This is a genomic window from Paenirhizobium naphthalenivorans, from assembly GCF_007992095.1.
GTDB classification, from domain to species: domain Bacteria; phylum Pseudomonadota; class Alphaproteobacteria; order Rhizobiales; family Rhizobiaceae; genus Allorhizobium; species Allorhizobium naphthalenivorans.
On the sequence record NZ_BJZP01000018.1, the window covers coordinates 1 to 54,631 of the forward strand.

55 protein-coding genes, 1 tRNA gene, 1 pseudogene and 1 other annotated feature (1 of these 58 cut by a window edge) are annotated in these 54,631 nt (G+C 60.7%); of the genes and pseudogenes, 24 read left to right on the top strand and 33 right to left on the bottom strand.

From position 1 onward, the window contains the following. Together RNA01_RS16025 and RNA01_RS16030 are read left to right on the top strand one after the other, a co-directional pair. Nucleotides 1-775: ATP-binding protein (locus RNA01_RS16025; protein ID WP_147181228.1), on the top strand; the 775-nt coding region annotated here is incomplete at its 5' end. A gap of 2 nt (nucleotides 776-777) precedes the next feature. After that, a complete protein-coding gene (locus tag RNA01_RS16030; protein WP_147181229.1) occupies nucleotides 778-2,136 on the top strand; it encodes a DUF6414 family protein in 1,359 nt (452 codons plus the stop codon). A 53-nt stretch (nucleotides 2,137-2,189) separates the two neighbouring features. On the opposite strand, the gene RNA01_RS16035 is transcribed toward RNA01_RS16030, so the two are convergent. The 4 genes from RNA01_RS16035 to RNA01_RS16050 form a co-directional block, all read right to left on the bottom strand. Continuing rightward, a complete protein-coding gene (locus RNA01_RS16035; RefSeq protein WP_170253486.1) occupies nucleotides 2,190-3,962 on the bottom strand; it encodes an antitoxin Xre/MbcA/ParS toxin-binding domain-containing protein in 1,773 nt (590 codons plus the stop codon). 343 nt (nucleotides 3,963-4,305) lie between these two features. Next, on the bottom strand, nucleotides 4,306-6,225 hold the full coding sequence (locus tag RNA01_RS16040) for a protein kinase domain-containing protein (RefSeq protein ID WP_235916685.1): 1,920 nt from the start codon (nucleotides 6,223-6,225) through the stop codon (nucleotides 4,306-4,308). Next, complete coding sequence (locus tag RNA01_RS16045) at nucleotides 6,222-6,992, bottom strand: PP2C family serine/threonine-protein phosphatase (protein WP_147181231.1); 771 nt, start codon at nucleotides 6,990-6,992, stop codon at nucleotides 6,222-6,224. The genes RNA01_RS16040 and RNA01_RS16045 overlap by 4 nt, the downstream gene beginning before the upstream one ends. Next, entirely contained in the window at nucleotides 6,989-7,669 is a 681-nt protein-coding gene (locus tag RNA01_RS16050; RefSeq protein ID WP_147181232.1) for a vWA domain-containing protein, read from the bottom strand. The genes RNA01_RS16045 and RNA01_RS16050 overlap by 4 nt, the downstream gene beginning before the upstream one ends. Nucleotides 7,670-8,004: 335 nt before the next feature. On the opposite strand from RNA01_RS16050, the gene RNA01_RS24100 reads away from it, so the two are divergent. Then, nucleotides 8,005-9,315 carry a DUF5623 domain-containing protein gene (locus RNA01_RS24100; protein WP_147181233.1) on the top strand — a complete coding sequence of 437 codons (1,311 nt, stop codon included), beginning with the start codon at nucleotides 8,005-8,007 and terminating at the stop codon, nucleotides 9,313-9,315. A 371-nt stretch (nucleotides 9,316-9,686) separates the two neighbouring features. Here the strand turns inward: RNA01_RS24100 and RNA01_RS16060 are convergent. Both RNA01_RS16060 and RNA01_RS16065 read right to left on the bottom strand, forming a co-directional pair. Further along, nucleotides 9,687-9,763: transfer RNA gene (locus RNA01_RS16060), tRNA-Arg, on the bottom strand. 123 nt (nucleotides 9,764-9,886) lie between these two features. Further along, nucleotides 9,887-11,050 (bottom strand): M20 aminoacylase family protein, encoded by a 1,164-nt coding sequence (locus tag RNA01_RS16065; RefSeq protein WP_147181234.1) that lies wholly within the window; start codon nucleotides 11,048-11,050, stop codon nucleotides 9,887-9,889. 178 nt (nucleotides 11,051-11,228) lie between these two features. Between RNA01_RS16065 and RNA01_RS16070 the strand changes: the two genes are divergently transcribed. Further along, nucleotides 11,229-12,323: a D-alanyl-D-alanine carboxypeptidase family protein gene (locus RNA01_RS16070; RefSeq protein ID WP_147181235.1), complete on the top strand. Its 1,095-nt coding sequence runs from the start codon at nucleotides 11,229-11,231 to the stop codon at nucleotides 12,321-12,323. A 14-nt stretch (nucleotides 12,324-12,337) separates the two neighbouring features. Then, complete coding sequence (locus RNA01_RS16075) at nucleotides 12,338-13,552, top strand: CobW family GTP-binding protein (RefSeq protein ID WP_147181236.1); 1,215 nt, start codon at nucleotides 12,338-12,340, stop codon at nucleotides 13,550-13,552. 15 nt (nucleotides 13,553-13,567) lie between these two features. On the opposite strand, the gene RNA01_RS16080 is transcribed toward RNA01_RS16075, so the two are convergent. The 5 genes from RNA01_RS16080 to RNA01_RS23905 all read right to left on the bottom strand — a co-directional run bounded on the left by RNA01_RS16080 (nucleotide 13,568) and on the right by RNA01_RS23905 (nucleotide 17,347). After that, a complete protein-coding gene (locus RNA01_RS16080) occupies nucleotides 13,568-13,795 on the bottom strand; it encodes a sulfurtransferase TusA family protein (RefSeq protein WP_147181237.1) in 228 nt (75 codons plus the stop codon). Beyond that, nucleotides 13,792-15,036: a L,D-transpeptidase family protein gene (locus tag RNA01_RS16085; RefSeq protein WP_147181238.1), complete on the bottom strand. Its 1,245-nt coding sequence runs from the start codon at nucleotides 15,034-15,036 to the stop codon at nucleotides 13,792-13,794. The genes RNA01_RS16080 and RNA01_RS16085 overlap by 4 nt, the downstream gene beginning before the upstream one ends. 168 nt (nucleotides 15,037-15,204) lie before the next feature. Continuing rightward, a complete protein-coding gene (locus RNA01_RS16090) occupies nucleotides 15,205-16,158 on the bottom strand; it encodes an acetyl-CoA carboxylase carboxyltransferase subunit alpha (RefSeq protein WP_147181239.1) in 954 nt (317 codons plus the stop codon). A 63-nt stretch (nucleotides 16,159-16,221) separates the two neighbouring features. Beyond that, nucleotides 16,222-17,124: a site-specific tyrosine recombinase XerD gene (xerD, locus tag RNA01_RS16095; RefSeq protein ID WP_371864075.1), complete on the bottom strand. Its 903-nt coding sequence runs from the start codon at nucleotides 17,122-17,124 to the stop codon at nucleotides 16,222-16,224. A gap of 58 nt (nucleotides 17,125-17,182) precedes the next feature. Next, on the bottom strand, nucleotides 17,183-17,347 hold the full coding sequence (locus RNA01_RS23905) for a hypothetical protein (RefSeq protein WP_147181241.1): 165 nt from the start codon (nucleotides 17,345-17,347) through the stop codon (nucleotides 17,183-17,185). 148 nt (nucleotides 17,348-17,495) lie between these two features. Here RNA01_RS23905 and RNA01_RS16105 point away from each other — a divergent pair, with 148 nt between their 5' ends. The 3 genes from RNA01_RS16105 to RNA01_RS16115 are packed head-to-tail and all read left to right on the top strand — an operon-like array spanning nucleotide 17,496 to nucleotide 20,513. After that, nucleotides 17,496-18,095 carry a shikimate kinase gene (locus RNA01_RS16105; protein ID WP_147181242.1) on the top strand — a complete coding sequence of 200 codons (600 nt, stop codon included), beginning with the start codon at nucleotides 17,496-17,498 and terminating at the stop codon, nucleotides 18,093-18,095. Then, nucleotides 18,082-19,209 carry a 3-dehydroquinate synthase gene (aroB, locus tag RNA01_RS16110; protein ID WP_147181243.1) on the top strand — a complete coding sequence of 376 codons (1,128 nt, stop codon included), beginning with the start codon at nucleotides 18,082-18,084 and terminating at the stop codon, nucleotides 19,207-19,209. Before RNA01_RS16105 ends, aroB begins: the two co-directional genes overlap by 14 nt. Next, the gene (locus tag RNA01_RS16115; RefSeq protein ID WP_147181244.1) at nucleotides 19,206-20,513 is read left to right on the top strand and encodes an HlyC/CorC family transporter; all 1,308 of its coding nucleotides are present in this window, start codon (nucleotides 19,206-19,208) and stop codon (nucleotides 20,511-20,513) included. Before aroB ends, RNA01_RS16115 begins: the two co-directional genes overlap by 4 nt. A gap of 75 nt (nucleotides 20,514-20,588) precedes the next feature. On the opposite strand, the gene RNA01_RS16120 is transcribed toward RNA01_RS16115, so the two are convergent. After that, complete coding sequence (locus RNA01_RS16120) at nucleotides 20,589-20,870, bottom strand: BolA family protein (protein ID WP_147181245.1); 282 nt, start codon at nucleotides 20,868-20,870, stop codon at nucleotides 20,589-20,591. 103 nt (nucleotides 20,871-20,973) lie between these two features. Between RNA01_RS16120 and RNA01_RS16125 the strand changes: the two genes are divergently transcribed. From RNA01_RS16125 to cobT, 3 genes are all read left to right on the top strand, one after another. Continuing rightward, nucleotides 20,974-21,594 carry a J domain-containing protein gene (locus tag RNA01_RS16125; RefSeq protein ID WP_147181313.1) on the top strand — a complete coding sequence of 207 codons (621 nt, stop codon included), beginning with the start codon at nucleotides 20,974-20,976 and terminating at the stop codon, nucleotides 21,592-21,594. Nucleotides 21,595-21,655: 61 nt separating this feature from the next. After that, complete coding sequence (gene cobS, locus RNA01_RS16130) at nucleotides 21,656-22,648, top strand: cobaltochelatase subunit CobS (RefSeq protein WP_147181246.1); 993 nt, start codon at nucleotides 21,656-21,658, stop codon at nucleotides 22,646-22,648. A 13-nt stretch (nucleotides 22,649-22,661) separates the two neighbouring features. Beyond that, nucleotides 22,662-24,563: a cobaltochelatase subunit CobT gene (gene cobT, locus RNA01_RS16135; RefSeq protein ID WP_147181247.1), complete on the top strand. Its 1,902-nt coding sequence runs from the start codon at nucleotides 22,662-22,664 to the stop codon at nucleotides 24,561-24,563. A gap of 19 nt (nucleotides 24,564-24,582) precedes the next feature. On the opposite strand, the gene RNA01_RS16140 is transcribed toward cobT, so the two are convergent. Further along, nucleotides 24,583-24,945, bottom strand: coding sequence for a hypothetical protein (locus RNA01_RS16140; protein WP_147181248.1), 363 nt, complete (start codon nucleotides 24,943-24,945; stop codon nucleotides 24,583-24,585). Between the two features lie 312 nt (nucleotides 24,946-25,257). Here RNA01_RS16140 and RNA01_RS16145 point away from each other — a divergent pair, with 312 nt between their 5' ends. Continuing rightward, the gene (locus tag RNA01_RS16145; RefSeq protein ID WP_147181314.1) at nucleotides 25,258-26,193 is read left to right on the top strand and encodes an esterase-like activity of phytase family protein; all 936 of its coding nucleotides are present in this window, start codon (nucleotides 25,258-25,260) and stop codon (nucleotides 26,191-26,193) included. Nucleotides 26,194-26,220: 27 nt separating this feature from the next. Here the strand turns inward: RNA01_RS16145 and RNA01_RS16150 are convergent, their stop codons facing one another. Together RNA01_RS16150 and rpmB are read right to left on the bottom strand one after the other, a co-directional pair. Continuing rightward, entirely contained in the window at nucleotides 26,221-26,868 is a 648-nt protein-coding gene (locus RNA01_RS16150; protein ID WP_147181249.1) for a queuosine precursor transporter, read from the bottom strand. A 114-nt stretch (nucleotides 26,869-26,982) separates the two neighbouring features. Continuing rightward, on the bottom strand, nucleotides 26,983-27,273 hold the full coding sequence (rpmB, locus tag RNA01_RS16155; RefSeq protein WP_147181250.1) for a 50S ribosomal protein L28: 291 nt from the start codon (nucleotides 27,271-27,273) through the stop codon (nucleotides 26,983-26,985). Nucleotides 27,274-27,536: 263 nt separating this feature from the next. Here rpmB and RNA01_RS16160 point away from each other — a divergent pair, with 263 nt between their 5' ends. Genes RNA01_RS16160 through RNA01_RS16170 form a run of 3 tightly spaced genes read left to right on the top strand, consistent with a single transcriptional unit; the run spans nucleotide 27,537 to nucleotide 29,868 of the window. After that, nucleotides 27,537-28,280, top strand: a complete 744-nt coding sequence (locus RNA01_RS16160; RefSeq protein WP_147181315.1) for a DUF3108 domain-containing protein — start codon at nucleotides 27,537-27,539, stop codon at nucleotides 28,278-28,280. Between the two features lie 36 nt (nucleotides 28,281-28,316). Next, entirely contained in the window at nucleotides 28,317-29,195 is an 879-nt protein-coding gene (gene yddG / locus RNA01_RS16165) for an aromatic amino acid exporter YddG (RefSeq protein ID WP_147181251.1), read from the top strand. Nucleotides 29,196-29,214: 19 nt separating this feature from the next. Beyond that, entirely contained in the window at nucleotides 29,215-29,868 is a 654-nt protein-coding gene (locus RNA01_RS16170) for a lysoplasmalogenase family protein (protein WP_147181252.1), read from the top strand. 27 nt (nucleotides 29,869-29,895) lie between these two features. Here the strand turns inward: RNA01_RS16170 and RNA01_RS16175 are convergent. Then, nucleotides 29,896-30,315: pseudogene (locus RNA01_RS16175) on the bottom strand (cupin domain-containing protein). Then, on the bottom strand, nucleotides 30,315-31,085 hold the full coding sequence (gene gloB / locus RNA01_RS16180) for a hydroxyacylglutathione hydrolase (protein WP_147181253.1): 771 nt from the start codon (nucleotides 31,083-31,085) through the stop codon (nucleotides 30,315-30,317). Before gloB ends, RNA01_RS16175 begins: the two are co-directional and overlap by 1 nt. 85 nt (nucleotides 31,086-31,170) lie before the next feature. On the opposite strand from gloB, the gene RNA01_RS16185 reads away from it, so the two are divergent. From RNA01_RS16185 to RNA01_RS16195, 3 genes are all read left to right on the top strand, one after another. After that, entirely contained in the window at nucleotides 31,171-31,926 is a 756-nt protein-coding gene (locus RNA01_RS16185; protein WP_147181316.1) for a class I SAM-dependent methyltransferase, read from the top strand. 116 nt (nucleotides 31,927-32,042) lie between these two features. Continuing rightward, complete coding sequence (gene hisC / locus RNA01_RS16190; RefSeq protein WP_147181254.1) at nucleotides 32,043-33,149, top strand: histidinol-phosphate transaminase; 1,107 nt, start codon at nucleotides 32,043-32,045, stop codon at nucleotides 33,147-33,149. Then, entirely contained in the window at nucleotides 33,149-34,075 is a 927-nt protein-coding gene (locus tag RNA01_RS16195; RefSeq protein ID WP_147181255.1) for a prephenate/arogenate dehydrogenase family protein, read from the top strand. The genes hisC and RNA01_RS16195 overlap by 1 nt, the downstream gene beginning before the upstream one ends. Before the next feature lie 8 nt (nucleotides 34,076-34,083). On the opposite strand, the gene RNA01_RS16200 is transcribed toward RNA01_RS16195, so the two are convergent. Then, a complete protein-coding gene (locus RNA01_RS16200) occupies nucleotides 34,084-35,097 on the bottom strand; it encodes a DUF2125 domain-containing protein (protein WP_147181256.1) in 1,014 nt (337 codons plus the stop codon). A gap of 64 nt (nucleotides 35,098-35,161) precedes the next feature. Between RNA01_RS16200 and RNA01_RS16205 the strand changes: the two genes are divergently transcribed. Further along, nucleotides 35,162-35,695, top strand: a complete 534-nt coding sequence (locus RNA01_RS16205; protein ID WP_147181257.1) for a gamma-glutamylcyclotransferase — start codon at nucleotides 35,162-35,164, stop codon at nucleotides 35,693-35,695. Nucleotides 35,696-35,699: 4 nt separating this feature from the next. On the opposite strand, the gene RNA01_RS16210 is transcribed toward RNA01_RS16205, so the two are convergent. From RNA01_RS16210 to ftsE, 4 genes are all read right to left on the bottom strand, one after another. After that, a complete protein-coding gene (locus RNA01_RS16210; protein WP_147181258.1) occupies nucleotides 35,700-36,494 on the bottom strand; it encodes a lysophospholipid acyltransferase family protein in 795 nt (264 codons plus the stop codon). A gap of 90 nt (nucleotides 36,495-36,584) precedes the next feature. Continuing rightward, nucleotides 36,585-37,292 carry a YdcF family protein gene (locus RNA01_RS16215; protein ID WP_235916689.1) on the bottom strand — a complete coding sequence of 236 codons (708 nt, stop codon included), beginning with the start codon at nucleotides 37,290-37,292 and terminating at the stop codon, nucleotides 36,585-36,587. Between the two features lie 85 nt (nucleotides 37,293-37,377). After that, nucleotides 37,378-38,385 carry a cell division protein FtsX gene (locus RNA01_RS16220; protein WP_147181260.1) on the bottom strand — a complete coding sequence of 336 codons (1,008 nt, stop codon included), beginning with the start codon at nucleotides 38,383-38,385 and terminating at the stop codon, nucleotides 37,378-37,380. Continuing rightward, nucleotides 38,378-39,037: a cell division ATP-binding protein FtsE gene (gene ftsE, locus RNA01_RS16225; RefSeq protein ID WP_147181261.1), complete on the bottom strand. Its 660-nt coding sequence runs from the start codon at nucleotides 39,035-39,037 to the stop codon at nucleotides 38,378-38,380. The genes RNA01_RS16220 and ftsE overlap by 8 nt, the downstream gene beginning before the upstream one ends. A 201-nt stretch (nucleotides 39,038-39,238) precedes the next feature. Here ftsE and RNA01_RS16230 point away from each other — a divergent pair, with 201 nt between their 5' ends. From RNA01_RS16230 to RNA01_RS16240, 3 genes are all read left to right on the top strand, one after another. Beyond that, nucleotides 39,239-39,907: a hypothetical protein gene (locus tag RNA01_RS16230; protein ID WP_147181262.1), complete on the top strand. Its 669-nt coding sequence runs from the start codon at nucleotides 39,239-39,241 to the stop codon at nucleotides 39,905-39,907. 83 nt (nucleotides 39,908-39,990) lie between these two features. Continuing rightward, a complete protein-coding gene (gene hpt / locus RNA01_RS16235; RefSeq protein ID WP_147181263.1) occupies nucleotides 39,991-40,542 on the top strand; it encodes a hypoxanthine phosphoribosyltransferase in 552 nt (183 codons plus the stop codon). Nucleotides 40,543-40,687: 145 nt separating this feature from the next. Continuing rightward, a complete protein-coding gene (locus RNA01_RS16240; RefSeq protein WP_147181264.1) occupies nucleotides 40,688-41,047 on the top strand; it encodes a response regulator in 360 nt (119 codons plus the stop codon). Between the two features lie 37 nt (nucleotides 41,048-41,084). Here the strand turns inward: RNA01_RS16240 and RNA01_RS16245 are convergent, their stop codons facing one another. The 4 genes from RNA01_RS16245 to argH form a co-directional block, all read right to left on the bottom strand. Beyond that, entirely contained in the window at nucleotides 41,085-43,712 is a 2,628-nt protein-coding gene (locus RNA01_RS16245; RefSeq protein WP_147181265.1) for a TIGR02302 family protein, read from the bottom strand. A gap of 172 nt (nucleotides 43,713-43,884) precedes the next feature. Beyond that, entirely contained in the window at nucleotides 43,885-45,153 is a 1,269-nt protein-coding gene (gene lysA, locus RNA01_RS16250) for a diaminopimelate decarboxylase (RefSeq protein ID WP_147181266.1), read from the bottom strand. 13 nt (nucleotides 45,154-45,166) lie between these two features. Then, nucleotides 45,167-45,370: an LPS translocon maturation chaperone LptM gene (gene lptM / locus RNA01_RS16255; RefSeq protein WP_147181267.1), complete on the bottom strand. Its 204-nt coding sequence runs from the start codon at nucleotides 45,368-45,370 to the stop codon at nucleotides 45,167-45,169. A 96-nt stretch (nucleotides 45,371-45,466) separates the two neighbouring features. Then, complete coding sequence (gene argH, locus RNA01_RS16260) at nucleotides 45,467-46,870, bottom strand: argininosuccinate lyase (protein ID WP_147181268.1); 1,404 nt, start codon at nucleotides 46,868-46,870, stop codon at nucleotides 45,467-45,469. Between the two features lie 24 nt (nucleotides 46,871-46,894). On the opposite strand from argH, the gene tlpA reads away from it, so the two are divergent. Continuing rightward, on the top strand, nucleotides 46,895-47,557 hold the full coding sequence (tlpA, locus tag RNA01_RS16265) for a thiol:disulfide interchange protein TlpA (RefSeq protein ID WP_147181269.1): 663 nt from the start codon (nucleotides 46,895-46,897) through the stop codon (nucleotides 47,555-47,557). Between the two features lie 92 nt (nucleotides 47,558-47,649). After that, nucleotides 47,650-47,705, top strand: a sequence feature (sul1 is cis-regulatory element that is thought to sense ions involved in sulfur or methionine metabolism; They are found in Alphaproteobacteria). A gap of 64 nt (nucleotides 47,706-47,769) precedes the next feature. Beyond that, on the top strand, nucleotides 47,770-49,263 hold the full coding sequence (locus RNA01_RS16270) for a SulP family inorganic anion transporter (RefSeq protein ID WP_147181270.1): 1,494 nt from the start codon (nucleotides 47,770-47,772) through the stop codon (nucleotides 49,261-49,263). Between the two features lie 31 nt (nucleotides 49,264-49,294). Here the strand turns inward: RNA01_RS16270 and RNA01_RS16275 are convergent, their stop codons facing one another. The 7 genes from RNA01_RS16275 to RNA01_RS16305 form a co-directional block, all read right to left on the bottom strand. After that, nucleotides 49,295-50,176 carry a 3-hydroxybutyryl-CoA dehydrogenase gene (locus tag RNA01_RS16275; RefSeq protein ID WP_147181271.1) on the bottom strand — a complete coding sequence of 294 codons (882 nt, stop codon included), beginning with the start codon at nucleotides 50,174-50,176 and terminating at the stop codon, nucleotides 49,295-49,297. 130 nt (nucleotides 50,177-50,306) lie between these two features. After that, nucleotides 50,307-51,236, bottom strand: coding sequence for an electron transfer flavoprotein subunit alpha/FixB family protein (locus tag RNA01_RS16280; RefSeq protein ID WP_147181272.1), 930 nt, complete (start codon nucleotides 51,234-51,236; stop codon nucleotides 50,307-50,309). A gap of 26 nt (nucleotides 51,237-51,262) precedes the next feature. Then, entirely contained in the window at nucleotides 51,263-52,012 is a 750-nt protein-coding gene (locus RNA01_RS16285; protein WP_147181273.1) for an electron transfer flavoprotein subunit beta/FixA family protein, read from the bottom strand. A 182-nt stretch (nucleotides 52,013-52,194) separates the two neighbouring features. Further along, a complete protein-coding gene (locus RNA01_RS16290; RefSeq protein WP_147181274.1) occupies nucleotides 52,195-52,980 on the bottom strand; it encodes a rhomboid family intramembrane serine protease in 786 nt (261 codons plus the stop codon). A 26-nt stretch (nucleotides 52,981-53,006) separates the two neighbouring features. Beyond that, the gene (locus RNA01_RS16295; protein ID WP_147181275.1) at nucleotides 53,007-53,585 is read right to left on the bottom strand and encodes a cob(I)yrinic acid a,c-diamide adenosyltransferase; all 579 of its coding nucleotides are present in this window, start codon (nucleotides 53,583-53,585) and stop codon (nucleotides 53,007-53,009) included. 13 nt (nucleotides 53,586-53,598) lie between these two features. Next, nucleotides 53,599-53,796, bottom strand: coding sequence for a twin transmembrane helix small protein (locus tag RNA01_RS16300; protein WP_147181276.1), 198 nt, complete (start codon nucleotides 53,794-53,796; stop codon nucleotides 53,599-53,601). Nucleotides 53,797-53,824: 28 nt separating this feature from the next. Continuing rightward, nucleotides 53,825-54,631: the 3' portion of an SDR family oxidoreductase gene (locus RNA01_RS16305; protein ID WP_147181277.1), read on the bottom strand. Its footprint extends 27 nt past the window's final position; 807 of the gene's 834 nt are visible here — the last part of the coding sequence; its start codon lies off the right edge, out of view; the stop codon is at nucleotides 53,825-53,827.

The window sequence follows — 54,631 nt, forward strand, 5'->3', positions numbered from 1 at the left end:
CAGATTCGAAGACTTCGGAGGGTATCCGCAGGTTGTTGAACGTGCGCGTGAGCTCATTACGACACAGTTCGAGAACCGGGCTCGTCTTTTGGCCATCGGTGCCAAACCGATCAAAGGCATTCTCTTCACTGGATCGCCTGGGACAGGTAAAACCTATCTGGCGCGCATCATCGCGAACGAAACCGATGCCGATTTTTACCTCATCAGTGGCCCCTCGATCGTCAGCAAGTGGGTGGGAGACACAGAGGCAAGGCTTCGAAAGCTGTTCGAGGCCGCGGCCAGAAGCCAAAGCGGCCGCGCGATCATCTTTTTCGACGAAATTGACAGTATAGCGGAAAGGCGCACGGAGGACTCCCATGAAGCCTCTAAGCGATTGGTCGCACAATTGCTGACCCTAATGGACGGTTTCAAGAACGAGCAGAACATCGTCGTGATCGCATCCACAAACCGCGTCGATTCTCTTGATCCCGCGCTGACGCGACCCGGTCGGTTCGATTGGGAAATTGAGTTCGGCATGCCAACCTACGAGGACCGGCTTTCAATTCTGAGGGTGGGCGCACGTGGATTGCAGACAATAGGGGACCTCCCTCTCAAAGAGATTGCCAAGCAATCCGAGGGATGGTCTGCCGCTGAGCTTACTGCACTATGGTCCGAGGCGGCATTGATGACCGCATCGGATGGACGCGGCAAGATCAATCCGGAAGATGTGGCGATTGCATTTGAGAGGGTTTCCTCACGTCCGCGGCGTGAGATTTCCATAGAGGAGGCACGGTAGAAATGTTGTCATGGTACCGTCGGCTCCGCACCAAGCGCACCATTCACCCGGTAGTGGCCGAAGTAACCGCGCGCCCTGAGCCTTTGCGAGAATTCGTCTATCTCGATGAGGTCAGTCTCCGCAGCCTTCTTTCGTCTCAGGCGGGTGGAGTTACAGATACGACGTCGGAGCAGAAGGTTGCCGCCGATCTGGGTGAGTTGCAGGCCAAGCTCGGTTCTGACGCGCTGATTGGGAAGGCGGAGATCAGTTCCCGCTTTCAGACCAGCAATAGCAGCACGCTCCAAACACAGCGCAAGGCGACCGTTCAATCCTGGTTTAGGGAGTTCTACAACAAGCCTGGCCTGCGCATCATGGACTTGATCGACAAGGTGGATGCCTTTGTCGATCTGGAAGATTTGAGACGCTGCGACAAGGCTTCAATTGCCGTCGATTCTAATGCGCTAAAGCGCGGATTGCTCGCAGAATTCAGGGTCAATCTATCGGCCGACAAGGTATTCCATGTAGACACGTTGGTCTCCGAATTCGTCGGTATGGCCAAAGACTATCCTCGGATGTTCGAGGCTGGGAACACGGTCGTCGACATGGGAGAAATAGAAGCTATTGGCAAACTGCTGCAACGCCTCCTTGCTGGCCTGATTCCCATCCGTGGGGTGGCGGTAGACTACTGCGTGCTGGATATCGACGGCACCGAGTACGTCGTCCACAAAAAGGCGATAGCGAACCTTGATGTCGATACGAAGCCGCTTGTGATAGTTGGGGTTACCGAGCACCTCGCCTACTGGAAAGATATCCGTCGCGTACTGTTCTCTGAGGCTGAGTTTACAATCCTGTGTAGGTTCTCAAAGACTGGTTTCCAAGAAAGTTGGCTCCCGGTAAAACTCGCCGACTTGATGAGGGACTTCGCGCCCGATATTGCCGATCAGCTCAATTCCGCGAGCCGCATGACTTTTGATCGCACGCCAGCCATCCGAAACGAAAGCAACAGCGAACGTGAGTTCGGTGTTGCTCTACATCAATACGCATTTGAATTGCTGGCCACCCTTCAAAAAACGGTTGAGGACGTGAATTTCAACGCCATCAGCGACATGATCGTATCGCTGAAGCAGAGGGGAGATACTGCCTCAGGGCAACGAAGCGCCTTCGCGGCTATCAGGGCGAAAGTAGCGGCGATGGTCGGGCAGGACGTTGACGCCGAAATCGATGCAGCACTGAGGGAAACTGCGAGGAACGCGAGCGGTCTTTCACTTTTCCCATCTCAGGCCAAGGCAATGGGTACTCCATCAGATCGAACCACGGCACCGAAGCTTTCAGTGTCCGATGAAAGGCTGTTGGACGTTGAGATCGTTGCGATGTACTGGTGATGCATCATGTGCCTTTGAGGCATTGACCGGATATCACTGAGCCGGTCGGAGGACTACGGTCGTCGCGACCCGGCGGCTCGAGAGGTCTGCTTGGGTTCGAGGGCCTGCACGCAAAGTTTCATTGAGCGTTCGTCCAGGCAAACATCTATCGGTCGCCTAGAGCCTAAGCTCGGATGACTAGATTTCAGCCACAGTTCTGCTCGTTCTGGCGACCTGAAGAACCTGTGAGCGTACTCTGTCAGTTCCATCTGGTATCGTTCTTGGACTTTCCGCGCCTCAGCAAGTCTTCCCAGTCTATCGGCTTCGTCGAAAAGAGCCGACACTGCCTTCGCCATCGAGGCTTCAGACTCATCGGCCATTTCCGTTGGTGTTTTTTCGCCATGCGTGCCGATCTTGGATGCCAGCCATTCGTCTGCACCGAAATGCAGATGTTGCCGAGCAAGGTCGCTAATGCGCCGACGACGGGCGTCGCGTTCTAAGTGAAGCTGTTGTTGGCGAAGTTCTGCCTTTCGTGCCTCTTCTTGCAGGTAGGTTTCCATCAGTCGTTCAAAGACGCCGCCGAGCGGTAACCCTTCCAGGTTTTGCGGTTTGAGAGGCGGTTTCCGACCCAGTGAACTGGCTATCTGCTCGACAGAAGCATGAAAGCTCTCCCAGGCCGTTGAGCCATGTTCCAGAAGGGTATCGACTGCAACATTGTAACGAGCTGCGCAAAGATCGAGCCAAATTTCGAAATCGAGTTCTCCGCCCTCCTCAGGGCGGACCGTCTCCATTATGCGCTGGAACGTTTGAAGGAGTTTCGCCTTGCGCTTTGGCCCCACTTCCCTCTCGAAAAGAACATCATGGACCTTCTGGACGATGCGGACCCTGATCGCGAATGTCGACTTGCCTGTCTTGAAGCACGCCTCGTTCACAACAAGGCGGTTTAGGTAGCTTAGAACCTCGTCATAAGGCAGGCGAAAATCAGGATCGGTTTCGGCTAGGGTGCGCGCCTGCTCTCGATCAATCCACCGAAGTCCAGGCTTCACCCATCCTCGACTACTGATGCGCTCAACAATGTCGAGGCATTTCAAACCGCTTCGCTCGTCCTCATCGATCAGCCACATTAGGATGACCGACTGCCACAATTTTCTTGTCACCGTGAAAGCGGACGGGAGCGCATCATCCAACTCCAAAAGTTCGCCGAGACCGAACCCATGCAGTTCATGGAATGTCTGTATAGCCACCTGATCGGTTAATGATCCCGGTTTGCGATATTCAACGATTTTGGACTGGGCTTCGGCGGCGAGGCGCGCCTCCGCGATTATCCGCTCCTTCTCCGCCACAAGACGGTCTTCCTCGATCTTCTTCTTTGCGAGTGAAATCGCAGGGCTTTGTATCAGGTACCTTGGCGCTTCTTGCAAAACGATATCAGTCAGGTCATCGAGATCAACGTGCCGGTACCGAGAGAGGTCAATCTCCATAACCGAGACGTCCATCAGTGCGAGTTTGTCCAGTTTCGATTGTGGGCAGCCATGTGTGTTCTTTATCTCGATGAACATCCTGAAAGTCTTCAAACCCACTCGGTGTATGCCGACGATATCCGGCACCACATCGCCGTCGCGATACTCAAGGAGGACCTCTTCAAACTGAACGATCTTGCCCGCTGTTTGTGTGATTATCCCGTCGATGACCGTCACCCGGGGAACCGTCACCATACCAGCCCGTTCGATGATCTCCTTGCCTCGGCGGTGAAGCTCGGTTTCGCCCGCCGAGGCACAACCGCTTCCGCCACTACCGCTCTTGTGAGCGAAGGAATGCCCATTGACGTCGCCTTGGCGTGCAATCAAGTCCTCTTCGCAAGTCACGCATTTGCATCGGCAACTGAGACCCCTTGGAACGGCGTCAACATGGCGAAGACGTCCGTCATCTTTGCTGACTGCAAAAACGACGGTTCCGTCCTCGCGAGCATCTAGGTCAGAAAGCGTAATGCCGCATCCCATTCATCGATCTCCGATGGAATCGGAAGGAGATTACCGCGGTTGTACGATATGGGACAGCGTCCAAATAGCTTCAGTACGCGCGCGCGCGTAATCGAGATAGCTCGAAAGCCATGCCTTATTCAGCCAAGACCGCAATCGCTCTAAGTACAAGGTCCGTGATAACCGGTGGCAGGTCGAAAACTCTCATGCTCTATGCATTTCGACCGCTGTCCAACTCTGCCTGTTTCATGCGCCTATATGCGGCCACAAGCTCGGGAGGTGGATTTTCTCGCAGTCGGGTCGCTTCGTAGACAAGACGTCGCAGGTCGTCAGGGGCTTTAATCAAGTCGCGTTCAAGCTCCGCGCGATGTTTCGCGATATCATTTTTGACTTCGCGGATCGCCTGAGGATCGGTCGGAATATTGGCGTTGAATACGAACTTATGCTCGACCGACTTCGACCACTTTCTGAGCTTTTCTTGCATGGTTGGGCCGAACCCAGGGATATTCGTAATCCGCCTGGACTTCACATCCCACGCAGTTTCCACTCCAAAGGAGGCGAGTGTTGCTTTACGGCCGGGGCCGATACCAGCGACCTTCGCCCGATCGAGCAGATGCGATTCCAGATGCTTGCGCATTTGCAGATCGCGCTTCTTACGTTCGAGTTCAGCAAGCTTCTCCTTCTCTCGCTGGGGAAGTCCGGCGTGAGCTGACGCGAGCCTAAGGTAGTGGGCTTTCTTTTCCTCGAACTGCTCTGGCCCAGCGCGTTTTTCCCATATCTGCCGCTGATTGTTCCACTCGGTCGTACTTGCCTTCAGTTCCGCTGCAAACGGTCCCTCGTCGCCCTTCACGGAGAAGAAATACATGAGAGACGCCCCGGCGATGATGATACCGACTAGCCCTTGAAATGTCGCGGCCACATAGAGACCGACGCCACACCCGGCGAGCGCGGCAACCATGCTCATCGCTCGGCCGCTCTTCTTCGATTTGGCAGCGTCAGAGACCTTCAGATCGCGCATCGACGGCATGATGTTCTCGGCGCTGGGTGGACGAGGCGGTGAACTTATCCGACTGATCTGGGCGATGATCTCGCCAATGTTGGCCATAGAGGTCGGGGTGACCAACTGTGCGGCAAACAGCGATCGGCCAATTCCTTGTTCCAGCTTGCACCAAGGACAGCTGGCCTTGCTTTTGTGGTAGTGGTGCGAGCGATCAATGCCGCATATGACGAGGTTCGACTGCAGGCGATCGATGACACCGACCCAGTCTACTGGCGAAGGCCTCCCGTTGCCCGCCTCGGCTTTGCGGGAGAACGCGAGTTCAAATGCGTCTCGCACCTCGTCGCCGAAGTCATCCAGCGCGGGGACGTATGGTGGCGGTTCCATTCGCGTTTCCGAGCGTCTGGCGCTGTACGCAAAGCGCCTCTGCGAAATGGCTGTCTTGATGTCCATATCCCCGCCACCAAGGTAGCGCCCGGAATAGGGGTGTCGGCCGAGGAACAGGAGTTGGAAAAGCAATAGGGCCAACCCGAAGGCATCATGATTGGTCGTGCGATCTGTGTTCTCGAACGATACGCCTTGCAGTTCTGCCGGGGTGTACTCGGCAACCCCGACCAACGAACGGTATGTGCGGCTATTGCTTCTGAACTGGAAGGAGTCGCTGTCGATGAGAGTGACAAGCGCCTGGGTGGAAACCAGAATGCCGGAATGGTTGATGTCGCCGACCACACACCCCGACTTATGGATGCTGGCCAGCGCGGCGGACAGGTTGTACGCGGCGCGGACAAGGAAACGGACATCTGCCGTTGGGAATTCTGCGCGGCGGCTCCCTGGTCCATAAAGGTCATGAACCGTTTTGAAGCCTGCGGCCTTCTTCATCGTGAAGCCAGCGAACTTTCCATTCTGCTTGGTCACGACCTCCAGCGGATATGCTACATGGGCACTTGTCTTGGATAGCCCCGCGGCTACCATTGCCACGATCTTCTCGTGACGTTCAGGTGCCTTCCCATCATTGTAAATTTTGACGGCGATGTCCGAGCTGCCTGAAATGTTGTAGACGGCACCTTCGCCACCTTTTCCGAGCAAAGGCCCGAGGATCATCTTCTTCCCGTTGGCGAAAAAGGTGTCGCTCACAGACGGGCTCCGAGGATCAGTGTTTTGTCGTCATCGGTCCTCTCACAAACCGCTGGGCTGGACAGATAGCTCTGGAGGGCTTTCGACAGATCGACATCCCTACCTGGGTTCGATAGCGCCATCACGGGCTTCACCATTCTCTCGAAGAAGGGGGCATGCGGCGTACGATTCGCAAAATCGAGAACCATGCGTTCAATCCCGTCCGAGAAGACCGCAAATGCCGAGACCGGATCATCCATCACCACGAAGTCGAGCCTGGGTTGGGGATCATCCGTGATGAAGCTGGTCGTAGAAGCGTATTCGCCTTGATACGGCCAGGATGGGACGGACCATGTCTCGCTATTGGTCGCTTTGATCGCAACGGCTCCATCACCCACGTGGATGATCGTTACGCCCGAGTTATCGGCAATGATCGCGATGACGGTGGCGGCGAAGTCCCTCGGCTTAAGACTGACGCGCTCGGCTTCGGCGTTGATCCTGTCTCGGATGGCGTCCAGCCACTCCCATGTCGTTTCCTCGCCGAGTTCCGAACGCGGTGACCGACGAAGGAAGTGTTGGGCCATCCGCAACATTGTGATCGATGCGATCTTTGAGCCGACATCCGCACGGAGTGCGCTGCCTGCGCCATCGGAAACCACGGCTATGAAAACGGGGCCGACGGGACCGTCGACCTCATTGGCACATCCGTAGTCCTGACAGGGCAGCCCTGCTTTCTCGTGCGAGGTGCCTTTCGATCTAGCACCCGCCCAACGCCACGCACCTGTCATGCAATCGAGGCCCACCCGTCAGGAGCCGCTGGGTTGGATAAAGGTACCGCATCGCCTGGATTCGACTGAGAGACCGAGCTCAACGAACTGGACAACCAGCTAAACAGGTCGCGGAAGCGCATCTCTTTGAGGACAAGAGGTTGGCGAACGCTGATCTGGGAGAGGATTTCGAAGTTCGCCCCCTCGACGCCGACAGCAAAGAAACTGAAGGCCTTCTCGGCCTCACCAGACTTCACAGCCTGTGCGGCGTTCTGCCAGCTATCGGTCGGGCCACCGTCCGTGATCAGGAACACCCATGGGCGGTAATACGAAATGCCGTTCTGTCTATAAGAGTTCTTGCGCTCTCGGAGCATGTTCAACCCCTCCTCGATCGCACGTCCCATTGGCGTATCACCCTGATCGCGCAGTTCGGGTGCTATCCAGCTCTGTACGCCCGTGAAGTCGTTCACGACGGTGACAGGACCGAAGGTGACCAGGCCGACTTCCACCCGTTTCGCCGCGAGGGCATCGGCGAAAAGCTCATCACGGAACTGGGTAAGGCCTTCGTTCAGTTCCCGGATAGGCTTGCCCCGCATCGAACCTGACACGTCCAGGATCAAGAGGCACGGGCACCTCGGTTCAGGATTGTCGATGAATTCCGCGCCGTCGAAGGGTTGCTGTTCGAATGGATTGCTCATGACTCACTCCCGATTTCTATTAGTCAATTCATGATTGTAGGCCTCCCGAAAAACAAGTGTGTTCATCATCACGCGACGAAAATCCGTCGGTTTGGGCACAACAACGGCCGCCGTCTTCACGCCAGCCCTTCATTGTTGTTTTCTGAATCTCCTCTCTTGAAACGATAGGATCATGCTTTTACATTGGCGATGCTTCCGGCAGAAGCACGCCACCCGTCAGTTGCGAGGCTGTAGACAGCGCTGCCCTGAATGTTTGATGACCCGTTCATGTCTCTTGTTCGGGCTCACGAGGTGGTTGACGGGTGACGCTTCTCACGGGTCCGGGAGAAAGAAACATGTCTACGGCAAACATCACCCCTACCACCATTGACGGCATCAAGCGCCTTGCCAAAACGATATCCAAGCGGGACGGCGTGCCTCACGCTGTCGGTTTGGACCGCGCATCTATTCGTGCGGGATATTCGAATTACACGAATGCTCGACGTGTCCTGATGTCATCCACTACATCCACGCGACCGAATTTTAAGACCTTCATCAGCGTTTGGTGGCGAGACCCCAAGACGAAGGCGCGTGGAACAGAGATCGTTGAAGTCTCACTTCCGAAGCCTCTGGATGAAATCGTCGAGACAAGACACTTCAAGAATGCGCGCGGCCTGTGGAACTTCAAGCGCTGGGCACCTGACTTGATCGTTTGCCAGACCAATCCTCAAAGCGAGGACGGAGCCATTTCTGCTGCATGCACTGCCGCTCGTACCCTGCAATTCATGGCCGCGACAGGTTTGAAGCCGTCGAAGAGTGACGCTTTGCCTGGTGGCGGCGGTACTGGACGTCTGCCAGGCCGTGACCATTGTAGCTCATGGTTCGACCCGGCCACGAAGAAGAAGGTCATCCTTGACGAGCCATATGCCGCAGCGGTTTCCGATCGCCAGCTAGAGCGCGACGCCTGGGCGGACCGCAACAACTGGCAGATTGTCAAGTCGGCATGGGGTGGGATTTACTTCCCAGACGGTGGCAGCGAGCTCTACCTTCTTTCCGATCGCAAAAAAGGAACTGCTTTGGAGCCCATTGAAGCAGTCTTGTCTGCATTGGGTGCGCCGGTGGTTCCCGAAAATTGCAGGCGAGTTGCTACGACCGATGCTGAGCCGTTCCGCACACCTGGTGAAATTCAGATGGAAGCTGAGAAGGCGGCGAAAGCATTGATCCCGAAAACGGCGCGGGTTGCGGGTAAAGCCTCGACCACGGTTCCGTACAAGATGCTCTTCGCCTCGGGTACGCGGCCGAAGACAAAGATGCCCGTCGAGAAGCACTCGGAGGTCGGGAAGCTTCTCAAGGAAGTGCTTACGGCCACCCGTGGCAGGGCGGGCGTTACCAAGCGTGTCGATCAGGTTAGGTCCGAACTCGATAACTGGGCGCAACTCGAATATGATCGCAAAACCCTGCCAGATGGCGAGTTTTTCGATCTCTATTATCATGAGAGGGTTGAGGTGCCTGAGGCCGAGCGGGGCGTTGTGGGTCGTGCCCATCACGTCGAACGGCTGCAGAGTGCCAAGGCTATCCTCGTCAGCGCATACCCGGACTCGAAGCCGCTTCGTGACCTGATCAAGAAGATCGATTTGGCGATCAAGTCGTTGGAAGCCTGGCGCTAGAGCCTTGATCTGTGACACGGGAGCTTTCTGTCGCGAAGCTCGCAAGGTCGAGGATATGAAATTGGAGTTAGAGATAATTGGCGACCCCACGTAGGGTCGCCAATTATCTCAGGGGTCGGTTTTCAAAATTGTCTTGATGCTTTTGTTGTGGCCGACGGCGACATGGACGCCTAAGATTTCGTGACCTAACGTCAGGTCTTTGCCGCCTTATCTCGTACGCTGAGTTTTCGAGAAACAGGGAAATTTGGCTGGTTAACCTTGGGGACAGACCTATTGAAGCGCTAGGGACATATCAGCGCTCTTGGAGACAAACCTTTTGAGCGATTCCACCTTCTGGCGACAGATCCAGCGCTTCATTCAGGGAATGGCTATGGTGATCCCGACGCGATTCGAACGCGTGACCCCCAGATTAGGAATCTGGTGCTCTATCCTGCTGAGCTACGGGACCACTGCTGAACTCCATACAAAAGCGCGGCCGCGAAGCCAAGCGTTTTCGCGGGCAAAGGCCGTGCGGCATGAACAGCCGGGCCTCAGCGGCGCTCGGTATGCCCGAGCGCGCCCTCGGGCCTCCTCAGTCCGTCAAACGTTGCTCAGCCAGTCGGACCCAGTAAGAAATGCCATAGGGGAGGACTTCGTCGTTGAAGTCATAGGCGGGATTGTGCAGGCCGGGCGTGTCGCCGTGGCCGATCATGATGTAGGCACCAGGACGGGCCTGCAGCATGAAGGCGAAATCCTCGCCGGCCATGGAGGGGTCGACTTCGGTGTTCACCTGGTCCTTGCCGACGATATCCATGGCGGCAAGTGCCGCATGGTCCGTCTCGGCCGGATGGTTGACGGTGACGGGGCAGGCGCGTTCATAGACCACGTCGGCTTCGGCGCCATTGGCGGCGGCTATTCCCTGGGCAATTTCGCGGATACGGGTTTCGGCCAGGTCGCGCACCGTTTCGTCGAGCGAACGCACGGTGCCGGCAAGCTGCGCCTCTGCCGGAATGATGTTATGGGTCGTGCCGGCATTGAAGCGGGTCACCGAGACGACAACGGAGCGTAGCGGATTGGCGTTGCGCGCCGCGATCAGTTGCAGGTTGGTGACGATCTGTGCGCCGATGGCGATCGGGTCGACCGCCTTATGCGGTTCGGCGGCATGGCTCCCACGGCCCTTGATCGTGATGAAGAACTTGTCGGGCGCGGCCATGATGCCGCCCTTGCGAATCGAGAACGTGCCGACCGGCTGGCCTGGCATATTGTGCATGCCGTAGACCTCCTCGATGGCGAAACGCTCCATCAGTCCGTCCTCGACCATGGCAAGCGCCCCGGCGCCACCTTCCTCGGCTGGTTGGAAGATCACGACGACGCGACCGTTGAAATTGCGCGTCTCAGCCAGATACCGGGCGGCGCCGAGCAGCATGGCGGTATGGCCGTCATGGCCGCAGGCGTGCATGCGGCCGGGCACTTTTGATGTCCAGGGCTTGCCGCTGATTTCCTCCAGCGGCAAGGCGTCCATGTCGGCGCGTAGGCCGATGGCGCGGGTGCTCGTGCCACGGCCATGGATCACGCCGACGACGCCGGTTCGGCCAATGCCTGTAACGATCTCGTCAACGCCGAATTCCGCGAGCTTGGCGGCGACGAAGGCCGCTGTCTCCTGGACGTCGTAGAGAATTTCCGGATTGGCATGAAGATGGCGGCGCCATTCGCTGACCTCCGCCTGAAGTTCGGCGGCGCGGTTCAATATCGGCATGTTGCTGTCCTGCTCGTCTATTTCAGCTATCTCGTGAGAGCCGGCGCAGAATGTGCGCCTTGAGATTGACGTAATCAATGGCTCTTGCCATTGCTTTCATTCATAGGCCAATTATCTAGCCTTTGCGAGACAGATCCGCGTCGAAGAGGTTTTCACCGTGCCGTCGAAAAATTCCTGCATGTCGCCGAAGACGCACCGCACGCGCCGCCTTGCGGTGCTGGTCTGCGTAATCGCGGCTTGCCTGCCGAACCTGGCAATGGCCAATCCGCAGATTGTTGTCGACGTCAACAGTGGGCAGGTGATCGCGCATGAGGAGGCCTTCCGCAAGTGGTACCCGGCCTCCCTCACCAAGCTGATGACGGCTTATACCACGTTCAAGGCAATCCGTGCCGGCGAGCTGTCGCTTTCCAGTGTTGTGGTGATGAGCGAGAAGGCCGCCGCCCAGCCGGCGAGCAAGATGTATTACAAGCCGGGCTCGCAACTAACGCTCGACAGCGCGCTGAAGATCCTGCTCGTCAAGTCCGCCAATGACATCGCTGTGGCCATCGGCGAGCGGGTCGGCGGCACGCTCGACAATTTCGTGGCCCGCATGAACGCTGACGCGCAGGCGCTCGGCATGACGTCATCCCGCTTTGTCAATCCGAACGGTCTGCCAGGCACCGGGCAATATACGACGGCGCGTGACCTTGCAGTGCTCGCTGTCGCCTTGCGGCGGGAATTTCCGCAATATGCCGGTTATTTCGCCCTGGAGGGCATCAATACCGGCAAGAAGGAATATCCGAACTACAATCTCCTGATTGGCCGCTTTGACGGTGCCGATGGCATGAAGACCGGTTATATCTGCGCGTCCGGCTTCAACCAGGTGTCGTCAGCGACCCGCAACGGCCGCACGGTGGTGTCCGTGGTGCTCGGAGCCGACAGCCTGGGTGCGCGGGCCGACATGTCGGCGGACCTGCTGCAGAAGGCTCTGACTTCGCCGCGTAGCGCCGGCCGAAGTCTTGGCAGCCTTGCCCCCTATGGCCCCGGACGTGACGCGGTTGCCGACATCAGTGCCGAGATCTGCAACCCGCAGGCGCGCAAGGTGCGCAGCGAAGGTCGCGACGAGGCCGGCCGCATGAAGCTGCTGTCGCCCTATATCCACGAGATGGGCCGGCCGCCGCGGACGGTCTTTGCCGGTCTGATCCCCGGGTCGGAGCCGCAGCCGGCGAAACAGAACGGAGCGGCCGGCGTGATTGCCAACGTGCCGATCCCCACGCCCCGCCCGACCTTTTGACCCCGGAGCAAACCATGTCTGACAGCAACGGCCGGATCCCCGTGTCGATCATTACCGGCTTCCTCGGGGCGGGGAAATCGACGCTGCTAAACCGCATCCTCAAGGATCCGGCGATGAAGGATGCCGCGGTCATCATCAACGAGTTCGGCGAGGTCGGCATCGATCACATGCTGGTTGAAGCGTCGAACGATTCGATCGTCGAACTGGCCGATGGTTGCCTGTGCTGCACGGTGCGCGGCGAGCTCGTCGACACGCTGGCCGAACTCATCGATGGCATTCAGACCGGCAGATTGAAGCGGCTGTCGCGTGTCGTGATCGAGACCACCGGGCTGGCCGATCCGGCACCCGTCATGCAGTCGGTCATTGGCCATCCGGCGCTCGCCCAATCCTTCGATCTCGATGGTGTCGTCACCGTGGTGGACATGGTGCACGGCCTGTCGACGCTCGACACTTACCCGGAGGCCGTCCGCCAGGTGGCGGTCGCCGACCGGCTGGTCCTCACCAAGGCGAGCCTTGCCGATCCGGCCGCTCGCGAGGCGCTTCTCGAACGGTTGCGCATGCTGAATCCGCTCTCCGAGATGACCGATGGTGACACGGCGGAAGTCGGCACTGCCGCCATTCTGGCCAATGGCCTCTATGACCCGACGAGCAAGATCGCCGATGTTGACCGTTGGTTGAAGGACGAAGCGCGCGCCGATCACGACCACCATCATCATGGTCACGACCATGATCACCATCATGCACATGACCCACACTGCGAGCAGTGCGACCACGAGGGGCATACCCCTGACCGTGACGGGCATCACCATGAGCACCATCATCACGACCATGGTCATGACGTGAACCGGCATGACGACCGGATCCGTTCCTACTCGATTGTCCACGATCGGCCAATCGAGCCGATGGCGCTCGATATGTTTATCGACATCCTGCGCTCCAGCCAGGGCGAGAAACTGTTGCGCATGAAGGCCGTTGTGGCACTGACCGATCGCCCCAACCAGCCTCTCGTGCTGCACGGTGTGCAGTCTGTCTTTCATCCGCCGGTCCGGCTGCCCGCCTGGCCGGATCCCGAGGATCGTCGCACCCGACTGGTGCTGATCACACGCGACCTTGACGAAAGCTATGTGCGCGAATTGTTCGACGCCTTCACCGGGCGGCCGCAGATCGATCGCCCTGATCGTCTGGCGCTCGAAGACAATCCGCTCGCCATTCCCGGCATGAAGATGTGATCAAGGGCTAGTCCCTCAGCCTTTGCGGATGCGGAAACGGTGTCCGTTGTCGAGCTTCACGGTCTCTATGAGTTGGTGGCCGTCCTCGTTGCAAAAATGCGGGACATCAATCACGGCCAAGGGGTCGGTCGTTTCGACACTCAGTTCTTCGCCCCGCTGCATGGTCGCCAGACGGCGCCGGGTCTTGAGAACCGGCAAGGGGCACTTCAGCCCCTTGAGATCATAGAGGGTGATGTCGCTCATTGCGACGACCAGATCTTCCAGAAGGGCTTCTTTTCCGTTTCCGCGGTCTGTACCGGCGCCGGAACCGCGAGCGGGTTCGGCTGTGGTACGGGCACGGCGGCGGGCTGAGCGGGCGTGGAGACTGCGGCGGTTACCGGCGCGGACGCGGGTGTCGGCGCGGCTGATGCCGCCGGAGGTTTCTGGCGCTGCTCGGCAAGCTGGTCGAGCGCCGCCGTTGCACTGGCGTTCGGCGTGGACTGGTTCGCCACGTCATCGATCTTCAGAAGCTTACCGGCCTTCAACGCGGAGCCGGTCGGGGCATAGGCCAGGTCGTGGCCCTTGCGCCGGTTGGCGACCAGCGCCTTGCGCTCGGCCTCGGATGGGTCATACCAGATCTTGCCGTCGAACTTCTGTAATGCCTTTGCATAGTCCTTGGCATAGGCGGCATTGTAGGAAGCCAGTGCCGTCTGAAGGGCGGGCGGGGCCGACATCGGCGGGCAGGGCGCCGCCGCGCTCAAGGTCTTGCCGTCTGCAACCTGCTGGTTAAAGACATACTTCCTGTCGCAGACGGCCACTTCCGGCGGTCTCTTGGTCACTTCAAAATTGTCGTAGCCGACCTTCAGCATCTCCCAGAAGGGATAGTGCTCGCTATGGCGGTGGCGGGCCATGTTCTCCGCGGTCATGCGGAAGGGGAAGGCCTGCAACTGGATGGTCTGCTGGCCGCCCTTGAAGGCGTCGCGGGCGAAGGCATAGATTTCGAGGATCTGCGCATCGGTCATCGAATAGCAGCCCGACGACGAGCATGCGCCGTGGATCATCAGGTTGGACCCGTTGCGGTTGTTCGATTGGTCGAAACGGTTCGGATAACCCGTGTTGATCGCCAGATAGTATTTGGAGTTCGGGTTCAGATTATGGGGCGAGAGCGGATAGAAGCCCTCCGGTGCCTGCCTGTCGCCTTCCTTGACCTTCGGCCCGAGGCGGCCAGACCAGGCGCATATCTCGTATTCCTTGATCTTTTCGAAGCGTCCGTTGGTCTTCGCTTTCCAGATCTCCAGCAGACCCTCTTCCTTGAGGATGCGGATGGCGATTGGCGAGTTGCGGTCCATGCCCTTGGCCTTCATCTCGGCCAGGATTTTCGACGGCAGCGGCTGCTCCACCTTGTTCGAAACAGAGGCCGGGTCAAAGCTGTCCAGCGTGTCATTGCAGCCGGTCAGGGCGGCGGCAGCGAAAATCAGGGCAAGAGCGGTCGATTTCCAACGCATTGCGAAAGGCTCATCTTGAACAGAACAGGACTGCTTTCGTCAGAAAGCGGACCTTTCCAATTTATGACCAGATCGTTCACAAATCATAAACCAAAGGCACGTTTCAAGCCGAACGGACCTGCGCCATAGCGTGAGAAAACAGCAGCATTGTGACGCGCCCGCAGTCCCCTAGAGATTGCGACCGATGTTCAGGAACTTCTGACGACGCTCCGAGCGCAGCTGGTCGCCCGGCTTGGGCGAGAGCTCGGCGAGTGCCGAGGCGATCACGTCACCGGCTGCCCTGATTACCGTTTGCGGAGCGCGGTGTGCGCCGCCGACGGGTTCGGGAATAATACCGTCGATGATGCCGAACCCCTTCAGGTCCTCGGCCGTGATCTTCATATTGGTTGCCGCTTCCTTGGCGCGGGTGGAATCGCGCCACAGGATGGACGCGGCGCCTTCCGGTGAGATGACGGAATAGATGGCGTGTTCCAGCATGTAGACCCGGTTGCCAGTGGCGATCGCGATTGCGCCACCCGAACCGCCTTCGCCGATGACGATGGAGACCATCGGCACCTTGAGGCCCAGGCATGTCTCCGTGGAGCGGGCGATGGCTTCCGCCTGACCACGTTCTTCCGCACCCACGCCTGGATAGGCGCCGGCGGTGTCGATCAGGGTGACGACCGGCAGACCGAAGCGGTCGGCCATTTCCATTACGCGGATCGCCTTGCGATAGCCTTCCGGACGCGGACTGCCGAAATTGTGCTTCAGGCGTGACTTGGTGTCATTGCCCTTTTCCTGGCCGATCACCGCGACCGGCTGGCCGCGGAAACGGGCAAGCCCGGCCTGGATCGCGGCATCCTCGGAAAATTTGCGATCACCCGCAAGCGGCGTGAATTCGGTGAAAAGCTCGGCTGCATAGTCGACGAAATGCGGACGCTGCGGATGGCGGGCGACCTGCGTTTTTTGCCAGGGGTTCAGCTTGGAATAGATCTCTTCCATTGCTTCGCGGGCGCGGGCTTCCAGTCGGCCGATCTCCTCGGACGTATCGATGCTTTCGTCCTCTTCCGCGAGCTTCTTCAGCTCGTGGATCTTAGCTTCGAGGTCGGAGATAGGCTTTTCGAAGTCGAGATAATTATGCATGAAATCGGGTTCCGATCGTTTTGCACTATGCCGTTCGGGCGCATGGCACCGGTGTTGACGGCTCTAATCAAGGTTTTTGGCCGTTTTTGCAAGAGGGTGATGCGTCTGCACCAGCTCCCGCAGCCTTTCGTCGAGTACATGAGTATAGATTTGTGTCGTCGAAATGTCGCTGTGGCCCAACAGTTCCTGCACCACGCGCAGGTCCGCGCCATTTGCCAAAAGGTGGCTGGCGAAGGCGTGACGCAGGACATGTGGCGATACGCTGGCGGGCGGCAGGCCGGCGCGAATCGCCAGATCCTTGAGGTCGCGAGCAAACACCTGTCGCGGCAGATGCCCCTCCTTGCTGGCGGCGGGAAACAGGAAGCTGCTCGGTTCGCGTTCGCCCCGCTCGTCCGTCATTGCGGTGCCGTAGCGGGCAAGCGCGTCAATCGAAGCCTTGGACAGCGGCACCAGCCGTTCCTTATTGCCCTTGCCGCGAACCACCAGAAAGCGGCCCTCCTGGGTCAGCACCTTGGCGGGCAGGGAAACCAGTTCGCTCACCCGCATGCCGGTTGCATAGAGCAATTCGAGCAGGGCGAGCAGGCGCAGGCGTGACAGTCGGCCCGGACCTGGCCGGTTCGTTTCCTGTTCGGCCAGCGACAGCAGTTTGCCAACCTGCTCGACGCTGAGGAATTTCGGCAAGGGGCGGGCCTTCTTCGGGGAGTCGAGGGTCGCCGTGGGATCGTCGCCGCGCAGGCCCTCGGCATAAAGGAACTTGTAGAATTGCCGCATGGTGGAAAGATGCCGGGCCTGCGACGTCGGCTGGAAGCCGCGTCTGGCGAGGTCGGTGAGATAGGCCGACAGATCGCCGGTCTCCGCTGCGCCGAGGCTCACCTTGCGTTCATTCAGGAAGGAGAAGAGGTCGTCGAGGTCGCGCTCATAGGACGACAGCGTGTTGACGGCGGCGCCGCGCTCAGCACTCATCATCTCCAGGAAGGCCTCAATGCGGGCCTGGCTCAGGTCGGCCAAGATTATCTCTCCTCGGTTACTGACCGGCGGGTTCCTCAGGCGGGTTGACCTGATCCGACGGAATCCGCACGGTTATCTCCCGCTCGTGCGGTTCGACGAAGACAACGAGCGACCACATGGTCAGATAGATCATCCCAGCGACCGTGGCGCAGAAGAAGAGAAAACGAAAGAGCGTCGGCATCGTGATGTCCCGAAGACTGGGGCGGCGCCCCTTTGGGCCGGCGCCGAAGGCTTTGCAAGGCGTGATGCCATCGCATTCATTCCAGCGTATGGCTTGACGCTCGGCGCTCATTTGTCAATACCGTTGGGAAACGGATGCGAACAGGTCGATGAACGAAACCATATTTCCCGTTGCCCCGACATTGGGCGAACGCGCGCGGGCCGCGCTGGGACGGCGCAATCTCGTCTTCGTCGGACTGATGGGAGCGGGTAAGTCGGCGATCGGTCGCATGACCGCCTCTCAGCTTGGGCTCTCCTTCATCGATACCGACAATGAGATCGAGCGCGTCTCGCGCATGACCATCAGCGAGCTTTTCGCCGCCTATGGCGAAGAGGAGTTCCGGGCGCTTGAGACCAGGGTGATCAAGCGGCTGTTGCGCACCGGCCCGCGGGTCATCTCGACCGGTGGCGGTGCCTTCATCAATGACAAGACCCGCAAGCAGATCGAGCGGGGCGGCGTCTCGCTCTGGTTGAAGGCAGATCTCGATGTGCTGTGGGAGCGGGTCAACAAGCGTGATCATCGACCACTGCTCAAGACTGAAAATCCCCGGCAGACGCTGGAAAACCTGATGAACCAGCGCTATCCGGTCTATGCGCTTGCCGACATGACGATCCAGTCGCGCGACGAGCGCAAGGAGACGATCGTCAAGGAAGTGCTGGAAGCAGTCATCGAATACATGGGTAAAGGCAGCAGACATGAGCAAGACTGAAACCGAAGAACGGCTGGTCCATGTGCCGCTCGGCGAGCGCGCCTACGATATTCTGATCGGTCCGGGTCTGATCGGTCGCGCCGGCGGCGAGATCTCTACCCGCATCAAGGGCCGCAAGGCCGCGATCATCACCGACGAGAATGTCGGCGCGATCTATCTGGATCAGCTGATGGACAGTCTGCAGACCGATGGCATCGAAGCCGTGTCGCTGTCGTTGCCCCCGGGTGAGAAGACAAAGAGTTTCGATCATCTGACCAAAGTCTGCGATGTCCTGCTTGAGGCTCGAATCGAGCGCAACGACGCCGTGATCGCGCTTGGTGGCGGCGTGATTGGCGACCTGACCGGTTTTGCCGCCGGCATCGTGCGGCGTGGCGTGCGCTTCGTCCAGATCCCGACTTCGCTTCTGTCGCAGGTCGACAGCTCCGTCGGCGGCAAGACTGGGATCAATACCCGCCACGGCAAGAACCTTGTTGGGATCTTCAACCAGCCGGATCTGGTGCTCGCCGACACCGATGTCCTCAATTCGCTGAGCGAACGCGAATTCCGCGCCGGCTATGCCGAGGTTGCAAAGTACGGGCTGATCGACAAGCCGGACTTTTTCGCTTGGCTCGAGCGTAACTGGCAGGACGTCTTTTCTGGTGGTGCCGCACGGATAGAGGCAATCGCCACGAGCTGCCAAGCCAAGGCTGACGTGGTGGTCGCCGACGAGCGCGAGAACGGTCGACGCGCGCTGCTCAATCTCGGCCATACCTTTGGTCATGCTCTGGAGGCGGCGACTGAATATGACAGCAAGCGCCTGGTCCACGGCGAAGGTGTGGCGATCGGCATGGTGCTAGCCCATCGTTTCTCCAACCGGCTCAACCTGCTGGGCGTGGAAGATGTCGCCCGCGTCGAGGCGCATCTGAAGACCGTCGGTCTGCCGACCTCGATGGACCAGATCCCGGGTGAGTTGCCGTCAACCGGGTTTCTGATGGAGGCGATCGGTCAGGACAAGAAGGTCAAGGGCGGCAAGCTCACCTTTATCCTCACCCGTGGCATCGGCCAGTCCTTCGTCGCCGACGACGTACCGGCTTCGGAAGTCTTCGCCTTCCTGGAGGAAGTTCGGGGGGCATGACGATGGAAAGCCTGCTCTCTGCGCTTGAGCAATACTGGCCGCTGATCCTGGCGATCGTGGCATTGATCGCTTCGTCTGCTTTTTTTTCCGGGTCTGAGACGGCTCTGACGGCAGCCTCACGTGCGCGCATGCATAGTCTGTCCAATCAGGGGGATGCGCGCGCCGTCCTGGTCAGTGAGCTGATCGAACGGCGCGACCGGCTGATCGGGGCGCTGCTGATCGGCAACAACCTCGTCAACATCCTCGCCTCGTCGTTGACGACGAGCCTGTTCCTCGGGCTTTTCGGCGACTCGGGCGTCGCAATCGCCACCTTGGTAATGACCGTTGTGCTGGTCATCTTCTCGGAAGTCCTGCCGAAGAGTTGGGCGATCTCCTCGCCTGACCGCTTCGCCCTGACTGTCGCCCCGTTCGTCCGGGCCTTTGTCGCGGTTGTCGGCCCCCTGTCTAGCCTGGTCAATTACATCGTTCGCGGCATGCTTGCCATCTTCGGGCTGTCTCTGTCGAAGGAGGCGCCGATGCTGTCGGCGCAGGAAGAATTGCGCGGCGCCGTCGATTTGCTCCATCGCGAGGGCTCGGTGGTCAAGGCTGACAGGGACAGGTTGGGCGGCGTGCTCGATCTCGGCGATCTCGAAGTCTCCGACATCATGATCCACCGGACGTCGATGCGGGCCATCAATGCCGACGACCCGCCGGAGGTGACTGTGCGGGCCGTGCTGGAAAGTCCGTTTACGCGCATGCCTCTGTGGCGCGGTTCGACCGACAACATCATCGGCGTGGTTCATGCCAAGGATCTGTTGAGGGCGCTCGCTGAGCCCAATGTCGAGCCACGCAATCTCGATATCATCAAGATCGCCCAGAAGCCTTGGTTCGTGCCGGATACCACCAACCTGAAGGATCAGCTTGCGGCGTTTCTACGGAGGAAGGTGCATTTCGCTGTCGTGGTCGACGAATATGGCGAGGTGCAGGGGTTGGTGACGCTGGAGGATATTATCGAGGAGATCGTCGGGGATATTTCCGACGAGCACGACCTCGAAATCCAGGGCGTGCGCCAGGAGGCCGATGGCTCGATCGTGGTCGATGGCGCTGTGCCGATTCGCGACCTCAACCGCGCGCTCGATTGGAACCTGCCGGACGAGGAGGCGACGACGGTCGCCGGGCTGGTCATCCATGAGTCGAAGTCGATCCCGGAAGAGCGTCAGGCCTTCACCTTCTACGGCAAGCGCTTCATCGTGATGAAACGGGAGAAGAACCGCATTACCAAACTGCGCATCCGTCCTGCCGAGGAGGCCGACAAACACGGTTAGGCCGCTTGCCTCGTTCAACAAGGCAGCGGTCATGAATCCTTCGGTGTCATGCAGGCACGCTCTTCGACAGCCGTCCTACCAGCGGGTTTCCTCGCCCGGTGCGGCAGGCTCGATCGCCAGCGCATGAAGGCCCTCATCCAGTTCTGGCTGCAACAGTTCGGTAATCGCCCGGTGGCGCGCGAGTCGTGTCATACCGGCGAAAGTCGCCGCGACGATTCGCACCCGCATGTGGGTTCCTTCAGCGCCTGCAAAACCAGCCTGGTGTCCGGCATGCTGGGCGCTTTCATCGATGACGAAAAGGCGCTCGGGCGAAAACGCCTCGCGCAGTTTTGCCTCAATTCGCGTGCTTAGAGACATGGATTTCCTCGCGCTTTGCCGTCCGGGCAAAGCCTCACAAAGCCCAGAACAATCCCATTTGTCAATTCTTGTTGTCGGATGCTGGAGGCACCATAATTACGAGATGAAACTCGACTCAAAATACTTCGATGGAATCCGCACGCGCCGCCGGCGCGAGCCGGAGGTGGAGAAAGCTTCGCCGACCTGCCAATGGGACGGCTGCGACAAGCCCGGTGTTCATCGCGCTCCCGTCGGCCGCAATGCCGAGGGGCAGTTCTTTTTGTTCTGCTTCGAGCACGTCAAGGAATACAACAAGGGCTACAATTACTTCTCCGGTCTGTCCGACACCGAGATCGCCCGGTATCAAAAGGAGGCGGTGACCGGCCATCGACCGACCTGGACGGTTGGCGTCAACAAGGCGGCCAAGGCCAGTCCACTGCAATCGACGGCGCGGTCAGGATCGGCGGCCTCGCAGGCTCGTGTGAAGGACCCCTTCGGATTCGTCAAACAGGGCGGGGGCAGTCGCGCCCAACCCCAGGCCCGCAAACTCAAGAGCCTTGAGGCCAAGGCGCTTGATACGTTGGGCCTTGCGGCGAATTGTAGCGCTCAGGAAATCAAGAGCCGCTACAAGGAGCTTGTAAAAAAACACCATCCGGATGCAAATGGCGGAGACAGGGGCTCGGAAGAGCGTTTTCGTGCTGTCATTCAGGCGTATCAATTGTTAAAGCAGGCGGGTTTCTGTTAATCGAAGTGCTTGCAGCGCTATATTTGGAAGGCCGGTCGGTGGCGCCCGGCATGGAGACACGATGAGCAAAATTGAACTGGATATTTCCAATCTCCCCGACACCACCGTATCTGTGCGCGAGGTTTTCGGCATCGACAGCGACTTGCGCGTCCCGGCCTATTCGAAGGGCGACGCCTATGTGCCTGATCTCGATCCGGACTATCTGTTCGACCGGGATACCACGCTGGCCATCCTCGCCGGCTTTGCCCATAACCGTCGCGTCATGGTCTCCGGCTTTCATGGTACCGGCAAGTCGACCCATATCGAGCAGGTGGCTGCGCGGCTGAACTGGCCTTGCGTGCGCGTCAACCTCGACAGTCATGTCAGCCGTATCGATCTCGTCGGCAAGGACGCCATCGTCCTGAAGGACGGCAAGCAGATCACTGAATTCAAGGACGGTATTCTGCCCTGGGCCTACCAGCATAACGTCGCTCTGGTTTTCGACGAATATGACGCGGGTCGCCCGGATGTCATGTTCGTCATTCAGCGTGTGCTGGAATCCTCCGGCCGCCTGACGCTGCTCGACCAGAGCCGCGTCATCCGTCCTCACCCGGCTTTCCGCTTGTTTGCGACCGCCAACACCGTCGGCCTGGGTGACACGACCGGCCTTTACCACGGCACGCAGCAGATCAACCAGGCGCAGATGGACCGTTGGTCGATCGTCACGACGCTCAACTATCTGCCGCATCAGAAGGAAGTCGACATCGTTCTCGCCAAGGTCAAGAGCTTCGCCAAGACCGAGCAGGGGCGCGACACCGTATCGCGTATGGTCCGACTCGCGGACCTGACGCGTTCGGCCTTCGTCAACGGCGACCTGTCGACCGTGATGAGCCCGCGTACCGTCATTACCTGGGCGGAAAACGCCGAGATCTTTGGCGATGTCGCTTTCGCCTTCCGCGTTACCTTCCTCAATAAGTGCGATGAACTCGAGCGTACGCTGGTGGCCGAGCAGTATCAGCGGGCCTTCGGTGTTGAGCTAAAGGAGAGCGCTGCCAATATCGTGCTGAGCGCCTGAGGGGGCGGATCGGATGGCAGGTCGAGGCGACAATACGAGAGCGAAGCCCAGTGTTGGGGCTGATGTCGAGCCGCTTCGGCGGGCGATAACCGGTTGCGTGCGCTCGATTGCGGGGAGTCCCGACGTCGAGGTTGTGTTCGCCAACGAGCGACCCGGCATCGCCGGTGAGCGGGTTCGGCTGCCGGAACTGTCGAAGAAGCCGACCGCGCATGAACTCGCGGTGACACGAGGCCTTGGTGATTCCATGGCTCTGCGCATTGCCTGTCACGACCAAAAGATCCATGCGGCCATGGCGCCGCAGGGTCAGGATGCGCGTCTGGTGTTCGATGCCGTCGAGCAGGCTCGTGTTGAATCGATCGGTACGCTCAGGATGAGCGGGATGGGCGACAACATCAGCGCGATGAATGCGGAAAAATACGCCAAGGCGAATTTTTCCGGCATCAATCGCCAGGAGGACGCGCCGATCCAAGAGGCCGTCGCCATGCTGGTGCGCGAGAAGTTGACCGGCGAAAAACCGCCGGAATCGGCCGGCAAGGTGCTCGACCTCTGGCGCCCCTTCATCGAGGAAAAGGCTGGAGGTGATCTCGACACCCTCTCGTCTGCGATCAACGACCAGCAGGCCTTCGCCCGTGTGATCCGCCACATGCTCTCCGCCATGGAAATGGCCGAGGATGTGGGTGACGATACCGAGCAGAGCGACGAGGAAAGCTCGACCGACGAGGATCAACCGCGCTCCAACGAGGAGGATCAGGAGAGCGCCGAGGAGGAGGCCGGTTCCGAACAGGCCCCTGCCGAGGAGAGCGAAGCCTCTCAGGAGCAGATGGACGACGGCGAGATGGATGGCGCCGAGATCTCTGACGACGACATGATGGAAGAGGGCGAGGAGGATAGCGAAACGCCCGGCGAAATGCGCCGTCCGGCAAGCCCGTTCGACGATTTCAACGAGAAGGTCGATTACAAGATCTTCACCCAGGAATTCGATGAGGTCGTCACCGCGGAAGAGCTCTGCGATGAGGCTGAGCTGGAGCGCTTGCGCGCTTTCCTCGATAAGCAGCTCGCCCATCTGCAAGGCGCGGTTGGACGGCTCGCCAACCGTATGCAGCGCCGCCTGATGGCGCAGCAGAACCGTTCCTGGGAGTTCGACCTGGAGGAGGGGTATCTCGATCCAGCGCGCCTGACGCGTCTGGTGATCGATCCCATGCAGCCCCTCTCGTTCAAGCGCGAGCGTGACACCAAGTTCCGCGACACGGTGGTGACGCTGGTTATCGACAATTCCGGTTCCATGCGCGGTCGCCCGATCACGGTCGCTGCCACCTGTGCCGACATTCTCGCTCGCACGCTGGAGCGTTGCGGCGTCAAGGTCGAGATCCTTGGCTTTACCACCAAGGCGTGGAAAGGTGGCCAGAGCCGCGAAAAGTGGCTGGCTGGTGGCAAGCCGCCGACGCCTGGCCGGCTCAACGACCTGCGCCACATCATTTATAAGTCGGCCGACGCGCCTTGGCGCCGCTCGCGCCGCAATCTCGGTCTGATGATGCGTGAGGGCCTGCTCAAGGAAAACATCGATGGTGAGGCCTTGATGTGGGCGCATAGCCGTCTGTCGGCCCGCCCCGAGCAGCGCAAGATCCTGATGATGATCTCGGACGGCGCGCCGGTTGATGATTCGACGCTTTCAGTCAATCCGGGCAATTATCTTGAGCGGCACCTGCGTGCTGTGATCGAGCAGATTGAGATGCGTTCGTCCGTCGAGCTCTTGGCGATCGGCATCGGACACGATGTGACGCGCTATTATCGCAAGGCCGTGACCATCGTTGACGCTGACGAACTGGCGGGGGCGATGACCGAGCAGCTTGCGGCTTTGTTCGAGGATCAGGCGGCCACCGGCAAGCGCGGCGGTCGTGGACGCCGCGCAGGCTGACAGTCAGGGTTCGGGGCCATCAGGCTTCGGCGCCGGCTTGGTTAGGTTCTGCCGTGTCGGCAGACGTAGCGCCCTTGTCGATGCCTAGCAGGCTCTTGATGCGTTCGGCGATTTCCTCCTCGATGGCCTTGCGGGCCTCGGGGTCCATGGCCGCCAGTGATTCCTCGGTCAGGCCATTGTCCTCAAGATATTTCGCGCGGATCATTTCGGCGACGTCCATGTGGGCCCATTTGGAAAATTCCGCGAGCAAGTCCTTGGCGCTCGTGCGCTCTTCCTTGTCGATCGACGTGTCGTAGGAGACTGTATTTTCGTCTTCAAGCGAGAAGGTCGAGCCCCCGCCATAGGACAGTAGGGCTTGAGAAAAGCCATCGTCTGCTGCCATGTTCCCCCGGCCTGAACGGCCTGACGGGGACACATATTGTATGTCATTAGAAATGCCGATCATTCGGGGCTCCTCAGTACTTCTTTTCAAGGCAATGCCGACAGTCTGCATGCGGAGCTTGCGTCGGACTTGGCGCCGACCGGGTCGAGACTTCCGCTCGGCGAGCAGTTTGCCCTGCGGTTTGATCATGGCATAAGGGGCAACTGGCTCTTCCGATAATTCAAGGTCAAGAAATTGCGTTCCTGCTTCTTCCTCGTCGTGCTGTGTGGCCTGGCCGCCGGAATTTTGTCGCCGGATCGCGCCCAGGCTGAGATGGTCTCTGTCCCGGCGCCTGTCACGGCCAACGCAATCCCAGCCTTTCACCCGGGGTCGTCTGAAACCCGGTTCGGTGGGTTGGAGTTTCTCGGCGGACTGGAGCTCTCCTCCTCCGAGCCTCTGTTCGGCGCCTGGTCGGCCATTCGTATTTTGCCGGACGGCGAACACTTTCTCGGCGTGCTCGACACCGGGCACTGGCTTTCGGGCAGGATCACCCGGGATGCGCAAGGCAGGCTCTCGGGTCTCGCCGATGTTGAGATCGCCGCGATGCTTGATGTCGATGGACGTGGAGATCAGCGCAAGCGTGATGTCGATGCCGAGAGCCTGGCGATCCGCGGCGAAGATGTGCTCGTCGGCTACGAACAGCGCCATCGCGTAACCGGTTACCGGCCGCTATCGGCGATCGAGACTGCGCGGCCGTTCCGCATGTCTTTCCCCTTGCCGTTTCCCGTCAGCGAACTGCGCAACAATGGCGGACTAGAAACCCTGGCGGTTTCACCGGAGGAAAGCCCGCTCCGGGGGGCGGTGGTCACGGTGGCGGAAAAGAGCGTCGACGGAAATGGCAACCTGTTCGCCGGTATTCTCGATGGCCCGTTGCAGGGGGCGTTCCGGGTGGTGGCCCGCGACGGCTTTGACGTCACTGACGGCGATTTCTTACCCGATGGCGACCTGTTGTTGCTCGAGCGTCGGTTCACCTTCGCTAGCGGCGTCGGGCTGCGTATTCGCCGGATCGACGGTGCGAGCATCAGGCCGGGCGCTGTGGTTGATGGGGAGATCATCCTTCAGGCAGGGATGGTTGAGGAGATCGACAATATGGAGGGGCTGGATGTTGTGACCGGCGCTGACGGCTCGACCCGGCTAATCCTCGTGTCGGATGACAATCACTCGATCCTGCAGCGGACCCTGATGCTGGAATTCCGGCTCGTCGACTGAGAAAACGGCGGCGAGCCGGCAGAGTTGTCAGCGCGTGGCAGGTGCCGGCACAACGGCCGGCATCGGCCGCAGCACGCTCATCAGCGCGCCATAGGGCAGGAGCATCACCACGCCGACCAGCATCTTGACGCTGAAATCTCCGATCGCCCAGGAGGTCCAACGCGGCGCATCGGTCGCGAGAATTCCGAGGATCGGGGCCCATTCAATGGCGAAGTCGTCGTTCGGGCCAATCATGGTGAAGATCGGGGCGAAGGCCAGCGAGAAGAAGATCACGGTGTCGAGAACCGAACCGAAGACCGAGCCAAGTAGGGGAGCCTTCCACCAGGATAGACGGCGCAGACGGTTGAATACCGTGATGTCGAGCAATTGACCGGCCAGATAGGCTGAGCCGGAGGCGACGGCGATACGCGGTGAGGAGGTCACGAAGGATAGAGCGACGCCGACGACGAAGCCGATGAACACGACCTTTCGGGCGGTCCGCGGGCCGAACTGGCGATTGGTGAGGTCGGTGACCAGGAAGGCGATAGGATAGGTGAAGGCGCCGTAGGTCAGGAGATCGCCGAGGGCGATGCCGGCCAGTTGCCCCGAGAGCGGGTACTGCACGAGGACGTTCGAGGCGACCACGATGGCCGTCATGAGCAGGCTGTAGGCGAGGATATAGCGCATGTTCAGCATTTTTTTATCCTGGGTGATGCCACCAGTTAGAGTAACGATGTGTCGAAAAGGAAAAGGCTTGTCCGGGCGTACCCGTTCAAGCCTTGATACCTTGTCGAAGAGTGAGGAAGTCGCTTACGCGGCTTCTGCGGTCTTCTTGACGATCTGACGACGCAGCAGGCGGGCGCGCATCGAAAGTTCGGTTTCGCTGGCCTTCAGAAGGAAAGCGTCGAGGCCGCCGCGATGCTCGACCGTACGGAGAGCCGCTGCGGAAACGCGCAGACGATAGCGCTGGCCAAGAGCGTCCGAGATCAGCGTGACATCGCACAGGTTCGGGAGGAACTTGCGCTTGGTCCGATTGTTCGCGTGGCTCACATTGTTGCCCGACTGGACGCCCTTGCCGGTCAATTCGCAACTGCGGGACATGATACACCTATTTTTTTCTTGTCCGTCACATCGCTGTCGGGCAAATGCCGACAAGGCGATCCAACGGTGTTTGATTGGAAAGTTGCGGTTCTATAGTCAGACTGGCCGGGCACGTCAAGCCAAACCTTGGATTTTCCCGCCAGTGCGGGAGAGATCTGCTGTTTTATTGCCATAGTCACAGTCAATTATGGACACCGTCATCGTCAGGCTCAAGGACGAGATCGGATTAGGGGGATCTGGCTTTGCGTTTTTCTGGCCTTGTCATGTGCCTGCTGGGCATTGCTGTTTCTTCCGCACAAGCGGAGAGCGTTACTTATCGCACCGACTACAAGATAACGCTGGGTGCGCTGCCGATCGCGCGCGCCTCCTTCGTCACGGAAATCAACCAGAAGAACTACACCATCACCGGCCGCTTCAATTCCTCGGCAATCGTCGACATCGTCACCAAGATCTCCGCCGAGACAAATGTGTCGGGCACGGTGAGCGGGGATCGCATGCAGGCCGACCGATACACGTTGATCTATCAAAGCGGCAAGAAAAAGCACACGTATGACGTTCACTACCATAACGGCAATGTCACCGAGACGACCGTCGATCCGCAGCCCAAGCGGCGGCCGCGGAACTGGATCGCTGTCGGGCCGGAAGATCTGAGGGCGGTGCTCGATCCGATTAGCGGCCTGATCATTCCTGAGGGGGAGGCTGCCTGTCCGCGAATCCTGCCGATCTATGATGGCGAGAGCCGGATGGACCTCGTGCTTACCTCCAAGGGTCGGAAAACCTTCAAGGCCGATGGGGTCGAGACAGAGGCGATCGTCTGTTCCATCCGCTATGTGCCGAAGTCCGGTTTCCGCCAGGGGCGCAAGGATATTGAATTTCTGCGCAAGGCGAACGGCATGGAGATCTGGTTTGCCAAGACAGCCACTCGGAAGGTATATGCTCCAGTCCATGCACGCGTTCCGACGCAGATGGGGACAATCTATGTATCGGCCATCGACGTCGACGGCTGAAGAAGCGCGGGTCTAATCCCCGCAAGGGGAGCCGACGTGAAGACCAGGGCGACGCTTATCGGGTTCACGGCCATTCTGATGTGGTCGTTCCTCGCACTCATGACAGCTGCATCCGGCAAGATGCCGCCCTTCCAGCTCTCCGCCATCACCTTCGCGATTGGCAGCCTGCCCGGCATCATCACTTTCGTGCTGAGGCCGCAGCGCATCCGTCAGTTGCGCCAGCCCGCCAAGGTCTGGCTGACCGGCGTGTTCGGCCTGTTTGGCTATCACTTCCTCTACTTCACGGCGCTGCGCAACGCGCCAGCGGTCGAGGCTGGCCTGATCGCTTACCTCTGGCCGTTGCTCATCGTTGTCGGCTCGGCCCTGCTGCCGGGCGAAAAGCTGCGGTGGTACCATGTGGTCGGCGCGCTCGCGGGTCTCGCCGGCACCGTGCTGATCGTGGCCAAAAACGGTGTCGCCTTCGATCCCGCCTTTGGTTTCGGTTATTTTGCCGCCTTCCTTTGCGCCTTCACCTGGTCCGGTTATTCGTTGATCACCCGCAGGTTCGAGGCCGTTTCGACCGATGTGGTGACTGGCTTTTGCCTCGCGACTTCGATCCTGTCGGCGCTGTGCCACCTCGGTCTTGAAACCACCGTCTGGCCCGAAGACCTGTCGCAATGGGCGGCTGTCGTCGGTCTCGGCGTTTTCCCGGTAGGGCTTGCCTTCTATGCTTGGGATCATGGTGTGAAGAATGGTGACATACAGATCCTCGGGGCGTCTAGCTATGCCGCGCCGCTACTGTCGACGTTGATCCTGACCCTGTTCGGCTTCGCCGAGCCAAGCCTCAGGATCGGCGTTGCCTGCGTGCTGATCACCGGTGGCGCCATGCTCGCGGCGCAGGATATGATCCGTAGGCCTAAAAAGACCGAGGCCTGACTGTCGTGAGGAGGAGGCTATGGAAGAAGTTCTGGCAGCGATCACCTTGGCTCTCGCGGCTCTTGCCGGACTGACCTACTTTGCAATTCTTCCAAAGCCTTCGGGCCACGTCCGCGCCGTCTGGAAGACGCTGCCGGTCTCGATGCTGGCGCTTTACGCATTCTTGATGAATGCGCCCAGTCCTCTGGTTATGGCGCTTGTGTTGAGCGCACTTGGCGATGCCTTCCTTGCCTATGACGGCAAGCACAATTTCGCGGCCGCGCTCGTGTCCTTCCTGATCGCCCATGTGGCTTACGGTTGGTTGTTTTTCATGTTCGGTGATCGTGCGCTTGTGGTGGCCGAAATCTGGCGGCTGGGCGCGGCCATCGTTTCTGTCGCCCTTGTCATCGCTCTGGTCGCCTATCTCTGGCGTTCTGCGGCAAGTCTCGCGCCGGCGGTGCTGGCCTATGCGACGGCCATTGCCAGCATGGCGGTACTGTCGCTTAGCATGCCATCGCTCGTGGTCTTCGCCGGAGTGGCGCTTTTCCTGTCGTCCGATGCGGTACTTTCGGTCCAGACCTTCAAGATGGAGAGGACGGATCCGCTTTGGCCGTTTGCCGCTTTTTACGTCTGGGCAAGCTATTTTGGCGCCCAGGTTGGGCTGACGATCGCCCTCGTAGCGCTCACGGCGTAGTTTTCGCCAGGTTCACGATTGTCTGTCCTAACCGGGCGACCATCCGGGCGGCGCCATTTCGAAACTGGCATAGTCGAAGCCGGGTGCCACGGTGCAGCCGACGAGTGTGTAGGCGCCGAGGCTTTCGGCCGCCTGCCAGCCATTGGCCGGAATGACGGCCTGCGCCCGCTCGCCACGCAGAAAATTGGCACCCAGCACGATTATCTCGACCGCCGTCCCGTCAGGCGCGCTGTAGAGCGCGAGCGGCGCGCCGGCATGGTAGTGCCAGACCTCGACGGCGTCGCGAACCCTGTGCCAGTGCGAACGCTCTCCGGCTTTCAGCAGGTAGTAGATCGCGGTTGAATGACCGCGCGGACCGCCGGCCGGATCGCGAAACGTCTCGACGAATCAGCCGCCCTCTGGATGGGGCTCGAGCCCAAGCGCCTCGATCACTGCTTCCGCATGCATCAGAAGTGGTCCTTGCGCTTCCGGATCTCAGCGAAGACTTCCTCGTCGGTCGCCCCCTCCATCAAGAGATTGCGGCGGATCGAAGGGTCGCTGGCACGCAGAAAGGGATTGGTCTCCTTTTCCAGCCCGATCGTCGTCGGGATGGTGAACTCGCCGCGCTGCCGTTTGTCTTCGATCTCGGCGGCGCGAACCTTCAGCCTCTCGTTTTCTGGGTCGATTGTCAGCGCGAAGCGGGCGTTCGACAGCGTGTATTCATGGCCGAAATAGACGGCCGTCTCGTCGGGCAGGGCGGCGAGTTTCTGCAATGAATGCCACATATCGGCCGCCGGCCGCTCGAACAGCCGACCGCAGCCAAGCGCAAACAGCGTATCGGCGGAAAACAGTAGCTTGTCGTCGGGCAGATGGTAGCAAACATGGCCAGCTGTGTGTCCGGGTGTCTCGATCACGCGCACGGTGTGACCGCCGAACTCGAATGTGTCGCCGTCGCCGACCGCTTGGTCAAGGCCGGGGATCGCCACCGCTTCCTCGCGCGGTCCGATAATTTCACAATCGTATTTTTCCTTGAGCGCTAGGTTCGCCTCGACATGGTCGCCATGGTGATGGGTGGTGAAAACATGGGTGATCTTCCAGCCGCGCCGCTCGGCGGCCGCGGCGATCGCGTCCAGTTCCGGTGCGTCGATTGAGGCGGTGAGCCCGCTTTCCGGGCAGTGGACGAGGACGCCGAAATTGTCGCTTCGGCAGGGAAAGACGTCGAGATCGAGGGGTTTCATCAGGTCGGTGTCCCTTCTGCTGCTTTCGCCGAAATGTAGCGCCTTGTGCCTTGAAGTCCATCCACTGCCTGCTATCAATGACGCCATGCATGTCGATATCGTCGATCTCCGCCAGTTCTATCATTCCATGCTGGGCCGCATGGCAGAGCAGTCGATCGCCGTGGCGCTGTCGTCGCTTTGGGCGCGCCTGCCGCAGGAACGGCTGGTTGGCATCGGTTATGCCGTCCCCTTTCTCGACCGTTTTCGCGCCGATACCGAACGCACCTTCGCCTTCATGCCGGCGGGTCAGGGTGCGGTGAACTGGCCGGTCGGCGAGCCTTCGGCCACGGCCCTGGTGTTTGATGAGGAATTGCCACTGCCGGATGCCTCGATCGACCGGGTGCTGATGGTTCATTCGCTGGAATTCGCCGAAAACCCGCGTGAAACGCTGAAGGAGATCTGGCGTGTGCTGGCGCCCGGTGGCCGGCTGGTGATCGTCGTGCCGAACCGGCGTGGGGTCTGGGCGCGCATGGAGCACACACCGTTTGGCTCCGGACGACCCTATTCGCGTGGCCAGCTGACGGCGCTCCTGCGCGAAACCAATTTCACGCCCGGAGCCAGCGCCGAAGCGCTGTTCTTTCCACCGTCGAAGATCCGCGCCGTGCTGAAATTGCGCCGCAGCTTCGAGCGGCTGGGACGCATTTTTTGGCCGGCCTTTTCCGGCGTGATCGTCGTCGAGGCGCAGAAGCGGCTTTATCAGGGCTTGCCGGTTGCCGCGCGCGCCTCGCGTCGGGTCTTCGCCCCGGTTCTCGCGCCGCAGGGCGTGCCGACGGCGCGGGTCGCCGTGCAGCGCAAGGCCTGACTTGCTTGCGGCTGCGATCACGGCCGCCCTCGACAAAAACGCCATTCCGTTTTAATGGCTGAGCACCGATAGCGTCGGGCGTCCGCCCGCATTTTCAACGACAGAAAGTCACATCGATGAGCAGCGAAACCATGAAGCCCACTCCGCGCCCGGGTATCCTCGACATTGCCGCCTACGTGCCCGGCAAGGAGCATGCCCCCGGTGTCGCAAGGGTCTTCAAGCTGTCGTCGAACGAAACGCCGATGGGCCCGAGTCCCAAGGCGGTTGACGCCTTCAAGCAGAGCGCCGGCCATCTTGAGATCTATCCGGACGGCCAGGCCATGGCGCTGCGCGAGGCTATCGCCGAAGTGCACGGGCTCAACAAGGCCAATATCCTGTGCGGCAACGGCTCGGACGAACTACTCGGTCTGCTCTGCCATGTTTATCTCGGCGCGGGCGATGAGGGCATCATCACCGAGCACGGTTTCCTGGTCTACAAGATCCAGATCATGGGCGCCGGCGCCACGCCGGTGGTTGTCAAGGAGAAGGACTGCGTCATTGATGTCGACGCGATCCTTGCCGCCGTCACCGAGAAAACCAAGATCGTCTTCCTCGCCAATCCGGGCAATCCGACCGGTACCTATGTCCCGGTGAGCGAGATCCGCCGTCTGCATGCCGGTCTGCCGGGTAATGTCATCCTGGTGCTCGATGCGGCCTATGCCGAATACGTCAAGCGCAACGACTACCAGGCCGGCATTGAGCTCGTCTCCGGCAGCAGGAACGTCGTCATGACCCGCACCTTCTCCAAGGTCTACGGTTTGGCGGCGCTCCGGGTCGGCTGGGCTTATGCGCCGCTCGAGATCATCGATGCGCTGGACCGTGTGCGTGGTCCGTTCAACATGAACGCTCCGGCACAGGCTGCGGGTGCGGCAGCCGTGCGCGACCAGGATTTCGTTGCCATGGCGGTTGAGCACAACCTTGTCTGGGTGGAGAAGGTCACCACCGCGCTTACGGCGCTTGGCCTGAAGGTCACGCCCTCGGTCGCCAATTTCGTGCTGATTCACTTCCCCGACGTTGACGGCAAGCGTGCCGCCGAGGCCGACGATTTCCTCACCAGCCGAGGTTATATCCTGCGCGCTGTGCGCGGCTATGGCTTTGCCAATTCGCTGCGCATGACGATCGGCAGCGAGGAGGCCAATCGCGGAGTCATCGAAGCGCTCACTGAGTTCTTGGGACGGTCCTGATGGCTCAACTGTTCGACCGGATCGCGCTGATCGGCATCGGCCTGATCGGCTCCTCGATCGCCCGCGACGTCAAGCAACTCGGTCTGGCCAGGGAGGTCGTCGTCTCGACCCGCAGTCCCGAGACGCTGAAGCGTGCCGAGGAGCTGGAGCTGGGAACCTCTTACAAGCTCTCGGCGGCCGATGCCGTCGAAGGGGCCGATCTGGTCATCGTCTCTGTTCCGGTCGGCGCGTCCGAAGCGGTCGCAAAGCAGATCGCTCCGCACCTGAAACCCGGTGCGATCGTCACCGATGTCGGCTCGACCAAGGCTTCGGTCATCGCGCAGATGGCTCCGCACATGCCGAAGACCGTGCATTTCATTCCCGGTCATCCGCTGGCGGGTACCGAAAAATCCGGCCCGGATGCCGGCTTCGCCGGCTTGTTCCACGGTCGTTGGTGCATCTTCACGCCGCTACCGGGAACGGATGCGGACGCGCTTGCCAAGCTCAAGGCCTTCTGGGAAGCGCTCGGTTCGAAGATCGACGAGATGGACCCGGAGCACCATGACAAGGTGCTCGCTATCGTGTCGCATTTGCCGCACATCATTGCCTACAACATCGTCGGCACGGCGGATGATCTGGAAACCGTAACGCAGTCGGAAGTGATCAAGTATTCGGCCTCCGGGTTCCGCGACTTCACCCGTCTCGCCGCCTCTGACCCGACCATGTGGCGCGACGTCTGCCTGCACAACAAGGATGCGATCCTTGAAATGCTGGCGCGCTTTTCGGAAGATCTCGCCTATTTGCAGCGGGCGATCCGCTGGGGCGAGGGAGACAAGCTTTTCGAACTGTTCACCCGCACCCGCGACGTGCGCCGCTCCATCATTGAAGCCGGCCAGGACGTCGATGTGCCGGATTTCGGCCGCCACTCGCTCGACAAGAAGGTCTGATCACCTTTTCAGAGCGGCGGCAGGACGGCGATCGGGAATATGCCAAGCGACACCACGCCGTCCGTCACCGTCAGGTCGGCCTTGCCCTTGTCCTTGCCGCCAAAGATTGCGCCGAGCACGTCGGCGGCGTTGTCGATCGTCTTGCGCTCTTCGGGAAAAGAGGTGCGAAGAGCTGTCCGCCAAGCCTTTATGCCTTCGACCTCGACATGCAATTGACCCGAGAGCATCCCATCCGTGCCGACTGATATTGGGCCGGAGAGCGTTAGTACCCGGCCTTCGCCCATGTCGGCGACAAACCTGCGGATTTCGGCCTGGCTGCCGTAGAGCCCTTCACCGCGATCCCCTTCAAGATCCAGATATTTGGCTTTGCCGATCAGGGTCATGTCGACGCTTGCCGACAGTGGCGGTAGCAAGGGAGGCTGACCCCGCCAGAACATCACTGCATCCCTGGCAAGTACTGCCAGATCCAGATCGTCGCCCGAGCGGCGCACATGCGCCTCCGCGTGCGGGGCCTTCGTCTCGATCGTCTCGCCATCGACCCTTGCCGTCATCAAGGTCTGCAGGTCCTTTACCTCGATCGAGCTACGGGCGAGGCCGGACAGGCCGGCGCTCAGGCTGGAGTGCAGCTGCGTCCATTGCAGCGCAAGCGAGAAGCCGAGGCTGGAGCGTACCTGTGCTGGCCCTTCGAGTTCCCACAGAACATGACCCGGCGCATAAAACTGGGCGGCGGAGCGGAAGGCGCCGAAGGTGGCTGACAGGCCGTGGAAATGGTCGTCCACGGTGAGCTGGGCGCAGGTGACACCGAGGCGGAAGGGAAACCCGCCAACTGTCCTGTCGGTGCAGGCGGCTTCGATCGCCGCCGGATTGTCGCCGGAGAGAATTTCACCGAGTTTCTTTTCGATCGCCCCTGCCGCGGCGAACCACAGGCCGCTATAGACGAGGATGGCGACGGCGATTGCGACGGCGAGTCGCGCGACCTTGCGGCTGGCGGTACTGCGGTTTTTCTCACGCGACGTTGCCATCAGGCGCTCCAAACGTAAAATAGTGAACCGGCAATCCGGCCGGTGTTTTGGAATGACCTGCGATATGGACGAATTTTGGGTGTTTGGCTACGGATCACTGATGTGGAACCCGGGCTTCTCCTATGAGGAGCGGATGCAGGGCCGCATGATCGGCTATCGGCGGTCCCTCTGCGTCCGTTCCTGGCATCATCGTGGTACGCAGGATAGGCCGGGTCTGGTGCTCGGCCTCGATCGTGGCGGATCCTGTCGCGGCGTGGCCTTCAAGGTTGCCTTGCGCGATCGTGCCGAGACGATCGAATATCTGCGGGAGCGCGAACTGGTGACGCATGTCTATCTGGAGCGACAGCTGGCTGTGCGGCTCGATGACGGCCGCAAGGTGCAGGCTCTGACCTATGTGGTGGATCGCGCCCATCGTCAATATGGCGGGGCTGTTACGGTCGAAGAGGCCGCGCGCATCGTCAACCAGGCGGTCGGTGTGTCGGGTCCCAACCCGGTCTATGTGGCCAATACCGTCTCCCACTTGCGCGAAATGGGCATACACGACCACTGGCTGGAACAGGTTGTCACCGAGATCGAGCGCCTCGAAGGGGTTGATTGACGGCCTAAGCCGATTTGCCCTCGATCTGCAGTTCCTTCAGGCGCTGCACGGCCGTCGGCGGTAGCGGCACATGCGGATTGTCGCGCACCGTTTCCACCAACAACTCATCGCTCGCCTTTTCCAGCCGCGCGATCAATGTCTCATAGAATACGTCGGGGTCGAGGCCGGCTTCGATCGGCGGCAGGATCCTGACCTTGAAGTGACCAGGGAAACGCAGGAACTTGCGGCGTGGCCAGAACAGGCCGGGATGCATGGCGACGGGCACGACAGGAACGTCGAGGTCGCGGTAGATGCGCGCGATGCCGTATTTATAGGCGGGTTCGGCGCCAGCCGGGCGGCGCGTTCCTTCCGGATAAATGATCAACTGGCGGCCACTGGCCACCTCCTTCTTCGTTCGTTCCATCACGGCGACCATCGCCTTGCCGCGGGCCCCGCGATTGACCGGGATCATCCGCTGCTTGGCGACGTACCAGCCGAAGATCGGGATCCACATCAACTCACGCTTGAGGATATAGACCGGATCGTTGAGCCAGGGCAGCAGGGCATAAGTGTCCCAGAAGGACTGGTGCTTGGGCGCCAGGATATAGCCGTCTTGCGGGATATTCTCCAATCCTTCGATCGTGAAGGTCGTGCCGACGATCTTCTCCATCAGCCAATGGTTGGAGCGTGCCCAGTTCTTCGGGACGATGAAGGCCGTCTTGCGGGGCGCCAGGAAATAGAAGGGCGACAACACGATCATCTGAAGCACCAGATTGGTGTAGAAGAGTGTGTTGAACAGGATGGAACGCAATATGATCATCGGACGCATTTTTCCTCGGCGGACGTACAGTCGTCCCTATCGCATATCGGTGAGGATAAAAAGCGTTGTTGCTGGAATTCCTGAGGCTTCTCAGCTTGAGGTCTTGACCGCTCTCGCCGTTGAGCGCAGGCCGTCGCTGCCCCAGCCGATCAGGCCACGGGCATAGGCGACGAGTGTCTTTCCATATTCCGACAGCAGCGTGCGCAGGACGTCGGGTTGGCTATACCAGTCGGTGTGTTTGAGATCGGAATTGACGACCGGATAAGGGATGTATTGCGTCGCCCTGTCTTTGCGGCGCAGCTCCATCAGGCTGCGCGGCATGTGATAGTTGTTGGTCACCACCAGTACCGAACCATAGCCATGGTCGTGGATCCACTGCGAGATCTCGTTGGCATTGCCGATCGTGTCGAGCGCTTCATAGCCGACGTCGACACAGCAGTCGAAAAGATCGGGTGAGCTCTGGGTCATCTTGCGGATCTGCGTCGGGGACGTGGTCGGATGGGCGCCTGAAATCAGCAACCGTTGGCCGGAGCCGCGTCTCAGCAGTTCGACGGCTTGGTCGATCCTTTGATAGCCGCCGGTCAGGACGACGATCGCATCAGCCTTCGCTTGTGCCGGCGGCACCAGCGTGGTCACAGAGTCGGCGTACCACAGGAAACCGGCGAGGATCATCGCTACGCAGAAAATGACAGCAAGGCCACCATAGTGCAGAACGCGACGCAAACGGCCCCGGCGGGCGAAAATGCCACCCGCGCTACGCCGCGGCTGTCGCTCGCGTAATGCTCTGTCGCGACTCATCTGACCCATCGTCATGTCTTTTGCATAGCGCGCTTCTGTCATAGGGAACAGGCGGCTTTGTGGCATTCAACAGGCATTCGTCCCCTCAATCGCCGAGCAGCCCGTCGGTTCGAGCCGGGTCAGAGCGAATGAGGTCGATCTCGTAGATGGTGCGGATCACAGTCAGTCGCGCCGTCACAGTGGTCAAGAGGGCGATGACGATCATGGTGGCGAAAATGCCGAGATAGCCGAGATAGCCGATCGAGAAAGTACCGAACAGTGCCGCTGCCTGGTCACTCTGAGGGGTGGCGAGCGAGCGGCTCTGCCAGTAGCTGGCTATCGCAAACAGCGCTGCCGCAAGCAATCCGCCGGTCGCCGCCCCCTTGAGGCTGATCTTCAGGAAGTGCATCTGGAATTCCTGGGCGACGAAGGAGCCCTCCGCGCCGACGAAGTGCAGCACTTCGATAATATGCCGGTTGCCGGAGAGCGCGCCGCGGGTAGCGAATACCACCGTTAGTACCATGGCGGTGAAAACCAGGATGAGCACGCCCGAGCCGATCAGCACGGTGGTCCGGGCCATCTGCACGAGGCGATCGACCCAGGTGCGGTGATCATCAAGGAAGGCCTGAGGCACCTCGGTTTTCAAAAGCGCGCGCATGGCGGCGAAATCGGGTGGGTTGGCTTCGTCTATCGTGATGATCACAAGACGCGGCACGGGCAGTTCGTTGAGATCGAGGCCCGTTCCGAGCCAGGGTTCGAGCAGGCGCGCTGTCGCTTCGTCGTCCATGATCCGACCGTCCTTGGTGCCGACGAAAGTCAGGGCCAGGTCGCGCGCCTTGATGAGCGCCTGGCTCATGTCGAGGCCGTCTTCCGGTTTGATCTGGATCGTGATCTCACGGGCGATCTGGCTTTGCCAGCCGGCGGCGGTGGTGCGCACCATGCTGACGGCCCCAAGCGTCAGGCAGGCGAGGAAGGCCATGATGGCGATCACCACCATTAGCGCATTGCCCTGGATGTTGGAGGGCGGCAGGATCGCTCCGGTCGGCCTGACCGTCATTGCGGTCCGGCGTGCCTTTGGGGGTTGGGCGGTGGCGTTTCGGTCGAACTCATTCATAGATGTCGAGCCGCCCGTCTGTGAGGATCATGCGTCGTGCGTCGACCTGGTCCATCAGCGCCAGGTCATGCGTGGCGATCACGACGGCTGTGCCGAGACGGTTGAGTTCGAGGAAAAGGCTGAGCAGGCGTCGGGCCATCGGAGGATCGACATTGCCGGTCGGTTCGTCGGCCAGCAGAATTTCCGGCCGGTCGATCAAGGCGCGGGCGATTGCCACGCGCTGCTTCTCGCCGCCCGACAGGACCGGTGGCAGCACGTTAATCCGCTCGCCGAGGCCGACCCATTTTAGTAGTTCTAGCACGTCGTTACGATAGCTCGTCTCGTCTTTTCCGCGCACCCGCAAGGGAAGGGCGACGTTCTCGTAGGTGGTGAGATGGTCGAGTAGCTGGAAATCCTGGAAGACGATGCCGACGCGGCGGCGCAGCATGGGCAGCTCAGAGCGCGGAATCTTGGTGATGTCTCGGCCGAAGCTGCGAATCAGCCCGCGGGTTGGTTGCAGCGACATGAAAAGAAGGCGCAGCAGCGTCGTCTTGCCGGCACCGGATGGACCAGTGAGGAACTGGAAGGAGCGCTTCGGAATGTCGAAGGTCAGGTCGCGGAGGATCTCCGGTCCCATTCCATAACGCAAGCCGACATTTTCAAAGTGGATCAAGAGCTCAGCCAGTCTGACAGATCGCAGGGGTCTGCACCATGTTAACGAAGCGGGTTAACAACCGGTAAATGTTGCCCGCAAATTGGCAGCTTTCACCGTCTCTTTCCGAAACATTAACCATTTGAATTTACGTCTGGAGGGGATTCGTTTCAATGCCCAGATTTGGCCGGTCTGTGGGTGCACGCGAGAGGTGCCGGAAAGATGAACGCATTCCGCTCTAGACGGCCCCCGGCTCAGCCGGAGATCGACCTTCTGCCGCCGGAGCGTCCGCGGCGGCCCTTGAGATCCGGCCTCCATGCAGCTGCCGACGTGGTTGATGCGCACTATGTTGCAGTCGATGACGCGCCGCGCCGCGCGCAGGCCAGCGGTGGTTTGAACGATAACCGCCGGCGCGCGCCTGCCGAACGCCGGGCTTTCGACACCAGCCACTGGGTCGGCCTTGCCGGCGGCTCGTTGCGCAGCACAGAGAGGGTCCTGCAAACCTTTTCCGAGCGAGGCTTTGCCTTGTTCGTCGCGCTCGCCTTCGTCGTCACTTTCGCCTTCGCCGGACTGATCGTGCGTGCGCCGGATGCGGAAGCGTATGTCCGTCCGCTCGACATCACTCATGTCAGCCTGACCCCGCGCGACGCCGACGGCATGCGTATTCTTCAGGTCAATGCCATCATCGAGAACCGCAGCGCGGCGAGGAGCCATGTTCCGAAGCTGCGAGCGGATCTGATCGCCGGTGGCCAGATCATTGCCAGCACTTATATCGCCACGCCGGTCGACGAGATCGATGCCGGACACAGTCGCGGCATCACGGCGCGTTTGCTGCATCCCGGTGGAAAAACGCCGGAACTCCGGCTTTCCTTCGAGGAAACGGGTGCCTGACGCAGCCGACTGTGCTATCGGCCACAACTTTCCAGGGCCGGCATTTGCGATCGGCCATGCAGCAGCGCTCAAAGGAGTAGGCCATGCCCGTCGTCCGCGGAAAGAATATCGAACCGCTCTATACCGCGTCGCAGATCAACGAGCGTAACCACCAGCTTGCCGCCGAGATTGCCAAGGGACCGTCGCGCGACCTTCTGGTAATCGCGGTGCTCAAAGGTTCGTTCGTCTTCGCCGCTGATCTCATCCGCGCCCTGCACGATGTCGGGTTGGCGCCGGAGGTGGAGTTCATCACCCTGTCCAGCTATGGCGCGGGCACGGTCTCGCAAGGGGTCAGGATCGTCAAGGACATCGATAGCGACGTGCATGGTCGTGACGTACTCCTGATTGACGACATCCTCGAATCCGGACGCACGCTCAAGTTCGCCAAGGAACTGCTCTATGAGCGCGGCGCCTCCAATGTCTCCCTGGCCGTCCTGCTGGATAAAAAAGTGAAGCGCCAGGAACAGCTTGAGGCGGATTATGTGGGCTTCGAGTGTCCCGATTATTTTGTCGTCGGCTATGGCATGGATGTCGCTTACGCCTTTCGGGAGTTGCCTTTCGTCGGCGTCGTCACCGGCGATGCGACGGACGCCTGAGGCGCGGCACCGGGCGAAGTCTCGCCCCGCGCCGAAGACCGGTTGTTAACCATGGAAGCCGCCCATCCTCGTTTCGTTTACCTATCGCAAAGGAAACTCTGGTGATTTCGCTCCTGGCAATGAATGGACCGGGAGCAAATCGATCATGGCGAGAATTCTCATTACCGAAGACGAGGATTCGTTACGCTCCTTTGTGGCGCGCGCGCTCCGTCTTGACGGTCACGAGACGTACGAGGCCGCCGACGGTGCCGAAGGTCTGGAACGTCTTGAGGAGGGAGCTTTCGACTTGCTGCTTTCCGATATACGGATGCCCGTCATGGACGGCATCGAACTGGCGCACCGAGCGGCTTCGTCTTTTCCCGATCTCAAGATCCTGCTGATGACTGGTTATGCCGAACAGCGCGAGCGGGCCGACGACCTTGCCGCGAAGATCATCGATGTCGTGCCGAAACCTTTCGCTCTTCCGGAAATCCGCGAGGCGGTCGCCAAGGCGCTTGCCAGCTGACGCAGCGGTCTCTGCCTCTGCGCGTCCTCGGTCCGGCCTACTGGATGTCGAGCAGCCGTTCGAGATAGCGGCGCTCCAGTTCGGGGCCGCCATTGTCGCCGAGCTTCTTGCGGATCGCTTCAAGGATTTCCCGTGCTCGTTGCACGTCGATCTCATCGGGCACATTGACCCGCTCGCCGAAGTCCGGGCCTGACGTGGCGCGCGGGCGACCCAGCGGATCGCGGCCGTTCTGTCCACTTTGCTGCTGTCCCTGCTGGCCGCGCATCGCCTGTGTCATCTGGTTCATCATGTCGCGCGCACCTTGGCGCAGAGCTTCGAGCGCCTTGCCCTGACCTTCCACCGCCCGGTCGCCCTGGCTCTGGCCCAGCGCCTCGCCGGCGCCACGCATTTCCCGCTTGGCCTGACCGAAGCTCTCGCCGGGCTTGACGCCGAGATCGCTCAATCCCTTCTCCAGCTCGCCCAGTTTCTTGCCGAGCGCGTCCTGCTGGGCACGCAGGTTTTTCAGCGCCTCGCGTAGTTCGTCGGCCGTCATCCGGTCGGTGGGAGAGCCCTGTTGTCCTCGCTGATCCTGATCGCCGTTCTGGCCTTGGGGTGGCCGGTCAAGGAATTCGCCGTCCTCGCCGTAACCGGGATCGCCGCGTTGCATGCGATCCTTCAACGCCTGATCGAGGCGGAAGGTCTCGTCCATCAGCTTCTGCTGGTCCTGCATGACTTCGCCTAGCTTGTCGATCTGCTGGCGTGCCTGGCTGTTCTCCTGCTGCTGGCCGCCGCGTTGCGGCCGGCCGGCCTGCAGGTTGTTCATCATGCGCTGTAGCTCGGATAGCATCTGGCGGGCCGCGTCACGATTGCCGGAACGGGCCAGATTTTCGATCTGGTTCATCATGTTTTCCAGGTCGCGCTGGCGCAGCATGTTCTGCGCTGACGGCTGCTGGCCCTCGGCATTCGGCTGGCGCTCCGCCATGGCGTCGATGAAGCCCTGCATAGCGGCGCGCAATTCGTCCATCAGCTTCTTGATCTCTTCGTCGGGCGCATTGCGCTCTAGCGCGTCGGCGAGCGCTTGCTGAGCGTCTCTCAGCTTGCGTTCTGCGAGCGATATGTCGCCGCCGTCGATGCCGAGCGCGATCTCCCAGAGATAGTCGGCGGTATCCTTCAGCTGTTCCGTCGAGCGGGCGAGTTTCATCCGTGCCTGCGCCGACTGGATCAGCAGATAGTGCGTCATGTTAGGAATTGTCTCGTCGGCACGCAGCGATAGCGCCTCGTTGAGGGCGATAGCTTGGCGTAGCTCGCGAATGTCGAGGGCGAAGACCTGGCGCTCCTCGGCTACGGCCGCCGCCAGCGGTTCGATGAAGGCGCGGGCGGGTAACACCATGTCATACGGCTGGCTGCGCCCCGTCTGTCCCGCGCCGTCGGTTGCGACGAGCGTGATCCTGACCTTGCGGCCGGACAGCGGATGTTCGGTGATGTTGCGGCTCGACAGGCCTTTTGCGTCACGGGCATTGTGACGCGGCAGGTCGAGCTTGTACTCTGGCAGGGCATAAAGTGGAATGGCATCCGCCTTTTCTGCCAGTGGTTCGATCTCGGCGTAGGCCTTGGCGAGTCCGTAATCGTCCTTCGCTTTGAAACCGATCTCGAGCGCGCCGTTGGCGCTGCGGCGCGGTAGTCCGTCGAAGGTGATTTCCGGTGCCTTGTCTGGAACAACGTCGATTGCCCATTGTCGACCGCCGACTAGAAGCGTGCCGCTGGTTTCGAGCTGCCATTCGTGGACACCGGCCGCGGATGTGGCGGGCTTGGTTTTGCCATCCGGCGGCAGGCCACCTTGAGCAGTAGCTGCCGCGTTCCTGGCGATGTCGATCACCGTGCCATCGTCCGCCCGGCGAAACAGCACTTTTTCGTCGGCGGTGCCGCCGCTGATCCTAACGGTTGCCAGCGCGTTCTGCGGCACGCGCGCGTTGCCGGGCGATGTGGCGGTTGCGTTTCCGTCAGGCTGACCGTCGCGGCCCGAAAGGAACACCGGCGCTTGCCCGGTATAGGCGGGCGGGGTGATCCAGGCGTCGATCCTGAGGCCAGGCGTCTCGCTGGTCGTTGGCTGCTGGCGAAAGGCGTCTGAAATCACGCCGGCGCCGTTCGAGCCGGAATAGGCAAGAGCTGTAACGAACAGCAGAGCGGGAACGGCGCGCAGGGCATGGCGGTCGAAGCGGGCGATGTCGGGTCGCGGCAGGCCGGCGTCGAGGGCAGCGATCGTCTCGGCCATACGACGTTGGTGCTCGACCCACAGGGCGCGGGCGAAGGGGGTGTCGAAGGCCGGTTCGTCGTCTTGCACTGCGACAGGCTGGTGGGCGAGGTGATTGCGCTCCTCAAGCAGTCGGTCGGCCTCCTCACCGGCCGGCCAGCGCAGCCGGGCAAAGGGCAGGAGGCTTGCGACGACGCCGAAGGTGAGGACGAAGACGAGGCCAAGGCGGATAAGATCCGGTAATTGGCGATAGACGCCCAGCCAAGCGAGGGAGACGAAGATTGCGGCGATGCCGGCCAGCGGCAGGAAGAGTGGCAGCAACCGTTCGGCAAACAGAACGAGACGGGCGAGGAATCGCTTGACCGCCACCCGCCGCGCCAGCGCTGGATCGGTGCCAAATGCACCTGTTCTCTTGCCGCCGGGCTGAAGGGGCATGCCTCGGGTCTCCGTTTTTCCCGCAAGCCGCATCCTGCGCGACAAGGCGTGGGCGTGCTAGCCTCGAGCTGAAAGGATAGCATTGTTTATGGCGAAGACGAGGGCGCAGGACCGATCCGGTACGCTTTTTCCCCGGGCCGTTGAAAATTGAACGATGCCCGGGGTGTGGCGATCAGTCCAGCCAGGCCGGTACCGAATCGAGCGCGATCATGTCCTCATAGCTCGGGCGCGGGCGAATCACGTGGAATTCGTCGCCTTTGACCAGCACTTCGGGGACCAGGCGACGGCTGTTGTAGGTGCCTGCCTGCACAGCGCCATAGGCTCCGGCCGATCCGACCGACAGCAGGTCGCCGGGCCTGGGCATGGCCATTTCGCGGTCGAGCGCCAGATAGTCGCCAGTCTCGCAGACCGGACCGACGACATCGGCGCGAATGCGCGGTGCGCTGGCGGCTGAAATCACCACCGGGCGGATCTCGTGATACGCCTCGTAGAGCGTCGGGCGGATCAGGTCGTTCATCGCCGCGTCGACGATGACGAAGGTCTTGTTGCCGCCGTCCTTCACGTAAATCACCTCGGTTACCAGAATGCCGGCATTGCCGACGATCAGGCGGCCGGGCTCCACGATGATCTTGCAGTTTAGGCCAGCCAGTTGCTCCAACACCATCTTGGCGTAGACTTCGGGTTCCGGCGGCGGGTTGTTGTCATCCTTGTAGGGGATACCGAGGCCGCCGCCGATGTCGACATGGTCGATCGCGTGGCCGTCGCCGCGCAGCGCCTCGACCAGTTCGCGCAACAGCTTGAAGGCGTCCTCGAAGGGTTGCATCTCGGTGATCTGGCTGCCGATATGCATGTCGATGCCACTGACCTTGATACCGGGAAGATCCGCCGCGCGGGCGTAGACGGCGCGGGCACGGTCGAAGGAAATGCCGAACTTGTTTTCCTTCTTGCCGGTGGAGATCTTGGCGTGGGTCTTGGCGTCGACGTCCGGATTGACGCGGAATGAGACGTGCGCCTTGCAGCCGGCCTTCTCCGCTCGCTGGTTGAGTACTTCCAATTCTGGCTCGGATTCGACGTTGAAGCAGTAGATGCCCGCCTCAAGCGCCAAGTCCATCTCGTGGACGGTCTTGCCGACGCCGGAGAACACGATGCGGTTTGCCGGAATGCCGGCGGCCAGCGCCCGGCGCAGTTCGCCTTCGGAAACAACGTCCATCCCTGCGCCAAGCCTGGCCAGCGTCTTCAGCACAGCCTGGTTCGAATTGGCCTTCATCGCGTAGCAGACCATCGAGTCGACGCTGGAGAAGGCCTGGGAAAACACCTTGTAGTGCCGCTCCAGCGTCGCCGTCGAATAGCAGTAGAAGGGTGTGCCGACGGCTTTGGCGATCTCGGGTACGGAGACATCTTCGGCATAGAGTACGCCGTCGCGATAGTCGAAGTGGTTCACGGGCTTTGACCTGTCAGAGAAGGGGGTCGAGGACGAAGGGCTTGTCCGGCACGGTCTGTTTGACCGGTTTTTCGCCGGGGGCTTGCAGCTTGTTCTGCTGTTCGACCGGCATGCTTGGCGGATCAAGGTCGGCCTTGCGGCCGCAGCCGGTCAGCACAAGGGTGGCCATCGCCAGGAGACCGGCTGCCATTGTCGCACGGGAAAGCGTCTTCACCATCACCTATCCACCGAAAATCTTGTCCCCTTAGCCTCTAGCGAAAATCGGGGCGCTTGTGCACCCTCATTCTCGTGATGGCTTGCGAAAGGATCGTGATCAGTTGCGGGCCCGCCACCAGGCGATCTGCTTTTTGACTTCCGAAGGTGCAGTGCCGCCGAAGCTCTTGCGGCTGGCGACGGAGGCCTCGACGGTCAGCACATCGAAAATACCCGCAGTGATCGCCGGATTGATCGACTGCAACTCTTCCAGCGTGAGGTCCGACAGGTCGCAGGCCTTGGCTTCGGCCATGGCAACCGCCTTGCCGGTCGCATGATGCGCGTCGCGGAAGGGCAGGCCGGCTTCCCGGACGAGCCAGTCGGCGAGATCGGTTGCGGTCGAGTAGCCGGAACCGGCCGCCGCCTTCATCTTGTCGGCGCGAATGGTCATGTCGCTGACCATGCCAGTCATCGCGGCGATCGCCAGTTCCAGGCTCTCTGCGGAATCGAAGACCTGTTCCTTGTCTTCCTGCATGTCCTTGGAATAGGCGAGCGGCAAGCCCTTCATCACCGTCAGCAGCGCCACCAGCGAGCCGTTGATCCGTCCGGTCTTGGCACGCACCAGTTCGGCGGCATCCGGGTTCTTTTTCTGCGGCATGATCGATGAGCCGGTCGAAAAGGCGTCCGAAAGGCGGATGAAGCCGAATTGCGGCGTCGACCAGATGACGATCTCCTCGGCGAGCCGCGACAGATGCGTGGCGCAGATCGACGCGATCGACAGGAACTCCAGCGCGAAGTCGCGGTCGGACACGGTGTCGATCGAGTTGCGGGTCGGCTCGCGGAAGCCAAGCGCCCTGGCGGTCATCTGGCGGTCGATGGGAAAGCCGGTGCCGGCAAGGGCGGCTGCACCGATCGGGCTTTCGTCCATATGCTCAATCGCATGGCGAACGCGCTGGCGGTCACGACCGAACATTTCGACATAGGCCATGCAGTGGTGCCCGAAGGTGACCGGCTGGGCGGTCTGCAGGTGGGTGAAGCCGGGCATGACGGTTTCTGCGTGTTCCTCAGCGCGATCAAGGAAGGCGGCGATCAGGGTGGTCAGTGATGCCTCGACCTTTTGCAGTTCTTCTTTGACCCAGAGGCGGAAGTCGAGCGCAACTTGGTCGTTGCGCGAGCGTGCGGTGTGCAGGCGTCCTGCGGCCGGGCCGATCAGCTCGGCCAGACGCGCCTCGATGTTCATGTGGATGTCTTCGAGCTTGCGTGAGAAGGTGAAACGGCCCTCCTCGATCTCTGACAGGATCGTGTTCAATCCGTGAACGATCTTGTCTTTGTCTTCGGCTGATATAATGCCTTGATGCGCGAGCATAGTCGCATGCGCGATTGAGCCGCGGATATCCTGGGCATAAAGCTTCTTGTCGAAACCGATCGAGGCATTTATCTCCTCCATGATGGCCGAAGGCCCTGAAGCGAAGCGACCGCCCCACATCTGGTTGGAGGATTTCATGTTCTTGGTGTCCTCGGCCATGCCTTGCCCATCCTGGAGACTGCGATGACAGAAAAAAGACCGCTCGGACTTCCTTCCGCCAAGCTCGTTGCGTTTGCGGCGGTCGCCGGGATCGTTGCCGGCGCGGCAGCGGTATACGTGAAGCAGGCCGGGTCTGGCAATGGCGGCGATACAGCCGATGTCGGGCAGTGCGCCGCTTCTGTCGAAAAAGCGACTTCGCTCAAGCCCTTCACCACCGGCGAGGTCGCGGCCATGGTCGCGGCGACCCAGCCGCGCGTCATCGGCGGTCTCTCGTTCAAGGATCAGGGGGACAAGGATCTGACGCTTGCCGATTTCTCCGGCAAGACCATACTTCTCAATCTCTGGGCGACCTGGTGTGTGCCGTGCCGGGAAGAAATGCCGGCGCTCAACGCGCTGCAGAAGGCTCACGGCAACGACCGGTTCCAGGTGCTTGCAATCAACATTGACACCGGGGCGTCCGACAAGCCGAAGGCGTTTCTCGACGAGATAGGCGTCGATGCCCTTGGGCTCTATCGCGACGCCAGCATGGGTGTGTTCAATTCGATGAAGCGGGAAGGGCTCGCCTTTGGTTTGCCGGCCACACTGCTGATCGACGACAAGGGTTGCCTGCTCGGCGCGATGAACGGTCCCGCCGCCTGGGATGGCAAGGACGCTTCGGCGCTGATCAAGGCCGCCGTCGGCGGTTGAACCCTCCCGGCCCGTCTTGTCTTCGGCGTTGCCGCTTGTGGACTGCGACAACTTGCCATAGGCCTAAGGTCCGGCTATGAAGAGCCCAATCACTTGGACCCGGTGAAAATCCGGGTGGCTCTTCCGGCCGCCGATCCGCCGGACAACCCACGAGACTTGAAGCCTTTTGGCCGGCGCCTCCCACCGGCCCTTCAGATTTGCGGGAAATTCTCATGTTCTCCACTTTCGATCTTGCCCGATACCGGGCGGAATGGTTCGGCAATGTCCGCGCCGATCTTCTTTCCGGCCTCGTCGTGGCGCTCGCCCTTATTCCGGAAGCCATCGCATTCTCCATTATCGCTGGTGTTGACCCGAAAGTCGGCCTTTATGCCTCCTTCTCGATCGCGGTCCTGATCGCCTTCGTCGGCGGGCGCTCCGGCATGATCTCGGCCGCGACCGCCGCGACCGCCGTGTTGATGACGCCGCTCGTCAAGCAGTATGGGCTGGAGTACCTGCTGGCGGCCACCGTGCTGGCGGGTGTCATTCAGATCGCCGCCGGCTTTCTGAAACTCGGAATGGTCATGCGCTTCGTGTCGAGATCGGTGATGACCGGCTTCGTCAATGCTCTGGCGATCCTGATTTTCATGGCGCAATTGCCCGAACTCATCGGCGTTACGCCGGTAACCTATGTGCTGGTCGCTGTCGCCCTCGCCATCATCTACATCCTGCCGCGGTTCACTCGCGCCGTTCCCTCGCCGCTGGTGGCGATCATCGGCTTGACGGCGGTGGCGATCTATTTCGGCATCGATGTCCGCACGGTGTCCGACATGGGCGAGCTTCCCTCCGCCTTCCCTACGTTTCATCTGCCGATGGTGCCGTTCACCCTTGAGACGCTTCGGATCATCGCCCCCTATTCGTTGGGGGTTGCGGTCGTTGGTCTGCTGGAGTCCTTGATGACGGCGCAGTTGATCGATGACATCACCGATACGCGCAGTAACCGTCACCAGGAATCGATTGGTCAGGGTATCGCCAACGGCGTGACCGGCTTCATCGGCGGCATGGCCGGCTGCGCGATGATTGGCCAGTCGATGATTAATATTCGCAGCGGTGGGCGTGGGCGCCTGTCGACCTTCGCGGCTGGTGTGTTGTTGCTGATTCTTTGCGTGGTGCTTGGTGATTGGGTCAGTCTCATTCCCATGCCGGCCCTGGTCGCGGTGATGATCATGGTGTCGGTCGGCACGTTCAGCTGGAAATCGATCGACAACCTGCGCCACCATCCGGGCTCGTCGTCGATCGTCATGCTGGCGACCGTCGTCACTGTGGTCGGCACGCACAATCTGGCGATCGGCGTTCTGGTCGGCGTACTGCTCTCGGGCATTTTCTTCGCTTGGAAGATCTCGAAGATCTTCGATGTGTCATCGGATCTCTCGGCTGATGGGCGTACCCGGACCTACCGGGTCGGAGGACAGTTGTTCTTTGCCTCTGTCGAGGATTTCAGCCAGTCTTTCGACTTTCACGAATTCCTCGACAAGGTGGTGATCGATGTCAGTCAGGCACATATCTGGGATATTTCCAGCGTTGCGGCGCTTGACTCCGTCGTGCTGAAGTTCCGTCGCCGCGGCGCGGATGTCGAGCTCGTCGGCTTCAACGAGGCGAGTCGGACAATTGTCGACCGGTTGGGCACCCATGACCGGCCTGATGTGGCGGATCCATCGACGGCGCACTGAGGCGTCCGTTGTGTTCTCCGGCGCGCTGGCCTCAGCGCGTCGGGATCGGCACTTCGCCGCGATAGTCGTAGAAGCCGCGTCCGGCCTTGCGGCCGAGCCAGCCGGCCTCGACATATTTGACCAGTAGCGGACAGGGGCGATACTTGCTGTCAGACAGGCCGTCGTGCAGCACCTGCATGATCGACAGGCAGGTGTCGAGGCCGATGAAGTCGGCCAGCTGCAACGGACCCATCGGATGGTTGGCGCCGAGTCGCATCGCCGTGTCGATCGCCTCGACCGAGCCGACGCCCTCATAGAGCGTGTAGATCGCCTCATTGATCATTGGCAGCAGGATGCGGTTGACGATAAAGGCGGGGAAGTCCTCGGCGACGGTGATCGTCTTGTCGAGGGATTTGACGAAGGTTTTCGCCGTGTCGAAGGTGGTTTCGTCGGTGGCGATACCGCGCACCAGCTCGACCAGTTTCATCACCGGCACCGGGTTCATGAAATGGATGCCCATGAATCGTTCCGGCCGGTCGGTCGCGGCGGCGAGCCGGGTGATGGAGAGTGAAGAGGTGTTCGTGGCGAGCAGGGCTTCCGGTTTCAGCACCGGACACAGCTGGGCGAAGATCTTGCGCTTGACCGTCTCGTCCTCGGTCGCTGCCTCGACCACCAGATCCATTGGCGCCATGTCATTGATGTCGGCGGTGCCGCTGATGCGCGATAGCGCGGCCTTGCGGTCGTCGTCGGAGAGCTTGCCGTTCGTTACCTGGCGAGCAAGATTGCCGTTGATGGTGGCGAGGCCCGCCTCGATCCGATCCTTCGACAGGTCGTAGATCGTCACCTTGTAGCCGGCGAGTGCTGCGACATGGGCGATACCGCAGCCCATTTGACCCGCGCCCACGATCCCGACATTGCTGATAACCGTCTCCATTGCGCTCTCCTCGCCACTCCGCAGTCTTACTTTACAAAAATGCCGGGCCAACGGAAGCCGGCCCGGCAAATTGATAGACCCGAAAGGGTCGTTTTTCCAGTCACTTTCGCGGTTGCGAAAGGAGCGTGCCTCAGAGCGCCTTTTCGAGTTCCGGCAGGGCCTCGAAGAGATCGGCGACGAGGCCGTAGTCGGCGACCTGGAAGATCGGTGCCTCTTCGTCCTTGTTGATCGCGACGATGACCTTGGAGTCCTTCATTCCGGCGAGGTGCTGGATCGCGCCGGAGATGCCGCAGGCGATATAGAGCTGCGGTGCCACGACCTTGCCGGTCTGGCCGACCTGCCAGTCGTTCGGGGCGTAGCCAGCATCGACGGCGGCGCGCGAGGCGCCAACGGCGGCGCCGAGCTTGTCGGCGACCGGCAGGATCACTTCGTTGAACTTCTCGGCGGAGCCGAGCGCACGTCCGCCCGAGATGATGATCTTGGCTGAGGTCAGTTCCGGACGGTCAGAAGTTGACAGCGCGTCGCTGACGAAGGTGGAGACGCCGGGGTTGGCGGCGGCCGAGATGGCCTCGACGGTCGCCGAGCCACCTTCACCAGCAGCGGCGAAGGATGCCGTGCGCACCGTGATGACCTTCTTGGCGTCGGTCGACTGGACGGTCTGGATGGCGTTGCCGGCGTAGATCGGACGCTTGAAGGTGTCGGCGGCGACGATCTCGATGATTTCCGAAACCTGCATGACATCAAGCAGTGCTGCAACGCGCGGCATGACGTTCTTGGCCGAGGAGGTCGCGGCGGCGATGATGGTGTCATAGGCACCGGCCAGCGAAACGATCAGGGCCGCGAGCGGTTCGGCGAGGTCGTTGGCAAGGCTGGCGTCGTCGGCAAGCAGCACTTTGGAAACGCCCGAGAGCCTGGCAGCGGCGTCAGCCGCGGCCTTGGCGCCCGCACCTGCGACCAGCACATGAATGTCGCCACCGATCTGGGCGGCGGCCGTCAGCGCCTTGGCGGTCTGGTCGGAAAGGGTCGTATTGTCGTGTTCTGCCAGAAGAAGAATGGCCATATCTTTTGTCTCCTATCCCGATCCGATTAAAGCACGCCGGCTTCGTTCTTGAGTTTGTCGACCAGTTCGGCCACCGACTTGACCTTGACGCCTGCCTTACGACCGCCGGGCTCCTCGGTCTTCAGCACCTTGAGGCGGGCGGTGGTGTCGACGCCGAGGTCCGCTGGGGTCTTCTTGTCGAGCGGCTTCTTCTTGGCCTTCATGATATTCGGCAGCGAAGCATAGCGCGGCTCGTTGAGGCGCAGGTCGGTGGTGATGATCGCCGGGAGCTTGACGTCGATGGTCTGCAGGCCGCCGTCCACTTCGCGCGTGACGGTCGCCTTGTCGGCGCCGAGTTCAACCTTCGATGCGAAGGTCGCCTGACCCCAACCGAGCAGGGCGGCGAGCATCTGGCCGGTCTGGTTCGAGTCGTCGTCGATCGCCTGCTTGCCGGTGATGACGAGGCCCGGGGCTTCCGCCTCGATCACGCCCTTCAGCAACTTGGCGACAGCGAGTGGCTCGACAGCGTCGTCGGTCTCAACCAGCACGGCGCGGTCGGCGCCCATGGCAAGCGCGGTACGCAGGGTTTCTTCGGCTTTGGCCGGTCCAATCGAAACGACGACAACCTCTTCGGCCTTGCCGGCTTCCTTCAGCCGCAAGGCCTCTTCGACAGCGATTTCGTCGAACGGGTTCATCGACATCTTGACATTGGCCAGCTCGACGCCGGTCCCGTCGGCCTTTACGCGGATCTTCACGTTGTAGTCCACGACCCGCTTAACGGTCACGAGTATCTTCATGGTTTCCTTCCTTCACTGCTCCCGCGGGAAAATGCGCCCGAAAGCGGTCCGCCGATTGTCGAATGGCGACATCGATACGCATTTTTCATCCAATTACAACGCTCCTGCGAAGGGCGTTACGCTTTTGCCGCAGGAATAATTGACGCTTACGTGCGCGTCAATATTCGTTCCTGGAAATTCCATCAGCGGCCCCAGTGAATCGGGCCTTTTGTCTCGGCCGCTGCTGGCAGGACAGCGCGTGGAGCGGGCTCGAGGTGGTGGTGGACGGCGACCGGGGTGACGATCGTCCGATCGAACAGCGGCACCCCGCGCCGGCGCATGACGAGCACCAGCAGGGCACCGGCAAGGATGCCGCCGACATGGGCGCCCCAGGAGACGGTGCTCTCGCCATCGGTGGCGAGCATGACGAATTGCTGGCCGATCCAGAACAGCAGTGGCACGAAAGCCGGTAACGGCAAGGGAAAACGAAACAACACCAGCACCCAGACCCGCACCTTCGGATGCAGCATGAGATAGGCGGACACCACGCCGGAAACGGCACCTGAAGCGCCGATCAGCGGGGCTTGCGACAGCGGTGTGACGAAGCCGTGGAAAAGCGCACCGGCGGCCGCACAGGCGAGGTAGAAAACGAGGAAGCGCAGGTGGCCGAGCGCATCCTCAACATTGTCGCCGAATACCCAGAGGAACAGCATATTGGAGCCGAGATGAAACGCGTCCACATGCAGAAAGGAATAGGTAAGATAGGTCGCATCCGGCGGCACGATGACCAGAGACGGATCGAGCACGGCGTTGTCGAACGCCACGGCCGGAATGAAGCCAAGCCCTAAGACATTGGCCTCTGCGACTGATTCCGGGGTCAGAAAAACCGTGAGTGCGAAGGTGATGATATTGGCGACTATGAGCCCGAAGGTCACGTATTGTCGCCGGATATGCCTGAGGGCATTGCGGTCGTGCAGCGGAATGAACACTTGCGCCCCCTTGGCCTAGCGGCTGCTCAACGGTTCTTGCCCGGCACCCAGAGAATATCGGCCTTGCCGCAGTCATTGGCGAAGCGGGCGGCAACGAAGAGGAAGTCGGACAGGCGATTGATGTACTTCAGCGCCGGTTCATTGATCGTTTCACCCTCGAAGCGTGACAGTTCGACCATGATCCGCTCGGCGCGACGCGCGACTGTGCGAGCCAGATGCAGATGCGCGGCGGCTGGCGATCCGCCGGGCAGGATAAAGGATTTCAGCGGGTTGAGATCGGCATTGAGCTGGTCGATCTCGGTTTCGATGCGCGTTACCTGCGCTTCGATGACCCGCAGGGGTTCGTAAGTCAGCGCTTCTCCCGTCTCCGGTGCGGCGAGATCCGCGCCAAGGTCGAACAGGTCGTTCTGGATGCGCAGCAACATAGCATCGAGTTCCGGCATCTCGGCGGTGTGCAGCCGGGCGACACCGATTGTCGAGTTGGTTTCGTCGATCGTGCCGTAGGCGTCGACGCGCAAGTCGTGCTTCAGTCGGCGAGGGCCAGTGACAAGCGCGGTTGTGCCGTCGTCTCCGGTGCGGGTGTAGATCTTGTTGAGCCTGACCATTTCTAGCCCCTTCTTAGCGGCCGCCGCCGGTCAGCCACAGCGTCAGCATGATGAGCGCGATTGCCACCGCCTGCAGCACTAAGCGCATTTGCATGAGCTTGTTGGACGTGTTGCCGCTGCCGCCCTTCAACATGTTGAACAGTCCCCGGATGAGGACGAGGACCACAAGCCCCATGACGATCAGGGTGAGCACGGTGGTGAAGGTGGACATCGTTTATGTCTGCTTTCTCGATAAGGGGTCAATCCAGCTTCCGCATCAGCCGATAGAAGAGATCGGCCGGTAGGAGTCGCTTCAGCAGGATGCCCCGCCGGGCTGGTACGGTTACGGGATAATGTGGGCGGGGGCGGGGGGCGGTCAAGGCATGTTTCAGCACTTTGTAGACGGCCTCGGGGCCGAGCTTGTAGCGGTTGACCGGGCCGGTGCCGTCGAGCCGGGCCAGTTGGCGCTTGTACTCCTCGGAATGGGCGGAGTTCTCGAGATCGACGTTTGCCTCGATCATCTTCAGTGCATTGGCGGTGAAACGGCTTTCGATCGGGCCGGGCTCGATCAGGCTGACATGGATGCCGGAGCCTTGGAGTTCCATGCGCAGCGTGACGCTCAGGCCTTCGAGCGCATATTTGGAGGCGGTATAGGCCCCGCGATAGCGGTAGGGCAGCAGCCCGAGGATAGACGAGCACTGGACAATTCGTCCTTCGCCCCTTGTTCGCATCAGCGGGATCACCCGACGGGTCAGTTCGTGCCAACCGAAGAAATTCGCCTCGAACTGGCGGCGCAGCACGTCGGTCGACAGATCCTCGACAGCGCCCGGCTGGCCGTAGGCGCCGTTGTTGAACAGCGCATCGATCCGACCGCCGGTCCGCTCGGCAACGGCCTCGACCAGTGCGGCGATACTGCCTTCATCGGTATAGTCCATTTGCAACGTCTCGATACCATCGGCCTCGAGCGGTAAACGGTTGTCCGGCCGCCTCACTGTGGCGAAGACGCGCCACCCGTCGGTGGCGAGCGCCCTTGCGCAATGGGCGCCGATCCCGGTCGAGCAGCCGGT

What these genes read in the sequence shown, in the direction of transcription:
- RNA01_RS16030 (WP_147181229.1), top strand. Translation starts at nt 778, where the DNA reads ATGTTGTCATGGTACCGTCGGCTCCGCACCAAGCGCACCATTCACCCG.
- RNA01_RS16045 (WP_147181231.1), bottom strand. Translation starts at nt 6,992, where the DNA reads ATGACAGGTGCGTGGCGTTGGGCGGGTGCTAGATCGAAAGGCACCTCG.
- RNA01_RS16050 (WP_147181232.1), bottom strand. Translation starts at nt 7,669, where the DNA reads ATGAGCAATCCATTCGAACAGCAACCCTTCGACGGCGCGGAATTCATC.
- RNA01_RS24100 (WP_147181233.1), top strand. Translation starts at nt 8,005, where the DNA reads ATGTCTACGGCAAACATCACCCCTACCACCATTGACGGCATCAAGCGC.
- RNA01_RS16065 (WP_147181234.1), bottom strand. Translation starts at nt 11,050, where the DNA reads ATGCCGATATTGAACCGCGCCGCCGAACTTCAGGCGGAGGTCAGCGAA.
- RNA01_RS16070 (WP_147181235.1), top strand. Translation starts at nt 11,229, where the DNA reads ATGTCGCCGAAGACGCACCGCACGCGCCGCCTTGCGGTGCTGGTCTGC.
- RNA01_RS16075 (WP_147181236.1), top strand. Translation starts at nt 12,338, where the DNA reads ATGTCTGACAGCAACGGCCGGATCCCCGTGTCGATCATTACCGGCTTC.
- RNA01_RS16080 (WP_147181237.1), bottom strand. Translation starts at nt 13,795, where the DNA reads ATGAGCGACATCACCCTCTATGATCTCAAGGGGCTGAAGTGCCCCTTG.
- RNA01_RS16085 (WP_147181238.1), bottom strand. Translation starts at nt 15,036, where the DNA reads ATGCGTTGGAAATCGACCGCTCTTGCCCTGATTTTCGCTGCCGCCGCC.
- RNA01_RS16090 (WP_147181239.1), bottom strand. Translation starts at nt 16,158, where the DNA reads ATGCATAATTATCTCGACTTCGAAAAGCCTATCTCCGACCTCGAAGCT.
- xerD (WP_371864075.1), bottom strand. Translation starts at nt 17,124, where the DNA reads ATGATGAGTGCTGAGCGCGGCGCCGCCGTCAACACGCTGTCGTCCTAT.
- RNA01_RS23905 (WP_147181241.1), bottom strand. Translation starts at nt 17,347, where the DNA reads ATGCCGACGCTCTTTCGTTTTCTCTTCTTCTGCGCCACGGTCGCTGGG.
- RNA01_RS16105 (WP_147181242.1), top strand. Translation starts at nt 17,496, where the DNA reads ATGAACGAAACCATATTTCCCGTTGCCCCGACATTGGGCGAACGCGCG.
- aroB (WP_147181243.1), top strand. Translation starts at nt 18,082, where the DNA reads ATGAGCAAGACTGAAACCGAAGAACGGCTGGTCCATGTGCCGCTCGGC.
- RNA01_RS16115 (WP_147181244.1), top strand. Translation starts at nt 19,206, where the DNA reads ATGACGATGGAAAGCCTGCTCTCTGCGCTTGAGCAATACTGGCCGCTG.
- RNA01_RS16120 (WP_147181245.1), bottom strand. Translation starts at nt 20,870, where the DNA reads ATGTCTCTAAGCACGCGAATTGAGGCAAAACTGCGCGAGGCGTTTTCG.
- RNA01_RS16125 (WP_147181313.1), top strand. Translation starts at nt 20,974, where the DNA reads ATGAAACTCGACTCAAAATACTTCGATGGAATCCGCACGCGCCGCCGG.
- cobS (WP_147181246.1), top strand. Translation starts at nt 21,656, where the DNA reads ATGAGCAAAATTGAACTGGATATTTCCAATCTCCCCGACACCACCGTA.
- cobT (WP_147181247.1), top strand. Translation starts at nt 22,662, where the DNA reads ATGGCAGGTCGAGGCGACAATACGAGAGCGAAGCCCAGTGTTGGGGCT.
- RNA01_RS16140 (WP_147181248.1), bottom strand. Translation starts at nt 24,945, where the DNA reads ATGGCAGCAGACGATGGCTTTTCTCAAGCCCTACTGTCCTATGGCGGG.
- RNA01_RS16145 (WP_147181314.1), top strand. Translation starts at nt 25,258, where the DNA reads ATGGTCTCTGTCCCGGCGCCTGTCACGGCCAACGCAATCCCAGCCTTT.
- RNA01_RS16150 (WP_147181249.1), bottom strand. Translation starts at nt 26,868, where the DNA reads ATGCTGAACATGCGCTATATCCTCGCCTACAGCCTGCTCATGACGGCC.
- rpmB (WP_147181250.1), bottom strand. Translation starts at nt 27,273, where the DNA reads ATGTCCCGCAGTTGCGAATTGACCGGCAAGGGCGTCCAGTCGGGCAAC.
- RNA01_RS16160 (WP_147181315.1), top strand. Translation starts at nt 27,537, where the DNA reads ATGTGCCTGCTGGGCATTGCTGTTTCTTCCGCACAAGCGGAGAGCGTT.
- RNA01_RS16170 (WP_147181252.1), top strand. Translation starts at nt 29,215, where the DNA reads ATGGAAGAAGTTCTGGCAGCGATCACCTTGGCTCTCGCGGCTCTTGCC.
- gloB (WP_147181253.1), bottom strand. Translation starts at nt 31,085, where the DNA reads ATGAAACCCCTCGATCTCGACGTCTTTCCCTGCCGAAGCGACAATTTC.
- RNA01_RS16185 (WP_147181316.1), top strand. Translation starts at nt 31,171, where the DNA reads ATGCATGTCGATATCGTCGATCTCCGCCAGTTCTATCATTCCATGCTG.
- hisC (WP_147181254.1), top strand. Translation starts at nt 32,043, where the DNA reads ATGAGCAGCGAAACCATGAAGCCCACTCCGCGCCCGGGTATCCTCGAC.
- RNA01_RS16195 (WP_147181255.1), top strand. Translation starts at nt 33,149, where the DNA reads ATGGCTCAACTGTTCGACCGGATCGCGCTGATCGGCATCGGCCTGATC.
- RNA01_RS16200 (WP_147181256.1), bottom strand. Translation starts at nt 35,097, where the DNA reads ATGGCAACGTCGCGTGAGAAAAACCGCAGTACCGCCAGCCGCAAGGTC.
- RNA01_RS16205 (WP_147181257.1), top strand. Translation starts at nt 35,162, where the DNA reads ATGGACGAATTTTGGGTGTTTGGCTACGGATCACTGATGTGGAACCCG.
- RNA01_RS16210 (WP_147181258.1), bottom strand. Translation starts at nt 36,494, where the DNA reads ATGATCATATTGCGTTCCATCCTGTTCAACACACTCTTCTACACCAAT.
- RNA01_RS16215 (WP_235916689.1), bottom strand. Translation starts at nt 37,292, where the DNA reads ATGAGTCGCGACAGAGCATTACGCGAGCGACAGCCGCGGCGTAGCGCG.
- RNA01_RS16220 (WP_147181260.1), bottom strand. Translation starts at nt 38,385, where the DNA reads ATGAATGAGTTCGACCGAAACGCCACCGCCCAACCCCCAAAGGCACGC.
- RNA01_RS16230 (WP_147181262.1), top strand. Translation starts at nt 39,239, where the DNA reads ATGAACGCATTCCGCTCTAGACGGCCCCCGGCTCAGCCGGAGATCGAC.
- hpt (WP_147181263.1), top strand. Translation starts at nt 39,991, where the DNA reads ATGCCCGTCGTCCGCGGAAAGAATATCGAACCGCTCTATACCGCGTCG.
- RNA01_RS16240 (WP_147181264.1), top strand. Translation starts at nt 40,688, where the DNA reads ATGGCGAGAATTCTCATTACCGAAGACGAGGATTCGTTACGCTCCTTT.
- RNA01_RS16245 (WP_147181265.1), bottom strand. Translation starts at nt 43,712, where the DNA reads ATGCCCCTTCAGCCCGGCGGCAAGAGAACAGGTGCATTTGGCACCGAT.
- lptM (WP_147181267.1), bottom strand. Translation starts at nt 45,370, where the DNA reads ATGGTGAAGACGCTTTCCCGTGCGACAATGGCAGCCGGTCTCCTGGCG.
- argH (WP_147181268.1), bottom strand. Translation starts at nt 46,870, where the DNA reads ATGGCCGAGGACACCAAGAACATGAAATCCTCCAACCAGATGTGGGGC.
- tlpA (WP_147181269.1), top strand. Translation starts at nt 46,895, where the DNA reads ATGACAGAAAAAAGACCGCTCGGACTTCCTTCCGCCAAGCTCGTTGCG.
- RNA01_RS16270 (WP_147181270.1), top strand. Translation starts at nt 47,770, where the DNA reads ATGTTCTCCACTTTCGATCTTGCCCGATACCGGGCGGAATGGTTCGGC.
- RNA01_RS16275 (WP_147181271.1), bottom strand. Translation starts at nt 50,176, where the DNA reads ATGGAGACGGTTATCAGCAATGTCGGGATCGTGGGCGCGGGTCAAATG.
- RNA01_RS16280 (WP_147181272.1), bottom strand. Translation starts at nt 51,236, where the DNA reads ATGGCCATTCTTCTTCTGGCAGAACACGACAATACGACCCTTTCCGAC.
- RNA01_RS16285 (WP_147181273.1), bottom strand. Translation starts at nt 52,012, where the DNA reads ATGAAGATACTCGTGACCGTTAAGCGGGTCGTGGACTACAACGTGAAG.
- RNA01_RS16295 (WP_147181275.1), bottom strand. Translation starts at nt 53,585, where the DNA reads ATGGTCAGGCTCAACAAGATCTACACCCGCACCGGAGACGACGGCACA.
- RNA01_RS16300 (WP_147181276.1), bottom strand. Translation starts at nt 53,796, where the DNA reads ATGTCCACCTTCACCACCGTGCTCACCCTGATCGTCATGGGGCTTGTG.